55 protein-coding genes (2 of these 55 running past the window's edge) are annotated in these 57091 nt (G+C 61.1%); 33 read left to right on the forward strand and 22 right to left on the reverse strand.

Annotated elements, in window-relative coordinates:
* The 4 genes from H7H48_RS01120 to H7H48_RS01135 form a co-directional block, all read right to left on the reverse strand.
* Window positions 1-568: the start of a sigma-54 dependent transcriptional regulator gene (locus H7H48_RS01120; RefSeq protein WP_229446994.1), read on the reverse strand. The gene continues 833 nt to the left of window position 1, outside the view; only the first 568 of its 1401 coding nucleotides appear in the window; its start codon is at window positions 566-568; its stop codon lies off the left edge, out of view.
* An 85-nt stretch (window positions 569-653) separates the two neighbouring features.
* Window positions 654-1736, reverse strand: a complete 1083-nt coding sequence (locus H7H48_RS01125; RefSeq protein WP_229446995.1) for an ABC transporter substrate-binding protein — start codon at window positions 1734-1736, stop codon at window positions 654-656.
* A complete protein-coding gene (locus H7H48_RS01130; protein WP_229446996.1) occupies window positions 1733-3142 on the reverse strand; it encodes a sensor histidine kinase in 1410 nt (469 codons plus the stop codon). The genes H7H48_RS01125 and H7H48_RS01130 overlap by 4 nt, the downstream gene beginning before the upstream one ends.
* Entirely contained in the window at window positions 3142-3819 is a 678-nt protein-coding gene (locus H7H48_RS01135; protein WP_229446997.1) for a response regulator transcription factor, read from the reverse strand. The genes H7H48_RS01130 and H7H48_RS01135 overlap by 1 nt, the downstream gene beginning before the upstream one ends.
* Before the next feature lie 168 nt (window positions 3820-3987).
* Between H7H48_RS01135 and H7H48_RS01140 the strand changes: the two genes are divergently transcribed.
* The 3 genes from H7H48_RS01140 to H7H48_RS01150 all read left to right on the forward strand — a co-directional run bounded on the left by H7H48_RS01140 (window position 3988) and on the right by H7H48_RS01150 (window position 7028).
* The gene (locus H7H48_RS01140; RefSeq protein WP_229446998.1) at window positions 3988-4962 is read left to right on the forward strand and encodes a tripartite tricarboxylate transporter substrate binding protein; all 975 of its coding nucleotides are present in this window, start codon (window positions 3988-3990) and stop codon (window positions 4960-4962) included.
* An 83-nt stretch (window positions 4963-5045) separates the two neighbouring features.
* Window positions 5046-5477 (forward strand): tripartite tricarboxylate transporter TctB family protein, encoded by a 432-nt coding sequence (locus H7H48_RS01145; protein ID WP_229446999.1) that lies wholly within the window; start codon window positions 5046-5048, stop codon window positions 5475-5477.
* Window positions 5478-5492: 15 nt separating this feature from the next.
* Window positions 5493-7028, forward strand: coding sequence for a tripartite tricarboxylate transporter permease (locus H7H48_RS01150; RefSeq protein WP_229447000.1), 1536 nt, complete (start codon window positions 5493-5495; stop codon window positions 7026-7028).
* Between the two features lie 13 nt (window positions 7029-7041).
* Here H7H48_RS01150 and H7H48_RS01155 read toward each other — a convergent pair whose 3' ends face one another.
* Genes H7H48_RS01155 through H7H48_RS01165 form a run of 3 tightly spaced genes read right to left on the reverse strand, consistent with a single transcriptional unit; the run spans window position 7042 to window position 11499 of the window.
* Window positions 7042-7929 carry a DMT family transporter gene (locus H7H48_RS01155; protein ID WP_229447001.1) on the reverse strand — a complete coding sequence of 296 codons (888 nt, stop codon included), beginning with the start codon at window positions 7927-7929 and terminating at the stop codon, window positions 7042-7044.
* The gene (locus tag H7H48_RS01160; protein ID WP_229447002.1) at window positions 7926-10280 is read right to left on the reverse strand and encodes a PIG-L family deacetylase; all 2355 of its coding nucleotides are present in this window, start codon (window positions 10278-10280) and stop codon (window positions 7926-7928) included. Before H7H48_RS01160 ends, H7H48_RS01155 begins: the two co-directional genes overlap by 4 nt.
* Before the next feature lie 19 nt (window positions 10281-10299).
* A complete protein-coding gene (locus tag H7H48_RS01165; protein WP_229447003.1) occupies window positions 10300-11499 on the reverse strand; it encodes an ROK family transcriptional regulator in 1200 nt (399 codons plus the stop codon).
* Window positions 11500-11647: 148 nt separating this feature from the next.
* Between H7H48_RS01165 and H7H48_RS01170 the strand changes: the two genes are divergently transcribed.
* From H7H48_RS01170 to H7H48_RS01195, 6 genes are all read left to right on the forward strand, one after another.
* The gene (locus H7H48_RS01170) at window positions 11648-12913 is read left to right on the forward strand and encodes an extracellular solute-binding protein (protein WP_229447004.1); all 1266 of its coding nucleotides are present in this window, start codon (window positions 11648-11650) and stop codon (window positions 12911-12913) included.
* A 54-nt stretch (window positions 12914-12967) separates the two neighbouring features.
* The gene (locus H7H48_RS01175; RefSeq protein ID WP_090326116.1) at window positions 12968-13861 is read left to right on the forward strand and encodes a carbohydrate ABC transporter permease; all 894 of its coding nucleotides are present in this window, start codon (window positions 12968-12970) and stop codon (window positions 13859-13861) included.
* A gap of 79 nt (window positions 13862-13940) precedes the next feature.
* Window positions 13941-14744, forward strand: a complete 804-nt coding sequence (locus tag H7H48_RS01180; protein WP_246637979.1) for a carbohydrate ABC transporter permease — start codon at window positions 13941-13943, stop codon at window positions 14742-14744.
* 7 nt (window positions 14745-14751) lie between these two features.
* On the forward strand, window positions 14752-16239 hold the full coding sequence (gene argH, locus H7H48_RS01185; RefSeq protein ID WP_229447005.1) for an argininosuccinate lyase: 1488 nt from the start codon (window positions 14752-14754) through the stop codon (window positions 16237-16239).
* 4 nt (window positions 16240-16243) lie between these two features.
* Complete coding sequence (locus H7H48_RS01190; RefSeq protein ID WP_229447006.1) at window positions 16244-17302, forward strand: ABC transporter ATP-binding protein; 1059 nt, start codon at window positions 16244-16246, stop codon at window positions 17300-17302.
* The gene (locus tag H7H48_RS01195) at window positions 17299-18198 is read left to right on the forward strand and encodes a carbohydrate kinase family protein (protein WP_229447007.1); all 900 of its coding nucleotides are present in this window, start codon (window positions 17299-17301) and stop codon (window positions 18196-18198) included. Before H7H48_RS01190 ends, H7H48_RS01195 begins: the two co-directional genes overlap by 4 nt.
* Here the strand turns inward: H7H48_RS01195 and H7H48_RS01200 are convergent.
* From H7H48_RS01200 to doeA, 3 genes are read right to left on the reverse strand one after another with little or no spacing between them, the layout of a single operon-like run.
* On the reverse strand, window positions 18195-18887 hold the full coding sequence (locus H7H48_RS01200) for a GntR family transcriptional regulator (RefSeq protein ID WP_229447008.1): 693 nt from the start codon (window positions 18885-18887) through the stop codon (window positions 18195-18197). The genes H7H48_RS01195 and H7H48_RS01200 overlap by 4 nt on opposite strands.
* 19 nt (window positions 18888-18906) lie before the next feature.
* Window positions 18907-20070, reverse strand: a complete 1164-nt coding sequence (gene argE / locus H7H48_RS01205; protein ID WP_229447009.1) for an acetylornithine deacetylase — start codon at window positions 20068-20070, stop codon at window positions 18907-18909.
* 3 nt (window positions 20071-20073) lie between these two features.
* Window positions 20074-21258, reverse strand: a complete 1185-nt coding sequence (gene doeA, locus H7H48_RS01210) for an ectoine hydrolase DoeA (protein ID WP_229447010.1) — start codon at window positions 21256-21258, stop codon at window positions 20074-20076.
* A gap of 223 nt (window positions 21259-21481) precedes the next feature.
* Between doeA and eutB the strand changes: the two genes are divergently transcribed.
* The 7 genes from eutB (at window position 21482) to maiA (ending at window position 28717) form a co-directional block, all read left to right on the forward strand.
* Window positions 21482-22504, forward strand: a complete 1023-nt coding sequence (gene eutB / locus H7H48_RS01215) for a hydroxyectoine utilization dehydratase EutB (protein WP_229447011.1) — start codon at window positions 21482-21484, stop codon at window positions 22502-22504.
* Window positions 22494-23486, forward strand: a complete 993-nt coding sequence (locus tag H7H48_RS01220) for a cyclodeaminase (protein ID WP_229447012.1) — start codon at window positions 22494-22496, stop codon at window positions 23484-23486. Before eutB ends, H7H48_RS01220 begins: the two co-directional genes overlap by 11 nt.
* 2 nt (window positions 23487-23488) lie before the next feature.
* A complete protein-coding gene (locus H7H48_RS01225; RefSeq protein ID WP_229447013.1) occupies window positions 23489-23989 on the forward strand; it encodes an Lrp/AsnC family transcriptional regulator in 501 nt (166 codons plus the stop codon).
* Between the two features lie 127 nt (window positions 23990-24116).
* Window positions 24117-25601 (forward strand): NAD-dependent succinate-semialdehyde dehydrogenase, encoded by a 1485-nt coding sequence (locus H7H48_RS01230; protein ID WP_229447014.1) that lies wholly within the window; start codon window positions 24117-24119, stop codon window positions 25599-25601.
* Window positions 25602-25648: 47 nt separating this feature from the next.
* Window positions 25649-27022 carry an aspartate aminotransferase family protein gene (locus H7H48_RS01235; protein WP_229448051.1) on the forward strand — a complete coding sequence of 458 codons (1374 nt, stop codon included), beginning with the start codon at window positions 25649-25651 and terminating at the stop codon, window positions 27020-27022.
* Window positions 27023-27369: 347 nt separating this feature from the next.
* Window positions 27370-28065, forward strand: a complete 696-nt coding sequence (locus tag H7H48_RS01240; RefSeq protein WP_229447015.1) for a fumarylacetoacetate hydrolase family protein — start codon at window positions 27370-27372, stop codon at window positions 28063-28065.
* Window position 28066: 1 nt separating this feature from the next.
* Entirely contained in the window at window positions 28067-28717 is a 651-nt protein-coding gene (gene maiA / locus H7H48_RS01245) for a maleylacetoacetate isomerase (RefSeq protein ID WP_229447016.1), read from the forward strand.
* A 19-nt stretch (window positions 28718-28736) separates the two neighbouring features.
* Here maiA and H7H48_RS01250 read toward each other — a convergent pair whose 3' ends face one another.
* On the reverse strand, window positions 28737-29201 hold the full coding sequence (locus H7H48_RS01250) for a MaoC family dehydratase (RefSeq protein WP_229447017.1): 465 nt from the start codon (window positions 29199-29201) through the stop codon (window positions 28737-28739).
* A gap of 273 nt (window positions 29202-29474) precedes the next feature.
* Between H7H48_RS01250 and rirA the strand changes: the two genes are divergently transcribed.
* Complete coding sequence (gene rirA / locus H7H48_RS01255) at window positions 29475-29936, forward strand: iron-responsive transcriptional regulator RirA (RefSeq protein ID WP_229447018.1); 462 nt, start codon at window positions 29475-29477, stop codon at window positions 29934-29936.
* 37 nt (window positions 29937-29973) lie between these two features.
* Here rirA and H7H48_RS01260 read toward each other — a convergent pair whose 3' ends face one another.
* From H7H48_RS01260 to hemP, 5 genes are all read right to left on the reverse strand, one after another.
* Window positions 29974-30786: a heme ABC transporter ATP-binding protein gene (locus tag H7H48_RS01260; protein WP_229447019.1), complete on the reverse strand. Its 813-nt coding sequence runs from the start codon at window positions 30784-30786 to the stop codon at window positions 29974-29976.
* Complete coding sequence (locus H7H48_RS01265) at window positions 30786-31886, reverse strand: iron ABC transporter permease (RefSeq protein WP_229447020.1); 1101 nt, start codon at window positions 31884-31886, stop codon at window positions 30786-30788. The genes H7H48_RS01260 and H7H48_RS01265 overlap by 1 nt, the downstream gene beginning before the upstream one ends.
* Window position 31887: 1 nt before the next feature.
* Complete coding sequence (locus H7H48_RS01270) at window positions 31888-32805, reverse strand: hemin ABC transporter substrate-binding protein (RefSeq protein ID WP_229447021.1); 918 nt, start codon at window positions 32803-32805, stop codon at window positions 31888-31890.
* Between the two features lie 106 nt (window positions 32806-32911).
* Window positions 32912-33970, reverse strand: coding sequence for a hemin-degrading factor (locus tag H7H48_RS01275; RefSeq protein ID WP_229447022.1), 1059 nt, complete (start codon window positions 33968-33970; stop codon window positions 32912-32914).
* A gap of 9 nt (window positions 33971-33979) precedes the next feature.
* Complete coding sequence (gene hemP, locus H7H48_RS01280) at window positions 33980-34180, reverse strand: hemin uptake protein HemP (protein ID WP_007006809.1); 201 nt, start codon at window positions 34178-34180, stop codon at window positions 33980-33982.
* A 210-nt stretch (window positions 34181-34390) separates the two neighbouring features.
* On the opposite strand from hemP, the gene H7H48_RS01285 reads away from it, so the two are divergent.
* The 6 genes from H7H48_RS01285 to H7H48_RS01310 are packed head-to-tail and all read left to right on the forward strand — an operon-like array spanning window position 34391 to window position 39358.
* Window positions 34391-36457: a TonB-dependent receptor domain-containing protein gene (locus tag H7H48_RS01285; RefSeq protein ID WP_229447023.1), complete on the forward strand. Its 2067-nt coding sequence runs from the start codon at window positions 34391-34393 to the stop codon at window positions 36455-36457.
* 1 nt (window position 36458) lies between these two features.
* A complete protein-coding gene (locus tag H7H48_RS01290; RefSeq protein ID WP_229447024.1) occupies window positions 36459-36920 on the forward strand; it encodes a hypothetical protein in 462 nt (153 codons plus the stop codon).
* A 33-nt stretch (window positions 36921-36953) separates the two neighbouring features.
* Window positions 36954-37661: a MotA/TolQ/ExbB proton channel family protein gene (locus tag H7H48_RS01295; protein ID WP_229447025.1), complete on the forward strand. Its 708-nt coding sequence runs from the start codon at window positions 36954-36956 to the stop codon at window positions 37659-37661.
* Window positions 37651-38040, forward strand: a complete 390-nt coding sequence (locus H7H48_RS01300) for a biopolymer transporter ExbD (RefSeq protein ID WP_229447026.1) — start codon at window positions 37651-37653, stop codon at window positions 38038-38040. Before H7H48_RS01295 ends, H7H48_RS01300 begins: the two co-directional genes overlap by 11 nt.
* 5 nt (window positions 38041-38045) lie before the next feature.
* Window positions 38046-38456 carry a biopolymer transporter ExbD gene (locus H7H48_RS01305; protein WP_229447027.1) on the forward strand — a complete coding sequence of 137 codons (411 nt, stop codon included), beginning with the start codon at window positions 38046-38048 and terminating at the stop codon, window positions 38454-38456.
* Window positions 38453-39358 carry an energy transducer TonB gene (locus tag H7H48_RS01310; RefSeq protein ID WP_229447028.1) on the forward strand — a complete coding sequence of 302 codons (906 nt, stop codon included), beginning with the start codon at window positions 38453-38455 and terminating at the stop codon, window positions 39356-39358. The genes H7H48_RS01305 and H7H48_RS01310 overlap by 4 nt, the downstream gene beginning before the upstream one ends.
* 47 nt (window positions 39359-39405) lie before the next feature.
* Here H7H48_RS01310 and putA read toward each other — a convergent pair whose 3' ends face one another.
* Window positions 39406-43020, reverse strand: a complete 3615-nt coding sequence (gene putA / locus H7H48_RS01315; protein WP_229448053.1) for a bifunctional proline dehydrogenase/L-glutamate gamma-semialdehyde dehydrogenase PutA — start codon at window positions 43018-43020, stop codon at window positions 39406-39408.
* Between the two features lie 159 nt (window positions 43021-43179).
* Here putA and H7H48_RS01320 point away from each other — a divergent pair, with 159 nt between their 5' ends.
* On the forward strand, window positions 43180-43632 hold the full coding sequence (locus H7H48_RS01320) for an Lrp/AsnC family transcriptional regulator (protein WP_223020527.1): 453 nt from the start codon (window positions 43180-43182) through the stop codon (window positions 43630-43632).
* Here the strand turns inward: H7H48_RS01320 and H7H48_RS01325 are convergent.
* From H7H48_RS01325 to H7H48_RS01340, 4 genes are all read right to left on the reverse strand, one after another.
* On the reverse strand, window positions 43619-44845 hold the full coding sequence (locus H7H48_RS01325; protein ID WP_229447029.1) for a cytochrome-c peroxidase: 1227 nt from the start codon (window positions 44843-44845) through the stop codon (window positions 43619-43621). The genes H7H48_RS01320 and H7H48_RS01325 overlap by 14 nt on opposite strands.
* Before the next feature lies 1 nt (window position 44846).
* On the reverse strand, window positions 44847-45302 hold the full coding sequence (locus tag H7H48_RS01330) for a FixH family protein (RefSeq protein WP_229447030.1): 456 nt from the start codon (window positions 45300-45302) through the stop codon (window positions 44847-44849).
* 156 nt (window positions 45303-45458) lie between these two features.
* Window positions 45459-46916, reverse strand: coding sequence for an NAD-dependent succinate-semialdehyde dehydrogenase (locus H7H48_RS01335; protein WP_229447031.1), 1458 nt, complete (start codon window positions 46914-46916; stop codon window positions 45459-45461).
* A 70-nt stretch (window positions 46917-46986) separates the two neighbouring features.
* On the reverse strand, window positions 46987-47928 hold the full coding sequence (locus H7H48_RS01340) for an AEC family transporter (RefSeq protein ID WP_229447032.1): 942 nt from the start codon (window positions 47926-47928) through the stop codon (window positions 46987-46989).
* 147 nt (window positions 47929-48075) lie between these two features.
* Between H7H48_RS01340 and H7H48_RS01345 the strand changes: the two genes are divergently transcribed.
* From H7H48_RS01345 to H7H48_RS01370, 6 genes are all read left to right on the forward strand, one after another.
* Window positions 48076-48627, forward strand: coding sequence for a histidine phosphatase family protein (locus H7H48_RS01345; RefSeq protein WP_229447033.1), 552 nt, complete (start codon window positions 48076-48078; stop codon window positions 48625-48627).
* A 107-nt stretch (window positions 48628-48734) separates the two neighbouring features.
* Entirely contained in the window at window positions 48735-49013 is a 279-nt protein-coding gene (locus tag H7H48_RS01350; RefSeq protein ID WP_007009717.1) for an acyl carrier protein, read from the forward strand.
* Between the two features lie 34 nt (window positions 49014-49047).
* Window positions 49048-50235, forward strand: coding sequence for a beta-ketoacyl-ACP synthase (locus H7H48_RS01355; RefSeq protein ID WP_229447034.1), 1188 nt, complete (start codon window positions 49048-49050; stop codon window positions 50233-50235).
* Between the two features lie 85 nt (window positions 50236-50320).
* Window positions 50321-51541 carry a beta-ketoacyl-ACP synthase gene (locus H7H48_RS01360; RefSeq protein ID WP_229448054.1) on the forward strand — a complete coding sequence of 407 codons (1221 nt, stop codon included), beginning with the start codon at window positions 50321-50323 and terminating at the stop codon, window positions 51539-51541.
* A gap of 39 nt (window positions 51542-51580) precedes the next feature.
* A complete protein-coding gene (locus H7H48_RS01365; protein WP_229447035.1) occupies window positions 51581-52609 on the forward strand; it encodes a zinc-binding dehydrogenase in 1029 nt (342 codons plus the stop codon).
* Between the two features lie 9 nt (window positions 52610-52618).
* A complete protein-coding gene (locus tag H7H48_RS01370; RefSeq protein WP_229447036.1) occupies window positions 52619-53539 on the forward strand; it encodes a lipid A biosynthesis lauroyl acyltransferase in 921 nt (306 codons plus the stop codon).
* Window positions 53540-53552: 13 nt separating this feature from the next.
* Here H7H48_RS01370 and H7H48_RS01375 read toward each other — a convergent pair whose 3' ends face one another.
* Window positions 53553-53984, reverse strand: a complete 432-nt coding sequence (locus tag H7H48_RS01375; RefSeq protein ID WP_229447037.1) for a L,D-transpeptidase — start codon at window positions 53982-53984, stop codon at window positions 53553-53555.
* A 188-nt stretch (window positions 53985-54172) separates the two neighbouring features.
* On the opposite strand from H7H48_RS01375, the gene H7H48_RS01380 reads away from it, so the two are divergent.
* The 3 genes from H7H48_RS01380 to H7H48_RS01390 all read left to right on the forward strand — a co-directional run.
* A complete protein-coding gene (locus H7H48_RS01380; protein WP_229447038.1) occupies window positions 54173-55456 on the forward strand; it encodes an acetylornithine deacetylase/succinyl-diaminopimelate desuccinylase family protein in 1284 nt (427 codons plus the stop codon).
* Window positions 55457-55538: 82 nt separating this feature from the next.
* Window positions 55539-57020, forward strand: a complete 1482-nt coding sequence (locus H7H48_RS01385) for an ABC transporter substrate-binding protein (RefSeq protein ID WP_229447039.1) — start codon at window positions 55539-55541, stop codon at window positions 57018-57020.
* Between the two features lie 46 nt (window positions 57021-57066).
* Window positions 57067-57091, forward strand: partial view of an ABC transporter permease gene (locus H7H48_RS01390; RefSeq protein ID WP_229447040.1) — the beginning only. 923 nt of this gene lie beyond the right edge of the window; 25 of the gene's 948 nt are visible here — the first part of the coding sequence; its start codon is at window positions 57067-57069; the stop codon falls past the right edge of the window.

The following is a 57091-nucleotide window of genomic DNA, read 5'->3' on the forward strand; positions in this document are numbered from 1 at the left end:
GCGGCGCAACGCGCGCAATCGTGTCGCGCACATCGCTGATGGCTCTTGAGCCACCGATCAGCTTGTCGCGCAGCAGAACGTGGTCGGAGGTCGATTTCAGCTCATAGCGCAGCACATAGTTTTCGCGCTGGAGCCGCATCTGGTCGAGGCAGCGCGCCACCGCGTTCAAAAGCTGGTTGGAGCGGAAGGGCTTCAGGATGAAATCCACCGCACCGGCACGCAGTGCCTGTATGGCGGTCTCCAGATCCGCATAGGCCGTCATCAGAATGGCGTTGGAGAAAAAGCCGATGGCGCGCTGCTCTGCGAGCCAATCCACGCCATTCTTGCCCGGCATGATGTTGTCGAGGATCACCACGTCATAATGGTTCGCATCGAGCTTGCGCGATGCCTCTTCGGTGTCAGCGGCCTCGTCAAGCCGCATGCAGCGTGGGCCAAGCGTGCGTGAAAGAAAATTTCTCATGCCCGGCTCATCGTCGATGACGAGGATGGAGGCCTGCGCCAGCCATGGGCCGAATTCCGGATCCGCCGCCATGTTGCGCGGTGCTCTTGCCGCCTGTCCGCTCGCCATATCCTGCCTGTCCCCCTCCCCAAATCCCCTCGAATGTGAGCTGCATGATTAGCCAAGCTTTCGTGGAAATCAAACAGAGGTTGCCTTACTCCGGGCCAGCCGCCTGAAAGGATTTGCGCCACTGGTCCAGAAACGCCTTGCGCTTGGCCTGGTCGAGCCCCACCAACAGAGCCGGCGAAAGCGCGATGGGCCTGAAAGCCGCCTCTTCCGCCGATGGGCCGGCGCCTGTGTCGAGGCTGTTGAGCATTTCCGGACCGTTGAGCGATGAGAGGAGACGCGAAGGCCCCGACAGAAGGCGCTGCCCGGTATCTGTCAGCGCGAGCGCGATCAGCGCATTGGCGGCGCGCTTGTTGCGGGCGTGGCGCGAAACGAGGGCTGCGCGCGACAATGCCAACGTGTAATCGGAGGGAAAGATGATGCCGATGCGCGGGTCCTCCTCCTGCCGTGCAAGCGCATAGGATCCCAGAACATTGTACCCAAGCACGAGCCTGCCGGTGCGCACACCATCGATCACGTCTGAACTGCAGCAAAAGAGTTGCGCGCGGTTCTGACCGAGGCTCTCCAGCAGCCGCCCCCATGTGGAGGCCTGCGAGGCGTCCTCGAATGCGAAGATATAACCGACACCGGAACTCTCAATGTCATAGGTGCCGATGCGGCCGCGAAAACGCTCGGTCTGGCGCAGGAGATCGACCAGTTCGAAGCGGTTGCGCGGAACTTCATCCTGCCCCAGACCTTCCCGGTCATAGACGATGACGGCCGGCTCGTAGGTCAGGCCAACGAGTTCATTGCGCCACGAAGCCCAATCCGGCAGATCGGGCGGCAGGCTGAAGCGGAACGGCTCCGAGCATCCGTCATTGACAAGCCGCACCTGTTCGGGAATGGCCGACGAAATGACGGTGTCAGCGAAAAACTCTCCCTTTTCACAGGCATCGGCGACGGCGGCGTAAAGATCCAGACTGGTCATTTGCCGATAGATGACCGCGGTGGAAGGGTTGGCGCGCTGGAACTCGTGAATCAGCGGTTCTATGAAAACAAGATCGGTGACGCTCCCGATGACAAGCGTCTCGATTTCCTCGCCGGGCGCATCGAAACGCGTGTCTTCCGCCCTGACCGATAGCGGCACAATCCATGCTGCCAATAGACACAGCCCGAGTATCAGGTGTCTCATGATGCTTTCGTTCCTTCCCGGGCGAGCGGCAGGTCAAGGCTGATCGTGAAGCCTCGCGCCTGGCGATCCAGCCTGATGCGGCCATGGTGAAATTCGGCAACCTCCCGCACGATGGCGAGCCCCAATCCGGCGCTTTCGGGCTTGTTGGGATTGATTGCAAAGCGATGGCCGATTTCGGTGCTATCGCTGACGGGCAGGCCCTCGCCCTGATCGGTGACGGCAATGGATGCCTGGTTCTCGTTCACAGAAACCGTGAGATCAATGGGTGGCTTTCCATGCGCCTGCGCATTGTTCAACAGGTTCTTGACTGCTTCACGCAAGCTGAATGCGTCACCACGAACCATGACGGGCTCTTCAGGGAGATCGAGCCTGATGCGCAATTTGCGCCCGCCTGCCAGTTGAACGAAATCGCGCTCAGCGCCAACGGCGATACGGCGCAGGTCCAGCGGCTCAAGCGGGGCAGTATCGGCGCGATGCGTCACGAGCGCGTGGCTCAGAAGCTGGTCCGTAAGACGGTTCAGGCCGATCGCGCGGCTGCGGATGCGGCGGTGCAGGGCCTTCAGTCGTTGCGGATCATCCTCATCCAGCGCGAGTTCGCTATGCGCTCTCAACGCGGTAATGGACGTTCGTATCTGGTGAGCGGAGTCTGCAACGTAGTCCTGCATCGCACGCACACGGCGGTCGAGCCTGCCCATAAACCGGTTGATCGCGGCCACGAGCGCAGAAACCTCGTCGGGTGCGTGCATGGAAAAGGGCGAGAGGTCGAGCGGATCACGCTCGAGGATCGCTGTTTGAATACGCTCGAGCGGGCGCATGGCATAGCGCATTGCAAGCAGCGCCAGGATCAGGATCGCCAGCCCCGCACCGGCGATGACGGCGACGGCCTGTGTGACCATGCTGCGCGCCAGTTGCTCGCGGCTGCCTGTCGTGTGCGCCACAATGATATGGATGTCGCCGCTCACCGCCCTTTCAGCCAGTCGGCGCAGCATGACGAGCGCGCGCACCCGCTCACCCCCAAACTGAGTTTCGTATGCATAGCCTCCTTCCGGGATAGTGGCAGCTTCGGGCGAAGGGAAATCCTCGTAGCCGGTGAGTGTGGTGCCATCAGGCTGCGTCACGCGGTAGAATACGCGCTCATCCTTGGCGAGCGAGAGGAGTTCGAAAGCAGACACGGGTATGTCGACGCGCACCTCGCCTTCGACAACGAAAATGCGCTCAGCAATCTGCAGGGCGGCTCCCTGCAGGAGCCGGTCAAATGCCTCATTGGCTGCCTGCCGGCCATAGCCGTAGGCCGCCCAGATCGTGGCCGCTACCGCCAGTGTCAGCACCAGCGTGAGCGAGATCGTCAAACGATAGACGATTGAAAGGGTGCGGCCGGGCAAGGCCTGACGTACAGGGAGCCCCATCACGTCCCCGGTTCCATCGAAACCGCTTGATAGCCAAGGCCGCGTAGTGTCCGGATCTCAAGGCCGGAGCCCTCGATCTTTCGCCTGAGGCGTCCGACATAGAGTTCCACCGCGTTCGGGTTGCGTTCCTCGTCGTGGCCGAACAGCCGTGTCAGAAGATCCTCCTTTTCGAGCACCCGGTCGCGATTCGTCAGAAAGATTTCCAGGAGGGTCTGCTCGCGCCGCGTCAGTTCGCATGGTTCCCCGTCGATCAAAACCCGCCGGGCAGCCATATCAAAGGTCAGCTTACCGACCGACAATGTGCGGTCGGCATCACCGCTGCGCCGACGGACAATCGCACGAATGCGCGCTTCCAGTTCGCCCAGATCGAAAGGCTTGATCATATAGTCATCGGCGCCCAGATCGAGCGCATCGATCTTGTCGTTCACAGCCAGCCGTGCTGTCAAAACCAGCACCGGCACGCGGTTTCCGGCTGCACGAAGTTTCTTCAAGAACGCAATGCCCGACCCGTCCGGCAAGTTGATATCCAAAACGATCAGATCGTGCTGCGCCATGCCCACAAAGTGCTCGGCATCCTCCAGCGTTTCGGCGCGGTCGCTCACATGGCCGGCCTTTTCCAGCCGCCTTTCAATGGCTTCCGCGACGTCGCGCGTATCTTCAACGATCAGGAAATGCATTTTTTCCGGACAATGACAGCTTGTTGACAGGCTCACCCTATAGGCTCTCTTTCGTCATGAGAACAATCTCCTGACAAACCGTTCCGTCCACTGGGAGGTCGGCGGTATCGAAAAGATCGAGACAGGTTGCGCCCTTTTGTGGCGGAATCGCTCAGGAGGAGAAAATCTATGAAAAAGCTGCTCGGCCTTGCGGCCGTCTTCACGCTCGCATCCAGCCTGTCGGCCTTTGCGTTTGAGCCCAACAACACCGAATGCATTGCGCCTGCCAATCCCGGCGGCGGTTGGGATTTCACCTGCCGCCAGGTGGGCAAGACCTTGCAGGATCTCGACCTCGTGCCCGGCACGATGCAGGTGTCCAACATCGCCGGCGGCGGCGGCGGCGTTGCCTTTGCGGAAGTGGTCGGCAAACGCAATTCCGAAAACAACCTGATCGTGGCAGCCTCTTCGGCGACCGCGACACGCCTTGCGCAGGGCGCGTTTCCGGGCAACACCATGGATCAGGTGCGCTGGATCGGCTCGGTTGGCGCCGATTACGGAGTGATCGCGGTCGCCAAGGATTCGCCGATCAACACGCTTCCCGAGCTCATGGAGAAAATCAAGGCAGACCCCTCATCTGTGTCGGTTGCCGGCGGTTCGGCTGTGGGTGGCTGGGATCATCTCAAGGTGCTCATCGCTGCATCCAAGGCTGGTGTCGAGGATGTCCGCCAGGTGAAATACGTTGCATTTGATGGCGGCGGCGAGGCGGTTACCCAGCTTCTGGCCGGTTCCGTGCAGGCCTTTACCGGTGACGCATCGGAAGCCAAGGGATTTGTCGATTCCGGCGACATCAAGGTCATTGCGGTCCTTGCACCGGAGCGCCTTGAAGGCGATTTCTCGTCCTTCCCCACGGCAAAGGAACAGGGCATCGACGTGATCGGCGCCAACTGGCGCGGCTTTTATGCGCCTGGCGACATGTCCGATGAAGCTTATGCCTATTGGGTCGATGCCGTCAGCAAGGTCTATTCGTCCGACGAGTGGAAAGAGATCATGGCTCAGAACGGCCTTGCCCCGCTTGATCTTCAGGGCGACGAATTCCAGGCCTTCGTGAAGGAATCCATCGATTCCATCACCGATCTGTCGAAGCAGATCGGTATCGTGAAGTAACCATCCGAAAACACGCTCGGGCCTGCCGGGAGCATCCCGCAGGCCCGAATTGTATCGAGAACAATCAGGGGAGCGTGTCCGTCATGAGCGACCGCATCTTCGGGGTCTTCGGCTTTCTTCTCGCTGTCTTCTATATCTGGCAGGCAACGCAGATCGAGCTGAGCTTCATTTCCGATCCGTTCGGACCCAAAGCCTTTCCATTCATGATCGGCACCGTACTGGCGATCTCCAGCGCGATCATAGTGCTCAAGCCGGACACCGAACCCGAATGGCCCACCTTCGCGCGCCTTTTCGAGATCGGCATGGCAACTGCCGTGATGATCGCCTATGCGCTTTTTCTCAAGGATTACGGCTTTGTCGCCTGCACCGCGGTTGCGGCGAGCTACCTCTCCTGGCGGCTGGGTTCCAACCCGGTTTCGGCCATCATCGCCGGTGTGCTCATCGCCGTCGGCATCTATGTCATTTTCCATCTTGTCCTGGGGCTGTCGCTGGCACGCGGCCCCTGGGGCTTCTGAGGCGGGAGGCCCAAAATGGACACACTGGCATCACTCGCAGACGGGTTTGCCGTCGCGCTGACCTGGCAAAACCTCATGCTGGCGCTGATCGGCTGCTTTCTCGGCACCATCATCGGCGCCCTGCCGGGTCTTGGTCCTTCAAACGGCGTTGCGATCCTCATACCGCTCGCCTTCACGCTCGGCCTGCCGGCCACACCGGCGCTCATCCTTCTCACCAGCGTCTATTACGGCGCCATGTATGGCGGGCGCATCTCGTCAATCCTGCTCAACATTCCAGGCGACGAACCAGCGCTGATGACAACGCTCGACGGGCACCCGATGGCCAAGGCAGGCAAGGCTGGCGAGGCGCTCGCCATTTCCGGTCTCGCCTCCTTCATCGGTGCCTTCTTCGCCACATGGGGGCTGGTCTTCCTGGCACCGCAGCTCGTCAAGGTCGCGCTCCTGTTCGGCCCGGCGGAATATTTCGCGCTCTTCGTTCTCGCTTTCGCCACGCTTGGCGGCATCGCCAGCCGCAACCAGGCCAAGGCCGCGCTCGCAGCGGTCATCGGTCTCGGCATCGCCACCATCGGCGTCGATGGCCAGACGGGCGTCCCGCGTTTCTCCTTTGGTGAAGTGCACCTATACGACGGGATCGACTTCCTTGTCGCCATTGTCGGCCTGTTCGCGCTCTCGGAAGTCTTCATCTTTCTGGAGCATCGTGCCGGCAGCGGCGCGGACGACAAGGCGGTAAAAGTGGGCCGCATCGTGCCGCCGTGGAAGATGGTGCGTGAAACACTGCCTGCAATGGGCCGGTCGACAATCTTCGGCTTCATCGCCGGTGTCCTGCCGGGGGCAGGCGCCTCGCTCGGCTCCTTCATTTCCTACACATTCGAAAAGCGCATCTCCGACCGCAAGGGAACGTTCGGAAAGGGCGATCCGCGTGGTGTGGCAGCACCGGAGGCCGGCAACAATTCGGCCGCCGGCGGCGCGCTCGTGCCCATGCTCGCACTCGGCGTCCCCGGTTCCGGCACGACGGCCGTGCTGCTTGCCATGCTGCTTGCGCTCAACATCACGCCCGGCCCCCTGCTCTTCCAGCAGAACCCGGATGTGGTCTGGGGTCTGATTGCGGCCCTCTTTATCGGCAACATCATGCTTCTGGCCATGAACCTGCCGCTGGTCTCACTCTTCGTGCGGGTTCTTCTGATCCCGACACGCTATCTGATGCCCGCCGTGGCGATGATTTCCTTCGTCGGCATCTACGGCATTTCCGGGTCCACCTTCGATCTGGTGGTGATGGTCATCTTCGGCGTGATGGGCTGGGTCCTGCGCAAGCTCGACGTGCCGTTGGTGCCGATCATTCTCGGCGTCTTGCTTGGCGATCAGATGGAGAAGAACCTGCGCCGCGCCATGACCATTCATGACGGCGACTGGACGATGCTGTTCAACTCATGGCTGGCCATCGGCCTTTGGGCCTTTGCCATTGTCGGCTTTGTCCTGCCGCTGATCGTGGGGCGCTATTTCCGCCCGAAGATCGCAGACGAGGCCATCGCCGAAGGTTCCGACCCAGACTGAGCTGAATCGCCTTTCAGCTTCCCGAGGCGGCGTGGCTCCTGAGCCGCGCCGTTCTCAATGTGAGAAACCCTGTTGCAAGCACAATGATCAACGCACCGATCACCGTGTTGAGACTGGGGATTTCGCCAAAGAAGACATAGCCGACAAGCCCGGACAGAATGAGGCTCGAATAGCCGAGTGGCCCCAAAAACCCGGCATCGCCCAGCCAGTGGGCGCGCAGAAAGCAGAATTGCGCGGCCTGCGAAAACACGCCCACCGCCAAAAGAAACGGCCAATGCCCTGCCGCAACCGGCTGCCAGCCAGAGAGCGCCGGCCAGGCGGTGATGAGCGCCAGCCCACCCGTATAAAACAGCATCATGACGACCGGCGGCGTGCCCTTGAGCTGCCGTGTGACGATGATGGCCCCCGTCCCCGCCAAAACGGCAGCAAGCGCCGCCAGAAGCGCCGGCGTCCACGGCACGTTGCCCGGACTTGCGGCGATGAAAGCCCCCACGAGCCCCAGTCCCGCCGCCAGCCAGCGCGAGCCTGAAACCGCTTCGCGCAGGATCAGGGCCGAGAGCGCCACCAGCACCACGGGCCGCGTGAAATTCATGGTCATGTAGAGCGCCAGCGGCAGATGCGCGACGGCATAGAAACCACCGGTGAGCGCCACAGCCGACAGGAAAACCCGAAAGAGATGCAATGACACGCGGTCGATCGACCACAGAACATGCCGCTGACGCGCGAGCCATGGAAAAATCAGGCAGAACCCGACCAGCGCGCGCAGAAAGACGAGCTGCCACGGCGGATAGCCCGCGCCCAGCGCCTTGACAATGGATATGGCCCAGATGTTGAGGCCCATATCCGCCAGAAGCCAGGCGCCGGCGCGCAGATTGTCCTTTGCCGTAGCGCCTGCGCTCACGGCCTTGCCACGAGGTTCGCCATCAGGCGGAACGCGCCGGGCACCAGCTTCTCCATTTGGTGGTGCAGGATAAGCGCCACATGCGTGTGCCGTCCCTTGCCGATGCGAGCCGAAAGGAGCGCGCCCTCATGGGCCGCCTCATCGGGATCGGCCATGGAGAGAAGCGGCTCATAGGCCTCATCCCAGCTCTTGGCAAAATAAAGCCCGCGCTCCTTGTGCCAGCCCTTCCAGTCCTCATCCGTGATGCGGTTTGGCGTGTTGAGCAACGGATGGCCGGGCAGGAGATGCGATACCTCAGCATTCTCGTCCGTCACCCGCCAGCGCAGCGACGGTTTGCCGATTTCCAGCCGGCGCGGCGGCACGCTTTCCGGATCCCAGTCGTCCCACGGGCGGTGATAAAGCGTGACGAGATTGCCGCCATTCTCCACCCAGCGATGAACCAGAGGCATGGCATTTTTGAGCGCCGCTCGCGCGCGCATGGCAAAAATGCCCACCACCAATGTGTCCATGTCTTTCAGGCCGTCTTCCGTGAGCTCGCCGTCCCCCAGTTCGATTACATCGAGTCCGAGAGCCCTTAGCCAGTGTCCCACCCGGTCGTTGCCGCCACCGACATAGCCGATCCGCACATTTGGCAGCGCCACATCCAGAACCCGCACCGACAATTGTGCAGGAAATACCCGCGCGCGTTCACCGGTATGTGCATAGGCAATCCGCTTGACGGTTTCAGCAGGTGCCCCGTCAATCTTTAGGGAAAGATCATAAAGGCCGGCCGCAACATCCCGCGGCGCCTCCACAAGGAAACCGCCGGTGGCGGGTGTCGCGCTCCAGCCGGGCGGCAAATCCAGCCCCCCTTTTCCCGACTGAGGAAAAAGCTCGGAAACGCGCAGATCGATCTGGCGCATTTTCGAGGCGGCATTGATCAAAGCACGGTCGGGAGAAAGTGTTGCCGACCGTGCAGGAAGCACGACCGGTGCCCGCTCCAGCGGCAAAAGTGTTTCAGAAGAAACGCCATCGACGGTCACACCGACACGAATGGCCGGCAGGCGTCCCACACCGGGTCGATATGTGGCCGGATAGCAATCCGTGCCTTCGGCATCCACCGGCACCTGCACAAGGCCATCTGCAAAGCGCCAGCCCTTCGGCAGAACCGGCGCCACCTCCGCAACGGGACCGGAGCTTTCAATCGCCAGCGCGACACTGTCGCCCGGACGCAGAACATCGCGTTCAAGCCGGGCGCGCACCTCCACACCAGTGGCAATCCGCATGATGTGAGACAGCTGCACTTCCTTTGCCGCGAGGCGGTGCTGCACCTCTTCACGTGCCTTGTCGGGGCAGGCATCGCGGGCAGCACGCACCGCCTTGAGGGCCAAGGCCGCCTGACGCGCCACCTCTTCCATATCCGGAAATGCCTCGAATGCTGCATCACAGGCCGAGTGCGCCGCTTGAAGATCATCGGCAATTTCAGGCGCACCGGCAAAGGAAGCCAGATCAGCCAGCGTTGCAGGCAGCCCGTCCGTGATCTGCTTGTCCGGCCCGTCCACCTCGGACCGCACCAGATGCAGTGGCCAGTCGCGCTCCTTACCATTCGGCACCCAGCGCCCCATCCCCTGCGTCAGATGGAAAGCGCGCGACTGTTCACCGATCTGCGCCCAGCTCCAGCCCGTTACCGGGTCTTGTCCGGTGCCCCTGACTGTCAGCGTGGCGCTGGGCGGCGGCAGGTCGTCATCGTAATTGTCTCCCGCTCCTGACCATGCGGGAAGGTAGAGCTTCTTCACCTGCCACACCGGCAGATCCACGCCCGGAAATGCCGGATCGGCGGCCGCGCTCATCACGTCATGGGCAAGCTCAGTCATCGCCCGGTGATGCCCGTGCTGCCCAGGAACATCCAGGAATGTGGGGCAGATGATATCGGGTCGCTCCGTGCGGATGATCTCGACAAAGCGTTTGAGCGTGCGCTCACGACCCCATTTTTCAAGTGTCTCGGTGCCGCGTTTTGAAAAGCCGAAATCGAAGATCGTGTCGTCGGGCGTTTCCGATAGCCAATAGAGATTGAGGTTCAGCACTTCGGCGGCGCGCTCCATTTCCGCCGTGCGCACCACGCCCAGATCATGTGTCACCTCGGAGCCGATGGCGTTCTGTCCGCCCTCGCCGCGATTGGCGCAGGCAAAGGAGATCGCAATGCCGTCGCGCAGGGCCAGAGCCGCCAGCATTTCCGACGTCTCGTCATCGGGATGCGCGCCCGTGTTCATGAAGGAGACGCAGGATTTCAGCGGCGCGAGCGCCTGCCAGAGCCTGACGATGCGCGGATTGCGCACCTGCGCGGCGATGCGCTCCTGATCGGAAACGGGCATTTGTGAACCTCCCAGAGAATCAAGTTTTTGCGGCAATGCGCGGTGTGATGGTGTCGTGAATGACGAGTGCTGCCCCGCCGAGAGCGGCGGTGAGGCGCCCGCAGGCACCGCGCTGAACGCGCGGCGTGCTCCGTCCGGCCCGCGCAGCAACGGAGCCGCCGGGAAGATCGAGCGTGGCAATGAGGTGATCGAGAACGGCATCCGGCATGGCACCGCCAAGAATGACGGTTTCGGGATCGAAGAGGTTTTCGATCAGGCCAACGGCCTGCGAGAGCGGACCTGAAGCCTCTTCGATCCACTCCATCAAATGCGCGTTGCCCGCTTTGTAGAGGTTTTCGATGTCGGAAGCGCTGCCGATTTCGATGCCCGCACCCGCGAGCTTGCTGCGCGCAGCAATGCGGCTTGCATAGGTTTCGAGGCAGCCATGGTTCCCGCAGGCACAAAGCCGCCCGCCGGGCCGGACAATGACATGGCCGATTTCACCCGCATTGCCGAAGGCGCCACGCTGGACCTCGCCCTCGGCGACCACGCCCAGCCCCAGCCCGGCTCCGAAATAGAGAAAGCAGAAGGTGCGAAGCCCCGTTGCGACGCCGCGCACGCGCTCGGCCACGGCAGCAGCCGTCGCGTCGTTTTCAACGACCACGGGCATATCGAGCGCTTCCTCGAACACGGCAACGGGATCGCTTTCCTCCCAGCCATGAAGCGCCGATTGACCCGCGCCTGAAATTCCAACCTTGCCGAAGGGACCAGGCATCACGACGCCGGCCCCAAGAATCCTCTGGGCCTTGCCACAACGCCCCTCAAGCGCGCTGGCACGAATGCGCCGGGCCACCGAAACGACTGTGGACGGTGCATTGTCCGACAATGCCTCGCGGGTGGTGAACAGCGTCTCGCCTTCGAGGTTCACCAGTGCGCCAAACATCGCGTCGGGCCTGACCTCGATGCCGAGCGCCACCGCGCCGTCCGCATTGAGCCGGTATTTCAGAACCGGCAACCCCCGCCCCTCCGACTGCCGCCCGGCTTCGATCAGAAGCCTGTCTTCCTCCAGTTCGGCAATGATGTTGCTCACGGCCTGTGTCGACAGGCCCGATATGCGCGCAATCTCCGCACGCCCGATCGGTTGCCGCTCACGCACGTGGCCCAACACCACCTGACGGTTGTGAAGCCGGGTGCGTTCAGCGTTCGATCCGACAATGCGCCGTGGATTGTTGATCTTCATATGGGCTTATTAATTCAACTAACTTGAATGTTCAACTTGATTGAGTTAATCGTCGGTGGATGGACATGCCGCCTCGTTGAGACGGGTGATCAGAGGGTGACAGGCTGGCTGGCTACATTCCGGGCAGCAATCAAAGGGAGCAAGCAGAATGAAACGCAACAGACTACGCACTTTCATGCTGGGTGCCGCCACGGCAGCCATGACCATGGCGGCTGGCACGGGTGGCGCATCAGCGGTCGAGATCGAGTACTGGCAGTATTTCTTCGAAGCGCGCGTCGATGCGATGGACAAGCTGATCGAGAATTTCGAGGCAGCCAATCCCGACATCACCGTCAAGATGACGCATTTCCCCTATGACAGCTACCGCACCAAGGTGGCGGCTGCCATTCCCGCCGGTCAGGGCCCGGATGTCGTCCAGCTCTTCTATGGCTGGCTCAATGACTATGTGGAAGCCGAGCTCATCCAGCCGCTGCCAGCCGATACATTCCCGCCGGAAAAGATCGAGGAAGAGTTTTTCCCCATGGTGAAAGCCATGCGGATGGGCGACAGCTACTGGGCCCTGCCCACAGCAGTGCGCTCGCTGGCGCTGTTCTACAATGAGCGCATGTTCGAAGAAGCCGGCATCGAGAACCCGCCCGCCAATCTCGACGAGCTTGTCGAAACCGCCAAGAAACTCACCAAGAAGGATGGTGCCGGCAATCTCACCGCCGTCGGTCTGACCACCGGCATGACCGCGCAAGATCACCACTGGATCCGCGAAGTGCTGATCCGCCAGTTCGGCGGCGAGCCCTATCTGGATGACTACAAGACGGTCAACTACAACAATGAGGCCGGGCTGAAAGCCTTTGGTTTCTATAATGATTTGCAGGCCAAGCATGGCGTGACCAAAGCTGCCTTCATGGATGAGCCGCAGGCCGCCTTCAAGGCCGGTCGCGCCGGCATGCACATTGACGGCTCCTTCCGCATCGGCGCACTTGAAAGCGTGCGCGGCCTCAAATGGGGCGTGGCCGAGCTTCCAGCCGGTCCTGACGGCACCAAATCGAACTATTCCTCCTACTGGGTGAACGCGATCACCTCCAAGGCGGAAGGCGAGAAATTCGACGCTGCCGTCAAGTTCATGGAGTATCTCACCTCCGACGAGGCCATGCAGATCTGGCTTGAGACCGTTGGCGAACTGCCAGCCAAACCGTCTGCCGCCATGACCGACGAGAACGTCAATCATCCGGTCTACGGCCCCTTCATCAAGGGCCTGGAATACGCAAAGACCACCGTTTTTGCCAATGAGAGCGCCCAGCGTCAGGCCATGGTGGACATGATGCAGCGCATCGAGCTGCAGGGCCAGGCGCTTGAAGAGAGCGTCGCACAGGCCGCCGAGGAAGAGCAGAAAATCCTCGACGAATACTACAAGAAATAAGGCCTTTCGGGCGTCCGGTCCGCCGGACGCCCATCGAAATTTCGGGACGGGGCCATGCGCTTTTACAACAATCTCACCATCTCGCAGAAGCAGATCGTCTGGGCCTGGATTTTCCTTGCCCTGCCGGTTCTCTTCTACGTCGTCATCCGGTTTTATCCGACAGCCAATGCCTTCGTTCTGTCCTTTCAGGAATGGAACCTGCTCGGCGATCGGAAATATGTGGGCCTTGAAAACTACGCCAAGCTGTTCAGCGACCCGGTCTTCTGGAAAGTGTTCAAGAACACTTTCATGTATCTGATCCTGGGCACGCCGGTCAGCCTCGTCCTGTCCTTCATCATCGCCTATCACCTCGACAAGGTGCGCTTCATGCACGGCACCATCCGTGCACTCTATTTCCTGCCCTTCATGACAAGCGCGGTGGCCATGGCCTGGGTCTGGCGCTGGTTCTACCAGCCGGTCCCCATCGGCGTGTTCAACAATTTTCTGGCGAGTTTCGGCATCAGCCAGATCGAGTTTCTAAGCTCGACAACCAATGCCCTGCCCTCGGTTCTGGCCTGCGCCGTCTGGGCCGGTCTCGGCTTTCAGGTCATCATCTTCATGGCCGGACTGCGCGCCATTCCGCAAAGCTATTACGAGGCCGCGCGCATCGATGGCGTCTCCACATGGACCGTTCTCACCGAGATCACCATCCCGCTTCTGAAGCCGACAATCGTGTTTCTCGTGGTCTTTTCCTCGATCGGTTTCCTACGGATCTTCGATCAGGTGTTCAACATGACCACCAACAATCCGGGCGGTCCGCTGAACTCCACCAAGCCGCTGGTGCTTTTGATCTACGACACCGCCTTCAACGGCTTCAACATGGGCTATGCGGCAGCGCAGACCGTCGTGCTCTTCACCATTCTGCTGGTCGTCAGCCTGATCCAGCTTCGACTTTTGAAGGATAGCTGACATGGCCAGTCAGGACATCGCCGTAAAGCCTTCCACCGACGCGCTTTTCTCCGGTTCCTCGCGCAATTCCAGGCGCAATATGGGCCAGTTCATTCGCTGGGCGCTCCTGTTCGGTGGCGGCATTCTCATGATCATGCCCATCGTGTTCATGGTTTCCACCTCGCTGAAATTTCCCTTCGAGGTCTACAATCTGAACCTGATCCCCGAAGAACCGACGATCGAGAACTACACCTATGTGCTCGAAGACGGACGCTTCTACCGCTGGTTCGTCAACTCGCTGGTGATCTCCATTATCACCACCGCATCCGCCGTCTTCTTCGACGCGCTGGTGGGCTATGCGCTGTGTAAGTTCAAGTTTCCCGGCCGCTATCTGGTCTTCATCGCCATTCTCTCCACCCTCATGATCCCGACCGAGATGCTGGTCATCCCGTGGTATCTCATGAGCAAGAGCTTTGGCTGGCTCGACACCTATTGGGGCATCATGTTCCCGGGGGTCATGACCGCCTTCGGCACCTTCCTCATGAAGCAGTTTTTCGAGACCGTTCCCGACGATTTCCTGGAAGCTGCGCGCATCGACGGGCTGAACGAATTCCAGATCTGGTGGCAGGTGGCCATGCCGCTCGTGCGCCCGGCGCTCGCCGCCCTCGCGATCTTCGTCTTCCTCGGCAACTGGACCGCTTTCATCTGGCCGTTGATCGTCACCAACTCGGTGGAGATGTACACGCTGCCCGTCGGGCTTTCGAGCTTCGGCGACGAGGTGGACGTGGCCTGGGAACTGATCATGACGGGTGCCGCCATCTCCACGCTGCCGACGCTGGTCGTCTTCCTCATCTTCCAGCGCTTCATCATTCGCGGCGTTGTCATGGCCGGCCTCAAGGGATAAGCGCACGATGAGCCTCAACGAAAAATTCCCCCATCCCGTCTACAAGGACACGGTTCTGGCACCGCTCTTTGAAGGCGTGAAGGCCAACTATGTCGGCGCGTTCCGCGCCATCAACCGGGCGCATCTGGTGATGCTCACCGAAACGGGCATCCTGACGCGGGATGATGCCACCCGCATCGCCGCAGCCCTTGTCGACATTGACGAGACGGTCGATGTCGACGCCCTCACCTATACCGGCGAGGTGGAAGACTATTTCTTCCTCGTCGAGGCCGAGCTCAAAAAGCGGCTTGGACCGGATCTCGCCGGCATGCTGCACACGGCCCGCTCGCGCAATGACATGGACCACACGGTCTTCAAGCTCACATTGAAAGCCCATGCCGACACGCTGATCGAAAAGGCGCAGGCCCTCGCCTCCGCCCTGATCGCCAAGGCCGAGGCCGAGCGCGACACGCTGATCGTTGCCTACACGCACGGCCAGCCGGCCCAGCCCTCGACCTTCGGCCACTACCTGTCGGCCGCCGTCGAGGTGCTTCTGCGCGACATCGAGCGCCTTCAGGCGGCCCGCGCCAATATCGACCATTGCCCGATGGGCGCTGCCGCCATCACCACCAGCGGCTTCCCCATCGACCGCGCCCGCATGGCCGATCTGCTGGGCTTTTCCGAGCCGCTGCGCAATTCCTATGGCTGTATTGCATCCGTTGACTATGTGACCGGCCTCTACAGCGCGATGAAGCTCACCTTCCTGCATCTCGGGCGCCTGATCCAGGACATGCAGTTCTGGTCGGCCTTCGAGGTGGGACAGCTTCATGTGCCCGGCAGCCTCGTGCAGATTTCGTCCATCATGCCGCAGAAGCGCAATCCGGTGCCCATCGAGCATCTGCGCCATCTCGCCTCCATGACCTGCGGGCGCGCGGATGCGGTCGTCAACACGATGCACAACACGCCCTTCACCGACATGAATGACAGCGAGGGCGAGGTTCAGGTGGCCGGCTATGCGGCTTTCCAGAGCGGCGCGCGTGTGCTCGACCTTCTGGCAGCCCTGATCAGCGCCGTTTCCATCGACGGCGAGCGCGTGGCCAGAAACATCGACGCCGCCTGCATCACCGTGACGGAACTCGCCGATACGCTGGTGCGCCGCGAAAACCTGTCCTTCCGGCAGGCGCATGAGATCGCCGCCGCCACGGCCCGCGCCGTCATCGCCGCCGGCAAACCGCTCGGCGAAGGGTTCGAAGCCTTCTCCAAGGCTTTCAGGGAACTGACCAGGCGCGACAGCACGCTCGACCCCGCAGCCTACGGCGAGGCCGTCAGCGCGCGCCATTTCGTAGCGGTGCGCGAGCGTTTCGGCGGTCCGGGACCCGGAGCCATGAACGAGGCGATTGAAACCTATCGCGCCACCCTCACCCGCCTTTCAGAACAACAGGCAGCGGACCTTGCCCGCGCCGAAAAAGCCGGAGCCGCGCTCGATGCCGCCTTCGGCGCTCTCTTGCAGGAGTAGACCCTTGGCCACCTTGTCCCTTCGCAATCTCGTCAAATCCTACGGCAAGGTCGAGGTGCTTCACGGCATCAATCTCGACGTGGCCGATGGTGAATTCGTCGTCTTCGTCGGCCCATCGGGTTGCGGCAAGTCCACCACTCTGCGCATGATTGCCGGTCTTGAGGAGATCAGCGGCGGCGAAATCCACATCGGCGAGCGCCTCGTCAACAATCTGGAGCCCAAGGAGCGCGACATCGCCATGGTGTTCCAGAACTACGCCATCTATCCGCATATGTCGGTGCGCAAGAATATCGGCTTCGGCCTGCGCACGTCCAAGCTCTCGAAAGAGGCGAAGGACAAGCGCATCGACGAGGTGGCCGCCATTCTCGGCATGACCGACCTTCTGGAGCGCCGCCCCAACCAGTTGTCCGGCGGGCAGCGCCAGCGCGTCGCCATCGGCCGTGCCATGGTGCGCGATCCCGCCGTCTTTCTGTTCGACGAGCCGCTCTCCAATCTCGATGCCCAACTGCGCACTCAGATGCGGCTTGAAATCAAGAAGCTGCACCAACGTGTTGGAAACACAATCATTTTTGTCACGCACGACCAGGTGGAAGCCATGACCATGGCCGACCGGATCGTGATCATGAAGGATGGCTATATCCAGCAGGTCGGCACGCCGCTTGAGGTTTATCACAAGCCGGCAAACACCTTCGTCGCCCAGTTCATCGGGGCACCATCCATGAACATGCTGCCGGGCAAATGGGTCGGAAAAGGCGTAAAGCTCGGGGACGGGCTCGGCATCGATCTGCCCGAACGCAACGCGTCGGAAGGGGCCGACGTGATCCTTGGCATCCGGCCAGACGATCTCGTTGTCACCGGCGGCAACGGGCTTTTCTCCGGCACCGTCAACATCGTCGAGCCGCTCGGTGCCGACACGCTGGTCTATGTCGGTGTCAATGGTCATGAGGTGATCGCAAAGGCATCGGGCCGCAAACCGCCGAAAGCCGGCGACACGGTCAAACTCACGGCGAAGGCCGGCGAAATGCATTTGTTTGACGCCAAATCCGGGGAGGCGCTGCCGTGACGCAAGCCAACCGGTCGGGCCGCGTCCTGAGCGTGGGACGGCTTTATTGCGATCTGATTTTTACCGATCTGCCGAAAATGCCAACGTTAGGTGAAGAAGTTTTTGCCGGCGGCCTGTCCATCAAGCCGGGCGGTGGCGCGTTCATCACCGCGGCCTATGTGGCCGCCCTCGGGCGTCCGGTCTCATTGGCTTCCGCACTCCCTTCGGGGCCGTTCGCCTCAGCACTGATGAAAGAGCTTGAGGCAAGCGGTGTCGATCTTTCGGCCTCGCAGCCCATGCCCGACACGCTCGATCCGCAGATCACCGTGGCCATGACATCGGGCACCGAACGCGCGTTCCTCACGCGCCGCGCCGGTCCCGCCGTGCCGGAAACATTTACGCAAGCCATTGCCAGCGGTGACTTCGCCCATCTCCATATCGGCGAGCTCGCTACTCTGGTCGAAGCGCCCTTCCTCATCGAACAGGCGCGCGGTGCAGGGCTTTCCATCTCGCTCGACTGTTCATGGGACGATGCGGTTCTGGCGCGCGATGATCTTGCCGCGCTGATCGGAGCCGTGGACATATTCCTGCCGAATGAAACCGAAGCGCAGCGGCTTGCCATTTCCCCGGGAAAGAAACCGCCCGCACCGCTTACAATCGTCAAGCGCGGGCCGGAAGGGTCCATCGCGATCAGCGCCGAAACCACCGTCTCGATGCCGACGCAGCCCGTCAATGTAATCGATTCCACGGGCGCCGGAGACGCGTTCAATGCCGGTTTCATCGATGCGTGGCTTTCCGGAAAACCGGTTGAACAATGCCTTGCAGCCGGCAATCGCTGCGGGGCCGAAGCCGTCATGCGGGTTGGCGGCGCAACCGACCTGCCCGATCTGAGCGCACTGGTAAAGGCGGCCTCCTAGAAAGAGGCTGCCTCCACCTCTTCGCCTGCCCTTTTCTTCAGGCGAGCGAAACTCATGGCCACATGGGCACGGCGGATCTGCCCGACGCTCTCCAGCGCCCCGCAGGCAACGGCTGCGGCAATGTCGGAGACTTCGCGCAGGAAAAAGCCGATCTCGCTTGCGAGCGTTTCTTCCGTGCCGTCCTCGCCGGCCGCACGTTTCAGCCAGATCCTCGTCGTCTGATAATAGAGCCGCTCGGAAAACTCCTGCAGCGGCTCGTTTTCTGTCAGCGTCATCAGGAGATGAAAAAAATCCATATTGAGCTGCGCGAAGGCGCGCTGGCTGGGCGTTCCGACCAGTTCCTCGCAGCGCGACTTCATCGTCGCGAAGGCGCGTTTGGCGTCTTCATCAGGGGGCACTGGCGAAAGCTTGCCGATCAGCTCGGAAAGCTCCACCCGCAGGCGATAGACCTGTTCAAGCGAGGCGATGTCGATATCGGTGACCATGGTTCCCACGCCATGGACAGAGCGCAGATAGCCCTCATCCTCGAGCCGCGCCAGAACCCGGCGGATCGGCGTTCGGCTGGTGTCGAATTCCTCGGCGAGATCCTCTTCGCGAAGCCGCATGCCCGGCGGATAGTCGAGCAGGCATATGCGCTCACGCAAAAGCGTGTAGATCCGCTCGAACCGCGCGCGCGCCTCGCCTGTCATCGCTCTGGCTCCATCGCCGTCAGCTCACCTTCCTGCCAAGCCGTTCAAGCATGCCAAGGCATTGATCGAGCTGTTCAAGCGAGACGAATTCATCCGCCTTGTGGGCCTGCTCGATGGAGCCCGGCCCGCAGATCACGGAGGAAATTCCGGCTTTCTGGAAGAGCCCCGCCTCCGTGCCGAACGCCACCACTTCTGCCTCGGTGAGGCCGGTAAGCTCCGAAACGATCTGGCGCGCTTCCGATTCGGTTACCGGCTCCAGCCCGTCCACCTCGCCGATAACATGGGTGACGATGTCAGCGCCCTCAAAAACCGCCTTCATGGCTGGCTTCAGCTCGGATTCGACAAACGCGCGGATGCGGTCTTTCACAAAATCCGCATCCTCATTGCGCACGGGGCGCATCTCCCATTCCACGGAGCAGTGGTCGGCAATCACGTTGCGCGCCGCACCGCCAGAGATCGTGCCCACCTGAAGCGTCGTCCAGGGCGGGTCGAAGCGGTTGCCCTTGGGCGCGCGCGTCTTCAGCTCCTCGGCCAGCGCCATGAGCCGCGAAATATAGCGCACCGCATATTCAACCGCATTGACGCCGCGTTCAGGAGAAGAGGCATGGCCGGCAAGCCCGCGAAACTCGGTCGTGTATTCGAAACAGCCCTTGTGGCCTTCGATGATGCGCATCATGGTCGGCTCACCGATGATGGCGACGGAGGGCCGCACTTCGGCTCGCTCCAGCTCTTCCACCAGCGCGCGCGCGCCAAAACACCCCACCTCCTCGTCATAGGTGAAGGCGAAATGCAGTGGCCGTTTCAGGTCCAGCTCGGCAAAGTGCGGCGCCATGGCGAGCGTGCAGGCGATGAACCCCTTCATGTCGCAGGTGCCACGCCCATAAAGCCTGCCATCCGCCTCACGCATGGAAAAGGGATCGCTCGTCCACTCCTGCCCCTCCACCGGCACCACGTCGGAATGGCCCGAAAGCACGATGCCGCCATCCCCTTCGGGCCCCAGCGTGGCGAACAGGTTGGCCTTGTGCCCGCTCTCGTCCAGCGTCATTGAAAGCCTTGCTCCGAGCGCGCTCAAAAGCTCGCTGGCATAGGCGATCATTTCCAGATTGCTGTCCGCCGAAATGGTGGGAAACCCCACCAGATCGGACAGGATGCGCGTCGTGTTTTCCAGCGTTTCGGATCGCATGGATCAGTTCTTCACGATCAGTTCGCGCGGGCGGCGACAGAGCGCCTCGGCCGGCCCGTCTTCGGTGATCAGGATGCTTTCGGTGATTTCCAGCCCCCAGTCGGCCATCCACAGGCCCGGCATGAAATGGAAGGTCATGCCCGCTTCCAGAATCGTTTCATCCTCACGGCGCAGCGAGATTGTGCGCTCGCCCCAGTCTGGCGGATAGGAAATGCCGATCGGATAACCGCAGCGCCCGTCCCGCGTGATGCCGGCCCGCTCCAGCGCGCCATAGAGCGCATCGGCGATCTGGCCTGCGCGGTTGCCCGGCCGCGCGATCTCAAGCCCGGCCTCGATGCCTTCCACCAGCGCTTTTTCCGCATCCAGCATGTGCTGCGGCGGCGTGCCGAGAAACACGGTGCGGCAGAGCGGCGCGTGGTAGCGGCGATAGCAGCCGGCGATCTCGAAGAAGGTCGCATGCCCCTGCTCGAAGCGCCGCCCGTCCCAGGTCAGATGCGGTGCGGCGGCATCGGAGCCCGTCGGCAGTAGCGGCACGATGGCCGGATATTCGCCCCAGTCATCATCCACCCCACGGATAGCGTCGGCATAGATTTCCGCCACCAGATCGTTCTTCTTCAGGCCCGGCTCGATGCGCTCGACAATGCCGTCGATCATCTTTTCGGAGATCCGTGCTGCCCGGCGCATGAAGACGATTTCCTCGTCGGATTTCACCGCCCGCTGCCAGTTCACCAGCGCCGTCGCATCCACAAAGGTGGCGTTCGGCAGTTCTTCCTTCAGGACAAGATAGGCCTTGGCGGAGAAATAGTAGTTTTCCAGCTCCACGCCGATCCGCTTGTTGCCAAAGCCATGCGCGCGCAGAATCTCGGCCAGATGCTGCATCGGATGCAGCGTGTTGGCCTGCACATAGTGGTCGGGATAGCGCAGCACCCGGTCGTCATCCATATAGACGGTGCGCACGGCGCCGTTCCCGTCCATCGACCGGCCCCACCAGAGCGGGTCGGCATCCTTGAAGACGATCACGCCCTGATGGACATAGAACGACCATCCGTCATAGCCGGTCAGCCAGGCCATGTTGGAAGGGTCCTCCACGAACAGAACGTCGATACCCTTCGCCTCCATGGCGTTGCGGGTCTTTTCGAGGCGAGCGGCATATTCCTGCGCGCTGAAGGGCATTTCGGTTGCTGGCATGGTTCCTCCAAAAAGCGAAAGACCGGACGCTTGTGCACCCGGCGAAACCGTACACCGGAAAGGCAATTCGCAACCTTGTGTACAACTATTCCATGATCACATTTTCGAACCGGTGAATCGCAGGAAAACGACATCGAATGTCGCTAGTCCTATTCCGGAGCCAACGATGTTGTGTACAAATCAGCACCATCACGCTGCCTCGCAGACAATCCGGGAGATTCTCATGAGCCACAGGGCTACGCTTGCGCTGGCAGACATTCTGGCTGCGCGTCGCCGCATTGCCGGTATTGCGACACTCGATACCCCTCTCCCGCCGTCGCCCTTTCTCAGCCGTCTCGCGGGAGATGACTTCCTCCTCAAGCTCGAGATTGGACAGGCAAGCGGCGCCTTCAAGCTGCGCGGTGCCGCCAACGCGGTGCTCACCCTGCCGGATGACGCCACCGGCGTCACCTGCTGCTCCACCGGCAATCATGGCCGCGCGGTCGCCTATGCAGCGCGTGCGCGTGGCCTGCGCGCCGTCATCTGCATGTCGAAGCTCGTACCGGAGGCAAAGATTGCGGGCATCAGGGCGCTTGGTGCCGAAGCCCGCATCATCGGTGCAAGCCAGGATGAAGCGCAGGTCGAAAGCCGCCGCCTCGCCGATGAAGAGGGTTTTTGCGAAATCTCGCCCTTCGACGATCTGGCCGTCATCGCCGGTCAGGGCACGATCGGGCTTGAGCTTCTGGAGCAGCGCCCGGATCTTCAAACCGTGCTCATACCGCTGTCGGGCGGCGGGCTCGCCGGCGGCATCGCGTTCGCGCTGAGGACGATCAAACCCTCCATCCGTGTCATCGGCATCACCATGGAGCGGGGTGCGGCCATGCACGCCTCGCTTGCCGCCGGCGAACCGGTCGCCGTCACCGAAGTGGCCAGCCTTGCCGATTCGCTCGGCGGCGGGATCGGGCTTGAAAACCGCCATTCCTTCGAACTGTGCCGCAAACACCTCGATGATGTCGTGCTCGTCACCGAGGAAGAAATCTATCGCGCCATGCAGGCGCATTATTTCGAAGACCGGCTGGTGTGCGAAGGGGCGAGTGCCGTCGGTGCCGCCGCCCTCATGGCCGGCAAGATCTCCGGAAGAATCGGCCCCACCGCCACGCTCATCACCGGACGCAATGTCGATATGCAGATCTTCACCGACATCATCTGTGGCCGCGATGTCGCGCTCGGCGACACGATCATCAAGGGAGCGCCCCATGCCGCATGACATTCTCGTCCTGACCGAAGCCGATCTGCGCAAAGCCATCCGCCTCGACCTTGAAGCCATCGACGTGGTGGAAGAAGCCTTCCGCGCGCTCGCCTCGGGCTCTGTCATCATGCCCCCCATTCTCTCCATGGACATTCCGCAGGTTCATGGCGAGGTCGACGTGAAGACGGCCTATATTCCGGGCTTCGAAGGCTTCGCCATCAAGGTGAGCCCCGGCTTCTTCGACAATCCGAAGATCGGCCTGCCGAGCCTCAATGGCCTGATGATCCTGTTTTCCGCAAAAACCGGCCTCGTGGAGGCGCTTTTGCTCGACAACGGATTTCTCACCGATGTGCGCACGGCTGCCGCCGGCGCGGTTGCCGCCCGCCACCTGGCTCCATCCGAAATCGAGACCGCCGGCGTCATGGGAACCGGCGTCCAGGCCCGCCTGCAAATGATCGCCGCGCATCAGGTGCGCCCCTTCTCCCGCCTTCTCGTCTGGGGGCGCGACGCGGATAAGGCGGAAGCCTGCGCCGCCGATCTGGCCGAAACCCTCGGCATCGACGCAAAAGCCGAGACGGACCTGGCCCGCCTCGTCGCTCAAAGCCAGCTTGTCGTCACCACCACGCCGGCCCGGGAACCTGTTCTCAAGGCCGACTGGCTGCATCCCGGCCTCCACATCACCGCCATGGGCTCCGATCAGGAAGGCAAGAACGAGATCGAGCTGACAGCCCTTTCCCGCGCCGATCTCTATGTCGCCGACCGGGTGAGCCAGTGCGAAAAACTCGGTGAACTGGCGGCCGCCATCCGCGCCGGCGTGTGGAATGGCAACACGCCACCCGAACTCGGCGACATCGTTTCCGGCGCCAGGACCGGCCGCACCGGCGACGACCAGATCACCATATGCGATCTCACCGGAACGGGCGCGCAAGACACGGCCATCGCCACCTTTGCGCGCGCACGGGCCTTGACAGCGGGGGCCGGGACGACGATCCAGAGCTGACCATGCTCAAGCTCGACGATCGCGATCTCAAGATTCTCGGTATTCTTCAAAGGGAAGGCCGCATCTCCAAGGCGGCGCTGGCCGAGCGCGTGAACCTCACGCCCGCCCCCTGCTGGGAGCGGCTGAAACGCCTTGAAAAGGCGGGCATCATCACTGGCTACCGTGCAGAAGTGGCGCTTGCGAAGCTCGCTCCGCACATCGCCGTTTTCATGGCCGCCGAACTTGCCGGCCACCGCGCGGAAGACTTCCAGCGATTCGAACGAAGCGTGCAGAACATCGATGAAATCACCGGCTGCTGGGCTGTTGGCGGCGGGTTCGACTACATTTTGCAGATCATCGCCCGCGACATCGACGCTTATCAGCGTCTGGTCGACCGGCTTCTGGAGATGAATGTCGGTCTGGCGCGCTATTTCACCTACATCGTCACCAAGCCGGTGAAGCAGCCGGGTGCGTTCCCGCTCGGCGTTCTGGTGAACACCGACGAGACGGCGCAGAAGGAATAGCGGGCGCGGGCCGCGAAGTTCAGAAGAAACTTTGGCGCGCCCTGCCAGGATCGTCAGAAAATTTGGCGACCCGAACGGCATAATCCCAGTCAATCCAAACACTGGAAATCCGCTTGGGAGAAAGCCGATGTCCGCATTTGCCGCCCTTCAGAAAACCGCCCTGTCCGACCTTGCAGATCCGCGTCTTTTCCGCGAATACGCCTATGCGAACGGACACTGGATCGCCGCCCCCGGCGACCCGGTCGTGGATGTCTTCAACCCGGCCGATGGCGCACGGCTGGGCTGCGTTCCCGCTCTCACCGCCGAGCAGGTCGATGAGACCATCGAAGCAGCTCACGCGGCATTTCCCGCCTGGGCGGCCCTCCTGCCGCAGGAGCGCGCGCAGATCCTGATGCGCTGGTACGATTTGATCGTCGCCGCCAAGGAGGACCTCGCCCATCTCATGGTTCTGGAACAGGGCAAGCCGCTCTCCGAAGCACACGGTGAAATCGACTACGCCGCCTCCTTCGTCTCCTTCTACGCCGAAGAGGCCAAACGCGTTTCGGTCGAAAGCGTCGCCTCGCATCTGCCGGATGCCGACATGCAGGTTTCGCGTGAGCCGGTGGGTGTCGCGGCCCTCGTCACACCGTGGAATTTCCCCTCCGCAATGCTCACCCGCAAGGCGGCAGCGGCCCTTGCTGCCGGTTGCACCGTGGTCGCACACCCGTCATCCGAGACGCCCTTCTCCGCACTCGCCCTTGCAGAACTCGCCGAGCGCGCCGGCGTGCCGGCAGGCGTCTTCAACGTGCTCACCGGCAAGGCAGCCGAAGTGGTCGGCGCGATGACGACCTCAACCCGTGTGCGCGCCCTTTCCTTCACCGGCTCCACCGAGATCGGCCGCCTGCTCTACGCGCAGTCCGCGCCGACCGTGAAGCGTCTCATCATGGAGCTTGGCGGCCATGCGCCCTTCATCGCCTTTGCCGATTGCGACCTCGACCACGCGGTCGAGAGCGCCATTTCGGCCAAGTTCGCCACCTCCGGTCAAGACTGCCTTGCCGCCAACCGCTTCTATATCGAGCGCTCCATCTATGACGCCTTCGTCGCAGCTTTTGCCCGCAAGGTCGAGGAACTGACGGTCGGGAACGGCCTCACCGATCCCGATATCGGCCCGCTCATCCATGAGCGCGCGGTCGCCAAGCAGACCGAGCAGGTTGAAGATGCGCTCGCAAAAGGCGCGCGTCTGGTAACGGGCGGAAGCGTGTCGCGGCACGGCCCCACCTTCTTCGAGCCCACGGTTCTGGCCGACGTGCCCGAGACCGCGCTCATTTTCCGCGAAGAGACGTTCGGCCCGATTGCCGCCTTCACCCCCTTCGATGACGAAGCGGACGTGCTGGCGAAGGCAAACGACACCGAAACCGGCCTTGCGGCCTATCTGCACACGCAGGATCCCGGCCGCATCGCCCGCCTTTCGCGCGGTCTCGAGTTCGGCATGGTCGCGGTCAACCGCACCAAGATCACCGGCGCGCCCATCCCCTTTGGCGGGGTCAAGCAGGCCGGCCTCGAGCGCGAGGGCTCCCGCCACGGGCTGGAAGCCTTCACCAACATCAAATATGTCTGCCGCGACATCGGTTGAGCGGCGCTGAAAGACACACAATTCAAGACGAACAGGAGAGCGACATGCTGTTGAAGAACGACCAACTCGACCAGTGGGACCGCGAGGCCTTTTTCCATCCCTCGACCCATCTGGCCCAGCATGCGCGCGGCGAAAGCCCAAACCGCATCGTGACCGGTGGCAACGGCGTCTATATCGAGGACCGCGACGGCAACAAGCTGCTCGACGCCTTTGCCGGCCTCTATTGCGTCAATGTCGGCTATGGCCGCACCGAAATTGCAGACGCCATCGCCGAGCAGGCAAAGGAACTTGCCTATTACCACGCCTATGTGGGCCACGGCACGGAAGCCTCCATCAAGCTTGCCAAGATGATCGTCGACCGTGCGCCGGAGACCATGTCCAAGGTCTATTTCGGCCTCGGCGGCTCCGATGCCAACGAAACCAACGTCAAGCTGATCTGGTACTACAACAACATTCTCGGCCGTCCCGAAAAGAAGAAGATCATCTCGCGCTGGCGCGGCTATCACGGCTCCGGCCTGATGACCGGCTCGCTGACCGGCCTTGAGCTCTTCCACAAAAAATTCGACCTGCCGCTTGCCCAGGTGGTCCACACCGAAGCGCCCTATTACTACCGCCGCCCGGACCTTTCCATGAGCGAGGAGCAGTTCACCGCCCATTGCGTTGCCGAGCTTGAAGCGCTGATCGAGCGCGAGGGCGCGGACACCATCGCCGCCTTCATCGGCGAGCCCGTGCTCGGCACGGGCGGCATCGTGCCGCCGCCGGCCGGATACTGGGCCGCGATCCAGAAAGTGCTGCGCAAGCACGACATCCTGCTCGTCGCTGACGAGGTGGTGACCGGCTTTGGACGCCTCGGCTCCATGTTCGGCTCCATCCATTACGACATGGAACCCGACCTCATCACCATCGCCAAGGGCCTCACCTCCGCCTATGCGCCGCTTTCCGGCTCCATCGTCGGCAAGAAGATGTGGGAAGTGCTCGAGCGCGGCACGGACGAAAACGGCCCGATCGGCCATGGCTGGACCTATTCGGCCCACCCGATTGGTGCTGCCGCAGGCATCGCCAATCTCGAACTGGTCGACAAGCTCGGCCTCGTCAAGAATGCCGGCGAGACGGGCGCTTACTTCGTCAACGCCATGCGTGACGCAATCGGCGACCACGTCCATGTCGGCGAAGTGCGCGGCGAAGGCATGCTCTGCGCCGTCGAATTCGTGAAGGAGCGCGAGAACCGCCAGTTCTTCGACGCTTCCGAGAAGATCGGCCCGCAGATGGCCGCAGCCCTTCTCGAACAGGGCGTCATCGGCCGCGCCATGCCGCAGGGCGACATTCTGGGCTTTGCGCCCCCGCTCTGCCTGACGCGCGAAGAAGCAGACACGATTGTCGATGCGACCGCCAAGGCCGTGAAGAGCGTCTTCAAGGGCTGATCTCGAGGGTCAGGACCTACTAATATGGCCGCAATGGTCGGCCTGATCTGTGCGGATACGCGAAGCAAGGCCGCAGGAAGACTTCATGTCTTTCAAGGCCTTGTGACAAAGTAGCCCGTGCTGATCAGGCCGATCCGAAGGACGCTCGATAGACCGCCAACCTGCCGCGTCAAACCCCTTGACCGGGGAAAGGCCCCGCTCTGCGGGCTTTTCCTTGCATCTCTTGGTCTATCGAACGCCATTGTGGCCGTATTAATAGGTCCTGACCCTAGACTCCGACGCTTCGGGGCCTTGCCCCCGAGCGTCAATTCGGCCATCTCTTCTCCCCAATGTTCTGGGAGAATTTCATGTCCGATTTCGTTTTTCCGCCCGCCCCGCAACCGTCCGTCGCCGTAGCCGGCGAAGAAGCGCGCTTTCCCGTGCGGCGCATCTTCTGCGTCGGGCGCAACTATGCCGCCCACGCGCGCGAAATGGGCCATGATTCGGACCGCGAGCCGCCATTCTTCTTCACCAAACCGGCTGACGCCGTGGTCGATACCGACACGGTGATCCCCTATCCCAGCCTGACCAAAGATCTTCACCACGAAATCGAGATGGTCGTCGCCATCGGCAAGGGCGGCAGCAACATCGACCCGGCCCATGCGCTCGACCACGTCTATGGTTATGCGGTCGGGCTCGACCTCACGCGGCGCGATCTTCAGGGAGAAGCGAAGAAGAAGGGCCGCCCTTGGGACTGGGGCAAGGCGTTCGACCGCTCGTCGCCCTGCGGCCCTATCGTGCGTGTTGCCGAGACCGGTCACCCGTCTGAGGGCCGCGTCTGGCTCGCCGTCAATGGCGAAATCCGCCAGGAAGGCGATCTGGACGAGCTGATCTGGCCGGTTGCTGACGTGATCGCCCTGTGCAGCCAGGCCATGGAGCTGAAGGCCGGCGATCTGATCTACTCCGGAACGCCTGCCGGCGTCGGCGCGCTCCAACCGGGCGATCATGTGGAAGGCGGCGTCGACGGCATCGGCGAGATCGCCATTACCATTGGCGAGGCGTGAGATGAGCGAGATCGTCCTGCACAGCTATTTTCGCTCCTCCACCTCCTACCGGGTGCGCATCGCGCTTGCCATGAAGGGGATCGACTATCGCTATGCCGCGCACCATCTTCGCCATGGTGAACATCGCGGTGAGGCCTATCTCTCGGTCAACCCGCAGGGTCTCGTACCGGCTCTGGTGTGGAGCGACGGCACAATGATCGCGCAGTCCATGGCGATCATGGAATTTCTCGACGAGATGGTGCCGGAGCCTCCGCTCCTGCCATCCGATCCGCACGGCCGCGCACGGGTTCGCATGCTCTCACAGATGATCGCCTGCGATATCCATCCGGTGAACAATCTGCGCATTTTGAACACGCTGAAAGAACGTTATGGTGCCGGCGATGCGGAAATCGGCTCCTGGTTCCGCCACTGGGTGAACGCCACATTCGAGCCGCTGGAGAAGATGCTGGCCGAAAGCGCTGAGACAGGTACGTTCTGCCACGGTGACACCCCCGGCTTGGCAGACATCTGCCTTGTGGGTCAGGTTACCAACAACAAACGTTTCGACGTCGACATGACGCCCTACCCCACCATCCAGCGCATCAACGACGCCTGCATGGCGCTGAAGCCCTTCCAGCAGGCCGCTCCCATGAATCAGCCCGACGCCGAATAGGCTTCAGAAAATGTGCCGCTCAGGCGGCCTTTTCTTCCAGAATAAGCATGATGATGGTCTCGGCGACCAAGGCAGGCGTTTCCTCGCCCTCGATCTCCACCTCGCCATGATGGCGTATGAGAAGGCGGCCTGCCGCCTTTTCCTCGACATTCTTCAGGGTCGTGCGCAGCCGAACGCGACTGCCTGCCCTTACCGGCGCCAGAAAACGAAGCTTGTCCAAACCGTAATTGATAATGGTGCCCAGATGCACGGGCCAGGCGCCACAATCATAAGACAGGCTCGATAAGAGCGACAGCGTGAGGAAGCCATGCGCCACCGGCTTGCCAAACGGGCTTTCGCGCTCCGTGCGCTCGCGATCCACATGGATCCACTGGTGGTCATTGGTGCAGTCGGCGAAACGGTCGATCATTGACTGATCCACGACCACCCAGTCGGAAACGGTGGGCCCTCCTCCGATCTCCGCTTCCAACACATGCGCGTTCATGGGCGCCGCCTTTCTGAAATCATTGGTTCACCAGTGCCGACGGTCGCTGGAAAGAACTCCTACTCTGGCTTCACTGTCGACCGCTTCCAGCGATTGCTCCAAATATTGTGCATTGCAATACGGATGACAAGTCAGCCGCTCGCACACCTGATGTCGCGGTTTGAGCCGCGATCACTATAAAGTTGATTAATTTGATCAGATTTCACCAGACTCACTCTGGAATTATTCTAAACAATAAGCCATATTGCGGGAACGATATGTGAAAGGACTGTTATGCGCCTAACGCGACAAACCAATTATGCGATCCGGATTTTGATGTATTGCGCCGCCAATGAAGGCCGGCTTAGCCGCATCTCCGACATCGCGGAAGCATACTCCCTCTCCGACCTTTTCCTGTTCAAGATCCTGCAGCCGCTCGTTGAACATGGTTTCGTCGAAACCGTTCGCGGGCGCCATGGCGGTGTTCGTCTGGCAAAACCCGCCGAGGAAATAACACTGTTCGATGTTGTGCGCGTCACCGAGGACAATTTCGCCATGGCGGAATGCTTTGAGAATGACGACGCAGAGTGCCCGCTGGTCGAAAGCTGCGGCCTAAATGAAGCGCTGCGCAAGGCGTTGAACGCCTTCTTCGAAGTGCTGGCCGGCTACACGATCAGCGATCTCGCAGTGGCCAGACCGGATATGCGATTACGTCTTGGCCTCGATGATTTACCCGAGCGCGCTGCCGCACGCTGATTCCGCAAAGGCTCTCTTCGACAGCGTCGATTCTTCCTCAAAATGAGGATTTGACTGAAATTTGGGCGGATTGCGGCAGCACATAGGGACGATTCTCGGCAGGCGGAACACCCACCTGAATTCGACACTCAAACACATCGGATACAAGCTCGTCGTTGAACACCTCATTCGGCGTACCGGAAGCGACAAGCCTTCCACGGTGCATCATAGCCACCTGATCGGCAAAGCGCGCAGTGAGATTGAGATCGTGCAGAACCGCAAGCACACCACCACCAGAAGCCGCGAATGTCTGGGCGATGTTCATGATGATGAGTTGATGTTTGATGTCGAGACTTGAAACCGGCTCATCGAGCAAAAGATAACGCGGTCGGCCGTCGAGCACCGGCAGCCACACCTGGCAGAGGACACGCGCGAGCTGAACACGCTGCTGTTCACCGCCAGAAAGCTCCTGATAAAACCGGCCGGCAAACCCTGAAAGATCCACACGTTCGAGCGCCTTTTCCGGCAGTCGCTTCTCTTCCGCCGGGGTTGCCCCGGAACGGCCGCCCAGAAGGCCGAGTTTGACCACCTCCCGCACCGTATAGGGAAAGGAGAGCGAACTTGCCTGAGGCAGCACGGCCCGATGCGCGGCAGCCTGCCATGGCGGCATATACCGCAAGGTCTCGCCGTTGACCTTCACGTCACCTTCAAACGGCAGATCCCCGGAAACCGCTTTCAGGAAAGTGGTCTTGCCCGAGCCATTCGGGCCAACAATGGCCGTAACGGTTCCCGGTTTAACCGACAAGCAAACTTTATGTAGAACCTGATTGCGGCCGAGCCGGACTGAAAGATTATCGATATCGATCGCCATCACAGATCCAGAAGCCCCCTCTGGCGCAGCAAAATCCATAGAAAGAATGGCGCACCGAGCGTTGCGGTGACAATCCCGATTGGCAGTTCGGCAGGAGCTACAACCATGCGGCTTGTGGCGTCGGAAACGAGAAGAAGGCAGGCTCCCAGAAGCGCTGAGGCCGGCAACAGGTAGCGGTGTTCAGGTCCAATGGTCAGGCGCAGGAGATGCGGCACGACAATCCCGACAAACCCGATCCCGCCGGCCACTGCGACGGATGCACCTGTGGCCGCCGCCACTGTCAGAATGGCGCAATTCTTCACCCGCTGGACGCGTATGCCAAGATGGTTAGCGCTCGCCTCACCCAACACCATGGCGTCAAGTCCGCGCGCCAGGAAGGGCGCTGCAGCTAGGGCTGCAAGAATGATCGGACCAGCCGCCCAGATTTTAGCCCAGCTTGCACCTGCCAACGAGCCAAGCCCCCAGAATGTCAGGTCCCGCAATTCCTGATCGTCAGCGGCATAGACGAGAATGCCCGACAAGGCGCCAGCCAAAGCGCCAAGCGCGATACCCGCCAAAAGCATTGTGGCAATCGAGGTCTGACCACGCCGCGTTGCTACCCGGTAAAGAAGCAGCGTGGATACAATCCCGCCGAAGAAGGCGGCCAGCGGCAGCGCATATATGCCAAATATGCCAATCACCGGTTCCAGCACCGTGTTGCCAAGAACGATAACGGTTATTGCGCCGAGCCCTGCGCCAGGGCCCACACCGACAATGCCCGGGTCGGCCAACGGGTTACGAAACAGCCCCTGCATGACAGCGCCGGACACGGCCAGCGACGCGCCGATGAGACTTCCCAGAACGACACGCGGCAGACGGATATCCCATATCACCACGCGGTCGCGTAGCGGGAGGCTATCCGTCCCGCCACCAAGCCATCCAGAAAACACGCTCCAGAACGATGTATCGGACGCGCCCGAACCAAGGCTTGTGAGAAACAGGAGCAGATAAAGCAGGACAAGCCCCAGTATGATCGCGCGTGCACGGGCCGAGCGGTCCCCATCAGCCTCGGCCCGCCACCGCCAGCCGGACACGGATGCGACATTGTCACGTAAGGCCATTTCAGTCGGTTACCGTTTCCGTTTCCTGCAAGGCGTGAGCAAGGTCTCGCACCGCTTGTGCTGTGCGCGGACCAAAACCCAGCAGGTAGGACCCGTCCATTCGAATGAGTGCCCCACCCTCGCCGGCCGGCGTGCTGGCAATGGCCGGGTGAGAAAGAACATCCTCAGACGTAAGATGATCCGCACCGCCTCGAGCCATCATCAGGACCGCATCGGGTGCAGCCGAAATCACCGCTTCGGCTGAAACCTGGCGATAGCCGGAGAACCCATCCATGGCGTTTTCGGCTCCGGCCATGTTTATGATCCCGTCAGCAGCGGTGTTCTTGCCAGCAACCATGACCCGGCCACCCTGCATGCTAAGGACGAAAAGCACACGCTTTCCATCGGTTTGCTTGCGCGCTTCCTTTTGGGCGGCATCGAGATCCGCCTCCACCTGAAGAGCGAGCTTTTCTGCCTTCGCTTCCGCGTTTAATGCGGCTCCAACCACGCGGATCTTGCGAAGGACCGCCTCACGATCATAGCCCTCCGGCACCGTAACTACCGGGATACGCGATGCCTTGAGCGTATCCATCGTCTCGATGGGACCGCTTCCTTCCATCGCCAGAATTGCGCTTGGCCCGACAGAGAGCACCCCCTCGGGCGACAGTGCGCGCATATAACCAATGTCAGGCAATTGTTCCGCCTGTGGCGGATATGTGCTCGTTGTATCACGAGCAACAAGCCTGTCTCCTTCGCCAAGACCGTAGATGATCTCGGTGATGGCTCCACCGATCGACACCAGTCTGGAGGCGTCGGGGAACGGTTGAATGGCCTCCTGCGCAGCGACGGAGCCACACCCGACCCCCACGGAGGCAACCAACCCCATAAACAATCGCGCCATCCCTCTGCGCGTCATCGATCCGAACGCTTCGCGCGTCATCCGACAATCTCCCTCAATCCTTGGACATCGCCCGGCGCGCGGACGATCCAGAGATCTGTTTTCTTTGAACTGGAGCGCCGATCAGCGCTTCCTTCCGATGAGATCGTCAGGCCACCTGGCGGCTTTCCAGCCTCGGCAAGCCCTCGACCATGGAACGCCAGTCAGCACGTTCTGCATGCCCCTCCAGTCGCTCTCCGAAGAACTGGGCGATCAACTGACCTCCGGCACCATAAGCCTCCATGGACGTGACGTGGCCATCCTTGGTTGGCTTGCGCACAGCCCACAATTCCTTCACGTGGTCAGTTCGCAGATGGAGATTGAAGCCCGGATCGAGAATGTTGATCCACGGCCCCATCGGCTTCACCGTCTCGATGGCGCCGGTGTGGATCTGGATGCATCCGCTACTGCCGACGAAGCACATGATCGGCACCGTCTCGCGGACCGCCTGGTGCAACATCTGTGTCAGTGCATCCTCCTGCAATCGCCAGGCGTAGTCCTCACCGATCAGGTGGACGGCCTGATGGCGCGTCAGCTTCAGCTTGCGCAAAATATTGAAGAGCTGATGCACGTCCGTCATCGCACTCCAGCGCTCGCGTAGGACATTCGCCGCCGGCAGTTCGTCGGTGGCGATTTCCTCGTCGGCCTTCTCGCTCTGGAGATCGAGCGGAGCCTGCTGGTCGGGATGAAGGAGATCCTCGACGAGCTTCTGATATGCATAAAGATTCGATTTTGGCCTCAAATGCACCTTGTGCACGGCATCACCGGCCTCGTCGAAAAACTGCAGGCTGCGCCGGACATCATCGCCATCGCGCTTTTCCACCGCAAAGCCAAATGACCAGCGAGAGGGAAAGATTCGCAAATCGATATCGCGCCCCAGCACAAGCGCGTGCTGCGCAGCCACCGTAATTTTTTCGTAGACCCCGACCTTTTCATGGACGGCGCTTTCATTACGGGTCAGGGCCATGACCTCACCCACGGCCTCAAGCGCCGGAAGAAGATCAGCGACGCGCGGCTCGATGCGGGTCACGCCATGCCCCACAAATGCGGCGAGCAATTCTGCTTCCGAAATGCCAAGCATTGCCGCCAGGTCGCGCTCGCGCATTTTTGGGTTTTCATCACGGGCGCGCCTGATGGCTTCAGGCGCGCGTGCTGTCTGAACATTCATTCCACAAACCTATTTGTTGAGAATCAGCTTTCCCTGACGGGTGATCTTCAGGCGATAATAGGCGCCATGATGCTCAATCCCGATTTCGCGACGCCCTCCGAAGAGATCCGTGCTTGAAATCGTTCGATCAGGCGTAACGCCACCTTGCCTGACAGCCAGATGCTGTATGTCTGCCTGTCCGCGCGGGTCGATCGACAAATAGGTCTTCATTGGAAAGAACCTCCATTTTCAGGTCACTGGCTTGGGCTCACATCGACAGCATGTTTTCTGTCATTCGCTTTCTTGACTTTTATTATCATATTTTATAGCCACCGCAATACCGGAGTGAAATTATCAAGATAAATTTCCTAGCCGGATAATCGTCGGCAAGCCAGCGCCAGCCGGCCAATAGCTGTGTTTGATTGCTGGAGAATTTGGGGTATGCGGAACTACACGCGACACACGACCTTTGGTTTGCTGTGCGGAACCTCGATGGCGACATTGGCGCTATCGATGACCGCGATGGCGCAGGAAGCGCCAATCGTAATGTCGGAGCCTTCAGGCGACGTCACACTTCTCGACCGTATCACGGTGGTGAGTCGGACCGGCGAGAGCGCGCTCGAAACAATGGCCTCGGTAAGCCAGATCAGCGGCGAGGAACTGGAGCGCCGCATGGCGACGAATGCCAATGACATCTTTTTCGGCGTCCCGGGGATCAAGGTCTACTCGGATGGTCGCCCGGCGGTCAGCAACATCAACATTCGTGGGCTTCAGGATGCCGGCCGCGTCTCCGTGATCATCGACGGCGCACGTCAGAATTTCCATAAGGCGGGGCATGACGTGTCGCGCATGTTCTGGCTCGATCCGCTGCTCGTAGAACAGGTGGATGTCATTCGTGGCCCCAGTGCCAACACGTTCGGATCGGGCGCAATTGGCGGCGTCGTGTATTTTGAAACCAAGAAGCCCGATGATTTCCTGCGGGATGACGAGAATTACGCCCTGTCGCTGACGGGCCGCTATGAATCGAACGGCTCGGGCTGGACCACCAGCGCGATCGGCGCCTATCGCTTCAACGACGCGGCCTCCATTCTCGGTAATATCGTCTGGCGCGACTATGGCGACTACAAGGATGGCGATGGCACGCGCGTCGACAATTCAAGCTTTGATGTGCTGAGTGGTCACCTGAAGGGTACCGTCAGACCGACCGAGAATAGCGAGCTGACCCTGGGCTGGACCGGATCTCGCGATGAATGGTCTTCGACCGAAACACGTGACTACCAACTCGACAGCGACACATTCACAGGAGAATTCAAGATCTCCGACGCCGAAGAAAAGTGGTTGAACCTCAACGTCAAGGCCGCTGTAAACAATATAGATCTGACCCAGACGGATACGGGTTCGCGCCCCGGCACCTCCGGCTACGACCTGGGAACCACCAGTTTCGACATCTGGAACACGTCCCGGTTCGACACGGGAATGATTGCCCATGAACTGACCGTCGGTGGCGATTGGGTCTATGACGATTTTGCCTCCAGCGCAGCTTCCGGGGGATCGGACAGTTACAACCCCACCGGCACTCGACGCGTATGGGGCGCCTACGTCCAGGACAAGCTTTCCTATGATTGGTTGGAGGTTGTCGCTGGTGTGCGATACGATTCCTACGAGCTCGAAGCTTCGGAAAAGAGTTCAGGTGATCGTTTCTCACCTCGGCTCAGCGTGGGCGTTTCTCCCTTCAACGAAGGGCTCCTGTCCGGCCTTCAGATTTATGGTTCCTACTCGGAAGGTTATCGGGCGCCCAACACGTCGGAAGCCTATATCACCGGTGGGCATTCGTTCCCCGGTTTCAGCTTCGCGTTTCTGCCAAATCCCGATCTGAGACCCGAAACCGGCAAGACCTGGGAAGCTGGACTGAACTATAAGGCAGACGGCCTCTTCAATGCCGAGGACACGCTGCGAATCAAGGCAGCGTATTTCCACAATGATATCGACGACTACATCACAATTCCCACCTTTCCAGCGATTCCGGGCAGTGAATGCGCCAGTCTCGGGCACACGATGTGCGCGCAGTATCAAAACGTCTATGCTGCCGAGATTCAGGGGTTTGAGCTGGAAAGCCGCTACGACGCAGGACGCTACTTTGCAGGCCTTGGGATTTCCATCATTGACGGACACCAGACAGACCGGGACGGCATCAGCTCGGACCTTACGACCATACCCTCGGCCAGCGTGACACTTGATGGCGGGATGCGTTTCCTCGAACGTCGACTGACACTCGGTGGCGAAGTCGAGTTCAACAAGGCACCCAGCGGATCGACCTTCGCGGAGGATTACACCCTGGTGAATCTCTACGCCAACTATCAGCCCAACGAAAACCTCCGGTTTGATTTCCGCGTCGACAACCTTTTCGATAAGCGGTACGTGCTGCCGATCGCTGATATCTCCGATGGGATGCATGCACAGCCTGGCCTGACCGTAAAGCTCGGTGCAACCGTGCGTTTTGGAGGATAAGATGCCGTCTCGATTATCGCTTCTGATCTCTGTGCCCATCGTCGCCCGTGTTCTGGCGACGATGGCTGGCACCCTGCTATTGACCTTGCCAGGTGCAGCGCAGGAAACGGCCACCCGTTCGATCAAGCTCGAGCTTAATGCTCTTCAGAAAAGCGACAAGGGCTGCCGCATCGCATTCGTGGTCGAGAATGCGATGGGCAAGGATATTGCCAAGGCAGCCTATGAGATTGCCCTTTTCACCAAGGAAGGGCTCGTTGACCGGCTTCTGGTCCTCGATTTTCAGGACCTGCCCAATGAGAAAACCAAGGTGCGCCGTTTCGATCTCGCTGAAGCCGATTGCGATGAGATCGGTCGCGTTCTCATCAATGATGCCTCGGCCTGCGAGGGCGATGGAATCGAGCCTGGAGACTGTATCGGGCGGCTGGAAGCCACCAGCCGCGGCTCAGTCACTTTCGGCAAGTAAACTCCAGAAATCAAACCCGACAGGAATGCCACAATGTTCGACGGCGTCATTTCTTCCATAGGTTCCTTTCTTCAGCTCGGGGGCCCGGTCGTTGCAATCCTGCTTGTGCTGTCGGTCTTCGCCGTGGCTCTGATCCTTCTGAAATTCATGCAGTTTCAACGCGAACGGGTCGGACGGCACGGGCGTTCCAATCGCGCGCTCCATGCCTGGTTTCATCATAATCAGGCGGACGCGCGTGCCATGCTTGCCAATGCCCGCTCACCGCTTGAGGAAACCCTTGCGACCACCATGCGGCTTGCTGCTGCGAAGGCTGACAAGGGCGCGATCGAAGACGAAATCAGCCGTCTGGCGCTTGGTCGTCTGCATGATCTGCAACGGGGGTTTCGCGCGCTGGACGCCATTGCCCAGGTCGCACCGCTTCTGGGTCTGTTCGGCACCGTTCTGGGTATGATCGAAGCCTTTCAGAAACTTCAGGAGGCTGGGAACTCGGTGGATCCGTCGCTGCTGGCGGGAGGCATCTGGGTGGCACTCTTGACCACGGCCTGCGGCTTGGCCGTCGCCATGCCCGTTTCGCTTCTTCTTACCTGGTTCGAGACCCGCATCGAGAACGAGCGTGTTGCCATAGAAACCATGACGGCAACCGTTCTGTCCCACGCCTCAATCGAGAAAGCGGAAGAACAGGCAATGTCGTCGGAGTCCGGCGCGCCACGGCTTGTGACAGGTGAGAGCTATGCGCATTGACGCGGCTGCAGTCAGAAGGAGGAAGCCCCTGTCGCTCACATCGCTGATCGATGTGATTTTCCTCCTGCTGCTCTTCTTCATGCTGACCTCGACCTTCACCCGCTTCGCCAGGGTCGAGATTTCCGGTGGACCGGCTTCCACCTCCGCCGGCGGCAAGCCGCCGGACGTACTGATCCGCATTGATGATCCGGCTGGTTGGCGCATCAACGGTCAGGCTCTGACCGAAGAAGCGGCAATCGCCGAGCTCGCGCGCCTGAAGGACGCCGGCGCAGAGACCGCCGTTCTCCTGGTGCGCGGCGAGCTTACATCCCAACAGCTCGTTGAGGCGGTGGAGGCCATTCGCCGAAACACCGAACTCAACCTTTCCGTCGCGAGGTAATTCCCATGCTCCGCCTTGCCCGTCCCACGCAGCCCCGCCAAAGGGAAAGCACCATCGCCCTGATCAACATCGTCTTCCTGATGCTGATCTTCTTCCTCGTTGCCGGCACGCTGACCCCGCCACTCGACAATGATGTCAGTCTGATCTCCACCATCGAGGCCAATCCGTCGGAACCGCCGAATGCGCTGTTCGTCACCGAAGAGGGCGAGATGCGCCTGCGCGGGTCGGCAACAGATGCGCAGGGCTTCATGCTCGCGCGTGCAGAGACCCTTGGTGAAGACGCTGCAAAGCAGCTCGAAATCAAGGTTGCAGCCGACCGTGACCTGCCGGCCGCCAAACTCGTTGATATCGTCGGTGCCCTCAAAGCCGCCGGTGCAAGCAAGATCAGCATCATCACGGAACGTGCGGCAGAATGACCAGACGGGCGTTGAAATGGGCTGCGGCACTGGCCGTCTCGTTAAGCCTGCATGCTGGGGCTGCCGCCTATGTGATGCAGCGATCGACGCATGTGGAAATCGCCGGCGGCGGCACCACGGAGATTGCGATTGCTGGCAATGCCTTCGCCGACATGGCCGCCGCCGGTGAGACCACCGAGGAAGTCCTGCCGGAAACGCACCCGGAGACAGAGCCGGTTCAGCCCGAAAAGGCAAGCGAGGTGGTTCCGGATGCGACGGTCGAAACCGTCGTCGACCAGGCATCACCCGAGGTCGTTGAAGCCGAGCAACCCGTTGTTGAAGCAACAGAGGTCGATGCGGCGGAAACTGTTGAACCGGTTGAGAACGCGCAGGTCGTTGCAGCTTTGTCGGAAGCACCGATCCCCACGCCACGCCCTGCCTACACACCGCCTCCGAAACCAAAGGTCGAGAGGAAGCAGGCACCCAAAGCCAAAACGGCACCGCCCAAAAAGCGTAGCGCCGGCTCGAAGGGGCGCGACACTCAGGATGCGCGCCGCGGAACAGCGTCGGGAAAGCAGAACACTGGTAAGGCTTCCAAGGGACGACAGGTAGCGCGAGCTTCGCAGAGCGGCAATGCGCGTGTCTCCAACTATCCTGGAAAGGTGGTCTCGAAGCTGCGCCGTTCCCTGCGCTATCCCAGCGAGGCAAAACGCCAGCGACTGAAGGGTGAGGTGCGTGTGCGCTTCACCGTGGCGCAGAATGGCTCGGTGAGCGGCATTCGCATTGTCCGCAGTTCCGGCTCGAGCATCCTTGATCAGGCCGCCCTCGACACGGTGCGCCGCGCAGCTCCCTTCCCCCGGATACCGAATGAAGCGGGCCGCTCAAGCTGGGGCTTCACTGTGCCATTGGCGTTTCGCCGTTGATCCCACAGGGGCCGCGCAGCCGCCGGGCTGCGCGGTGAGTTTTCAGCCTATACCGAAGCCAAAAGGCTCGCATTGCCACCGGCTGCCGTCGTGTCGACACAGATTGCGCGTTCGTGTGCATAGGCTGCCGGGTAGATCGGTTCCACGATCAACGGGACAATCGCCCCTTCCCGCGCGGCGAGCGCCCGGCGCAGGGTCTTGAGCCATTCAGCGTCGCCATTGGCAGCCACCACACCGACGGAAAGAACCGTCAGGTCTTCGGGAGAAATCGTGCCGTCAGCGGCCTCCAGCGGAAGCCCCTGCCCCAGCAGCGGCTTGAGAATGCGTCTTGCTTCCGGGTGCACAGCAAGCACTGTGTTTCCGGTCGACAGTGCCTGCACGACCTGCGCCAGCAGAACCTCTTCGTCTGCACCGAGACAGAGCGCGCGCCCTCGTGGCGTCAGCATCAGCGTGTTGGCCTCGCCGGTCGGCCCCGGCAGATCAAGCGGCCCCTGATCCAGTGCCGCAGCGGCCGCCATTGCCACCTGTGCCTTGCCGCGCAGCAACTTGCGCAGGACCGGCAACCTGTCCGCTCGTGCTGTCCATTTTCTGTCTATCGCCGGGAAGAGACGGTTCACAGTATCGGTGTCCAGCGTGGCCCCTGAGGGCTTTGCCTGTGCAATCTCCGCGCCGCGCCGGAAGCGACGCAGATAGTGCGGGCCACCGGCCTTGGGACCCGTTCCCGAAAGCCCCTCGCCGCCAAAGGGCTGCGAACCAACGACGGCGCCGATCTGATTTCGGTTCACATAGATATTTCCAGCATGCACACGGTCGATCACATGCTGGGCGCGTGCGTCAATGCGCGTGTGAAGCCCAAATGTCAGGCCATACCCCTTTGCGTTGACATCAGAAATAACCCTGTCGATGTCATCCGCTTCGAAGGTCGCCACATGCAGGATCGGCCCGAAGACTTCACGCTCCAGTTCCTGGATGCCCGACACTTTGAAGGCACAAGGAGCGACGAAGCGCCCGCCGGCCGGCACATCGAGCGCTGCAATGAGACGCCCCTTGTCTGACATCAGTTGTGCATAAGAGTCGATCGTCTCGCAGGCTTCATCATCGATTACCGGGCCGACATCGGTCGAAACCTCCCACGGATCGCCGATGCTGAGCGCCTGCATGGCGCCCTTCAGCATCTCGAGGACCCTTTGTTCCACGTCCTTCTGGACATAAAGCATGCGCAGGGCCGAGCAGCGCTGACCGGCACTCTGGAAGGCGGAGGCGACTATGTCGCGCACTGCCTGCTCGGGCAGCGCGGTGGAATCGACGATCATCGCGTTAAGCCCGCCGGTCTCCGCGATCAGCATGGCCTCAGGACCAGCATTGTCAGCAAGCTGCCGCTCGATCAGCCGCGCAACCTCCGTCGAACCGGTGAAACATACGCCGGCAATGCGCGGATCTGCGGTCAGGGGGCCACCCACCGTCGGACCATCGCCGATGAGAAGTTGCAGCACCTCGGCCGGCACGCCCGCCTCATGCATCATTGCAACGGCGCGGGCCGCGATCAGTGATGTCTGTTCGGCCGGCTTGGCAATGACCGAATTGCCCGTCACGAGCGCCGCCGCGATCTGGCCGGTGAAGATGGCGAGCGGGAAATTCCACGGCGAAATGCAGACGATAACACCACGAGCCTGCGTGTCTTTCTCCACCTGTGCCGCCTCGCGGGCGTAATAGCGCAGAAAATCCACCGCCTCCCGCACCTCCGCGATGCCGTCGGCAAGCGACTTCCCGGCCTCGCGCGTGGCGAGCGCAAAGAATTCCGCCGCATGCTTTTCGTACAAATCGGCCACATCACGCAAAATTCTACCGCGTTCAGAGACCGGCGTTTGTGCCCAGCCGGCCTGCGCCCGCAGTGCAACGGTCACCGCCTCGGTTGCCTGTTCCTGCGAGGCATCGCGCACCTTGCCCACAGTCTCGGAAAGCCGCGCCGGATTCGCCACTTTACGCGTTTTTCCCTCTCCCTTGGCAGGGGTGATGGAGCGCGCTTCCCATTGATGCGGGGCCGCAAACGGCGCCCGAGCAGCATCAAGCTCGCGCATGGTCAAGGGGTCCGTGATATCCCAGCCTCTGGCGTTTTTTCTTGTCGGCCCGAAAATTTCCGACGGGCGCTCGATGGCCGGATTGGCTGCACTTGCCGCCTCTTCCACGGAAGCAAACGGATCGGCGGCAATTTCTTCCGCGCTCACATCCTCATCCACGATCTGGTGCACGAAAGAAGAATTCGCGCCGTTCTCCAGAAGCCGCCGCACCAGATAGGCAAGCAGATCCTGATGCGCGCCCACCGGCGCATAGATGCGGCAGCGCGTTCCTTCCCGTTTGCGCACGGTCTCGTGCAGCGCTTCGCCCATGCCGTGCAGGCGCTGAAATTCAAAAAGCGACTTGTCGGGCGCCATGGCCAGAATGGCTGCCGCCGTATGGGCGTTGTGCGTTGCAAATTGCGGGTAGATGCGATCCGTCATCCCAAGCAGTTTGCGTGCGCAGGCAATGTAGCTCACATCCGTGTTGACCTTGCGGGTGAAGACGGGGAAACCCTCGAGCCCCATCACCTGGGCGCGCTTGATTTCCGTATCCCAGTAAGCACCCTTCACAAGGCGCACCATGATGCGCCGGTCAAGTCGCTCTGCAAGCTCGTAGAGCCAATCGAGCACGAATGGCGCTCGGGGACCATATGCCTGCACCACCACACCGAACCCGTCCCAGCCAGCAAGCTCTTCATCCGCCAGAACCGCTTCGATCACGTCGAGCGAAAGGTCGAGGCGGTCCGCCTCCTCTGCGTCGATATTGAGGCCCATGCGCGCTTCGCGGGCTGCCAAAGCGAGGCTCTTCAGGCGCTCGATCATCACCGGGAGCATCTGCGCCTTCTGCGTTGCTTCATAGCGGGGATGAAGAGCGGAAAGCTTGACAGAAATGCCCGGATTCTCGCGAATGTCTTCCCGGTTTGAGTGGCGCTTCAGCGCCGCGATGGCATCCGAATAGGCCTTGTGGTAGCGCAGCGCGTCCGCTTCGGTGCGGGCTGCCTCGCCCAGCATGTCATAGGAATAGGTGTATCCCTTTTCCACCATGGAGCGGCCGCGTTTCATCGCTTCCTCGATGGTGCGGCCAAGCACGAACTGCTCGCCCATCTCACGCATGGCGCGCGATACGGCGGTGCGGATCACGGGTTCGCCCATGCGGCGCACCAGCCCGCGCAGGATCGCTTCCACACCATCGCCCTCGTCGTCCAGAACACGCCCCGTGAGCATCAGCGCCCAGGTGGATGCGTTGACGAAGATCGAAGCGGATTCGCCCGAATGTGCGGACCAGTCATGCGGCGCAATCTTGTCGCGGATCAAATCGTCCATCGTCTCTGCGTCCGGTACGCGCAGCAGCGCCTCGGCGAGGCACATCAGCGCCACGCCTTCCTGCGTCGAGAGACCGTATTCGGAGAGAAAGGCCTCCATCATGTGCATGTCGCTCGAGGCGCGCACCGCCCGCACCAATTCGGCTGCGTTGGCAGATATCCGGCCTCTGTCTTCCCAAGTCAGATCTGCCAAAGCGACCAGCCGCTGCAGCGCCTCCGCTTCATCGACCAGGTAGTGAGCCCTGATTTCTTCCCGAAGGTTATGCGGCGCATTCTTCTGCATGATGTCCTCGATAGTGGATTGGTGCTCCCGGCGCTCCTGCCGCCGCAGCGAAGCCATCATAACATAGGGAATCTGGCCGCTCGACCTAATGTCTTGCTCATTTCAGATCAATTGGACTATCTTTTTGCAAATTTTGATGTCCAGAGAGCCACATTCTATATGACAACAGAACGCGTTGACCGCATCGATCGAAACATTCTCGATGCCCTGACCAAGGACGGCCGGCTCTCGATCTCCGAGCTCGCGCGCCGGGTGGGGCTCTCCAAAACACCGGTTCAGGCGCGGCTGCGCCGTCTGGAAAAGGAGGGCTATATTCGTGGGTACTCGGCGATTATCGATCGCGCGCGCATCGGCGAAGGCCATATTGCCTTTGTCCAGGTGGAGTTGGAGGACACCCGTTCATCAGCACTCGCTGCCTTCAACAAGGCGGTTCTTGCCGTACCTGAGATCGAGCAGTGTCATATGACGGCGGCCGGCTTCGACTATCTGCTCAAGGTGCGGACGCGCGATATTTCGAGCTATCGCAAGGTGCTGGGCGAGCGCATCTCCGCCCTGCCCCACGTCGCCCGCACCTCGACCTTCGTGACCATGGAAACGGTCAAGGATCGCTAGCGGGCGTCGCGTCCAGTGTATTGAGGAAGGCAATCAGCGCCTGCCGCCCGCGGTCCGTGAACACCACGCCGCGAATTTCGCTCTGCCCCGAGGCCGCGGCGGGTGCGCTGCTGTAGTGGTCGATCACCGCCTCGAGCGTAGCGATCTGCCCGGCATGCATATAGGGCGGTCGGCCTGCCACACCACGCAGCGAGGGTGTCTTGTACGCGCGCTCCATCGCGGCCGCGTCGCGTTTCATGAAACGCAGAGCATCGCACGCATCCGGCCCCGCGTCGCTGTAGCGCCCCAGACAGTTGAACGGGTCGGCTTGCACTGCGGCGATGCCCACCGCCCGACCCAGATCCTCCGGCAACCCTGCGACAGGCGGGACACCCGTATTGTGAAAGTGGTCGTCCGTGAAACGCGGGCCGTTGTGGCATTCAAGACAATTTGCCTTGCCGATGAAGAGCCGCAGCCCCTCAAGCTCCAGATCGCTGAAGGCTGCGTCCCCTGTCGGCTCCTTCCCCGCCGCAATGGCCCTCGCAAAACGGTCAAAGCGGGTTTCGGTGGGTATCAGTGTGCGTTCGAAGGCCTCAATCGCCTTGCCGATATTGGCAAACACCCGGTTGACCGGTTCCTGTTCCTCCAGCTCCATTGCAGACCACTGCGCGCGCTCGGTCTCCGAACCAAACGGGCTGGCGTTTTCCGGAATTTCAGAGATATCGGGAAGCGCCCCGAATATTTCCGAATACGTATCCGCATAGGTTTCCGCCACATAACGGGCATAGGCGGCGCGGTTGCCAGCGTGTTCGCGCTGGTCCTCCAGGGGGGTGAGCGCCTGCGCCCAGAGGCTGTCGCGCCTGCCGTCCCAGAATTGCCAGATATTCCACGCAGCCCCCGCCAGAGGCATGGTGCGCCGGTCGGTTTCATCCGCTCCCAAACCACGCGGACGGGCATCCTGAAACTGCTGATCGGGAACATGACATGTGGCACACGAGATGTTTCCAGTCCCGCTGAGCCCTTCATCGAAAAAGAGCAGTCGGCCGAAGTCTGCAGCCTGCGGGTCGTCCGCATACCGATTTCCTGGTGAAGGCGGAAGAGGCCCCAGCGCATCGATGGAAAGAGACGCGATCTTTGCCCTCTCGTCCTCGCTCAGTGCACCGGAATCACAGGCGGACAACGCAAGAAAACCGCACAGCGCGCCGATTGCAGCATGGCCGCGCGCCGTCCTCATATCACAGATCCAGATTGAAGACCGCCTCATCGAGCCCCGGATCGGCCGAGATCCCGATGCGGATTTCCCAGTGCCCGCCCATGTTGAAGCGTAGTCCTTCCACCCGGTACTGCCCATCTCCCAGATTTTCCGCCATCTGCGGTTCGGTCGGCAGGCCGTGGCCATGGGCCGGCATACCGCCGTCGATGGACAGGGAGGCGTCGGTGACCGGCGTGCCGTCAGGCGTGGTGATCGTCACCACCCAATCATGGGTTTCATTGAGGGGGATGGGCTGTGCTTCCGTCTCGAACATGACCTGATAAATGCCATCCCTGCTCACTGTGTTATAGGCCACATCGATTTCGGGGGCAGGAGGTGTGAAGAGTCTGTAAGCCGCATAAATCGCGACAACCGCCATTAAAAGCCCGGCACTCGCAAGCACGAAGCGCCTCGATCCGGTTTTATGTTGAAGCGGCATCTGGTCCCTCCGACTCGTCAAGTGCACTACTTAACCCGCAGCCACCTACCCGTGCCATAGGGACTCTGTCGCACTCCGAAAAAGCCAAGAAAAAACCGGCACGTCCATGCCGGTTTTTCATTTCGGACTTCGTAAAGGACTATAGGTCCAAAAAGGTTATAAACCCAATCCGCCGATGCAGACATATTTTGTATCGAGATAATCTTCGATGCCCTGGTGTCCGCCTTCCTTGCCGAGGCCCGATTCCTTGAGACCACCAAACGGCGCTTCGACCGTGGTGATAATGCCCTCGTTTACCCCGACCAAGCCGTATTTCAACCCTTCCATAACGCGGAAGGCCCGTCCCAGATCGCCGGTGTAGAAATAACAGGCAAGGCCGAACACGGTGTCATTGGCGAGTTTGACGGCCTCTTCTTCCGTCTCAAACCGGAACACCGGCGCCACGGGGCCGAAAATCTCCTCCTTCATGAAGCGCATGTCCGGCGTGGCATTGGAGATGACAGTCGGCTGAAAGAAAGTACCTCCCAGCGCATGGCGCGACCCGCCGGCAGCCAGCTTGCCACCCTTGCTCGTGGCGTCGGCGATCAGCTCTTCAACCTTCTCGACCGCCTTCTCATCGATCAACGGGCCCTGCTGGGTTCCTTCCTCGAGGCCGGGCCCCACTTTGAGCCTCTCGGCGGCGGCCGAAAGTTTTTCGACAAACGCCTCATAGACACCCGCCTGCACGAAGAACCGGTTTGTGCAGACGCAGGTCTGGCCGGAATTGCGGTACTTAGCTGCAATCGCCCCTTCGACAGCGCGGTCGATATCCGCGTCGTCGAAAACGAGGAAAGGTGCGTTTCCGCCCAGTTCCATGGACACTTTCTTCACCGTGCCCGCAGTCTTTTCGATCAGCGTCTTTCCCACCTCGGTGGAGCCGGTAAACGTGATCTTGCGTACAAGCGGGTTCTGGCAAAGTTCATCGCCGATTTCGGATGCCGCGCCGGTGACGATGTTCACCACACCTTTTGGAAACCCCACCTCTTCGCACAACACACCCCAGGCGAGCCCGGAATACGGGGTCTGCGAAGCCGGTTTGGCCACTGCAGTGCAGCCGGAGGCAAGCGCCGGGCCGAGTTTGCGCGCCAGCATGGAGGAGGGAAAGTTCCACGGTGTGATCGCACCGATGACGCCGACCGGTTCCTTGGTCACCAGGATGCGCCGGTCGGCCCAGGGCGAAGGCACCACGTCGCCATAGACCCGGCGTCCTTCTTCAGCATACCAGAGGATATAGGCAGCCGACATCCCGACCTCGCCCTTCGCCTCGGCAAACGACTTGCCCTGCTCCATGACCAGAAGTTCGGCGAGTGCGTCCTGATTGTCCATGATCGCGTCATGCAGCTTGCGCAGAAGCTTGGCACGATGGTCGGCGGAAGTCTTTTTCCACGAATGAAAAGCGGCTTCGGCGGCCTCGATGGCGCGGCGGGTTTCGGCCGTGCCTGCCTTTGGCACAGTGCCGATCGTCTGGCCGCTGGCCGGATTGACCACATCGATGGTTTGCCCTGAATCCGCGTTGACCCAGGCTCCATCTATGAAATTCGCCTGGCGCATGAAATGGCTGGTCTTCTGAAGCATCTGCGTCTTCTCCTGTATGTTCGCGGCACCGTAGCGCCCGCCGGATCTCGTCGCTAAGGGCTACCCGGCCTCATTGATAGATCCAGTGAAGCACCGATAGCCAGAACGCGGTCGAGAGCACCGCCAAGGCTGTGGCGATGGTCATCGCGTTGGAAGCCAGCGCCTGTCCCGTGCCGAAGCGTGATGCAATCAGATAAGGATTGACCCCGGAAGGCAGACCGGCCGCGACGATCGCGATCTGTGCGCTGAACACCGGCAGACCGATCACCAGCGCCACCCCAAGGGCAACGGCAGGCATCAGGAAAAGTTTCAACGCTGCGATCACGATTGCCGGGCGCACATCGCCCGAAATGCCAAAGCGGCGCAATCCGAGCCCCATGGCGAAAAGCGCGACAGGTCCGGCGACATTGGCAAGGGCGTCGACAAACCGGCCGCCCAGAGCCGGCATCTCGAGCCCCGAGTAACGCCAGAGCAGGCCCGCAATGATACCGATGATCAGCGGGCTGGAGAAAAGCCGCGTGAGAAACTCGCGGATGATTGAAAGCGCACTGCCGCCCTTACGTCCGACCAGAGCAAACAAGAGAATCGACATTCCCATCATGATCGGCAGATGGATCGACACGATCAGCGACAGGATCTCGAACCCCTCCTGTCCAAACACGCCGAGCATGAAGGGGATGCCGAGCAGGACAAGGTTCGAAAAACTCGTGGACAGGCCCGCCACCACGCCGGCACGCGCATCGCGGCCGAACAGGTGAACAATCGTAAAATGCCCCACCACCCAGGCAACAGCGACAGCGGTAAAATAGGTGATCCACAGGGCCCATGGCAGGCTGCCGCCGAACACGGCCCCCGCCATGGTGCGGAAAAGCAGAAGCGGCACGGCGATGGTCACGGCGAATTCGCTCAGGGCATCGCCTGTCTGCGGCTTCAGCAGCCCGGTCCAACCGGCCACATAGCCGAATGCAACAAGTCCAAAAACGAAGGAAACGGTTTCAACGAGCGGAGACATGCAGAGTGTTTAGCCGCAATGGTTGCCAAGGGAAACCATCCGTCAGACAAATCCACTCAGCGGATGAGGCGGCTTTGGGGCGAGAGGCGGGTTTCAACTCCGGTCCCGGTGCCTATATGCTAGGAGCATTGATTTGAGGATTGCCCTATGCTTCGCTTGGTTGTTGCCGTCATTTTTCTATTCGCCACCTTTCCGGCGCAGGCAACAGAGGCCGGCTGGGCGTTGTTGCGCAATGGTGGGCAGGTTGTTGTGATGCGGCACGCCATTGCACCCGGTAGCGGCGATCCGGCCAATTTCGACCTCGAGAAATGCGGCACCCAACGCAACCTTTCCGAGCGTGGCCGCCTGCAGGCGCGACGCATTGGCGCTTTGGTCGAGGCGCGCGCTGCGCCGGTGGAAAAGGTTCTTGCCAGCCGCTACTGCCGCACCCGCGATACCGCGACCCAGGCGTTCGGCTCGCAACTGGTGGAGGTCTTCCCCGCGCTCGATCTGCCCGTAGACGACAGCGAAATGGAACAGAAGAAGGCGGAAATACTGGATCGAATCAACAGCTATACTGGCTCGGGAAACCTGTTTCTAATCACCCACCTCGAAGTCATCGAAGCCTTGATCGGTGCATCGGCGCGGGAAGGCGAAGCCATTATTTTGTCACGCGGAGGCGACAATCTTTCGGTGGCCGCACGCATCAAATTCAACTGATCGTGGCATCAGCGGTACCTATAGCCCCTTTTCCTGCCGGCAAAAACCGATTAGAGACCCCACGATCATCCTATTGTAAGAGAATCTCCCCAGACTGAGGGCCGCACGTGACGACATTCGACAAGGTTGCCGACATCATCGCTGAAACCAGCGAGATCGATCGCGAGAAAATCACCCCCGAAAGCCACACCATTGACGATCTGGGCATCGACAGCCTCGACTTCCTCGACATCGTCTTTGCCATCGACAAGGAATTCGGCATCAAGGTTCCGCTGGAAAAGTGGACCCAGGAGGTCAATGACGGCAAGGTTTCGACGGAAGAGTATTTCGTCATGAAAAACCTCTGCGCCAAGATCGACGATCTGGTGGCTGCAAAAGCCGGCTGAGTTTTCCTGACAGTTGAGCGTTGAAGGGAGCGGCATGAGCCCGCGCGACGTAGTTATCACCGGCATGGGTATCGTTTCCTCGCTTGGAGAGGGAGCTGATGCCCACTGGCAGGCGCTGACGGCAAAGGCGCCCTCTCCCGTGCTCGATCGGGAACGGTTTGCACCTTACAGCATCCATCCGCTGCCCGAGATCGACTGGGGCCAGCAGATCCCGCGACGCGGCGATCAGCGGCAGATGGAAACCTGGCAACGCCTTGGCACCTATGCAGCCGGCCTCGCGCTCGACGATGCGGGCATGAAGGACGATGAAGCGCTTTGCGCGACGATGGACATGGTGGTGGCCGCCGGTGGCGGTGAGCGTGACGAGACGGTGGACGAGGCCATTCTCGCCGCATCGCTCGAGCGTGACGACCATGACATCCTGCTCAACGAGAAGCTCACGACAGAGCTGCGCCCGACCCTGTTCCTGGCACAGCTCTCGAACCTTCTGGCCGGCAACATCTCCATCGTTCACAAGGTGACGGGTTCGTCGCGCACCTTCATGGGCGAGGAAGGCGCCGGGGTCTCCGCCATCGAGACCGCCGCCGCGCGCATTCGCTCCGGTCAGTCCTCGCATGTCCTGGTCGGCGCGTCGTTCCAGACCGAACATTCCGACATGCTGCTTGCCTATGAACTTGCCGGTTTCCTGCATCGTGAAGACTGGAAGCCGGTATGGCAGCGCAGCGAGGCAGAGGGGGGTGGTGTGGTCACCGGCTCCGGCGCGGCGTTCCTGATCCTGGAATCGCGCGAGCATGCGGAAAAGCGTGGACGCAAGGCCTATGCATCCATCGGCCCGGTCGTTTCCCGCCGCACCCGCCGCAAGAGCGAACCCTTGGGAGACGGTATCGCAGAAATGCTCGATCACCTCTCCCTTCCCAAGACGCCTGTTCTTGCTCTTTCAGGCGCATCCGGTGCCCATGCGGCTACGGCAGCCGAACGCGAAGCGCTTGCCCGTCACGACAACATCGCGCTGCGCGGGTTCTCTTCGCTTACTGGCCATATGAAGGAAGCACAGTTTCCCTTCGCGGTAGCCCTGGCCGCGCTTGCCGTGCACCATGGCAGCCCCTACCCGGCTTTCGACAGCGCAAGCGAAGCCGCTTTCGACGCAAGCCCAGACGCAGTTCTGGCGACTGCCATAGGCTATCACTGCTATGAAGGCATGGGCCTTGTAAAAAGGGCCTGATCCTTCCGGCCCGGAGGATTTTAGAGAAAGCGATCCCGTGAAAACGACCGACAGCTTTGGAAGACCCGTAATCGCCGTCACCGGAATGGGCGTCGTCACCTCTCTCGGCCAGGGCCGACAGGAAAACTGGGACGCGCTGATCAGCGGGCGGTCCGGCATCCACCCCATCACGCGCTTTCCCACCGATCATCTGGCCACAACCATTTCCGGCATGGTCGACTTCCTGCCGTCAAGCACCAGGGGCGCAAGCGTCCACACCCACCACCTGGCCGACCTCGTGGCGGCGGAAGCCATCGAACAGTCCGGTCTGCCCGCCTCCGATTTCGGCGGACCGCTCTTTCTTGCCGCTCCCCCCGTCGAGCTCGACTGGCATCATCGCCTTGCGCTTTATGCCAAGGCCCGAAGCCACAATGGCAATCCCTCGCTCATCGAAGCGGCAAGGGAAGCCCGCGCCATGGAGCTTTTCGAGGAAAGCCAGTTCGGCACCATTGCCGATCGCCTCGCCGAGCGCTACGGAACGCGCGGCCTGCCGATCACCATGTCGACGGCCTGCGCGTCGGGCGCAACCGCCATCCAGCTCGGCACCGAAGCAATCCGCCGTGGCGAATGCGACCGGGCGCTTGCCATAGGCGCGGATGGTTCGGCGACCGCCGAAGCGCTGATCCGTTTCTCGCTTCTTTCTGCGTTGACCACCCAGAACGATGCGCCGGAAAAGGCCTCGCGCCCCTTTTCAAAGGACCGCAGCGGCTTTGTCCTTGCCGAAGGAGCCGGTGCACTCGTCCTGGAATCGCTCGAAAGCGCGCTTGCCCGCGGTGCCGAAATTCTCGGCATCATGCGCGGCTGCGGCGAAAAGGCCGATGATTTCCACCGCACCCGTTCCAAGCCCGACGGCTCGCCCGCCATCGGCGCGGTCCGCGCGGCCCTCGCGGATGCCGGCATGGCCGAAGACGAGATCGAATATGTCAACGCGCACGGCACCTCGACGCCCGAAAACGACAAGATGGAGCATCTATCGCTCTCGACCGTTTTCGGCGAGCGCATGAAGACAACGCCCATCTCCTCCAACAAGTCGATGATCGGACACACGCTTTCGGCAGCCGGTGCCATCGAGGCCGTTTTCTCGCTGATGACCATGCGCGAAGGCATCATTCCGCCCACCATCAATTACGACACGCCAGACCCGGCAATCGAGCTCGACGTGGTGCCGAATGTGAAGCGCGAGGCGCAGGTTTCGACGGTATTGTCCAACTCCTTCGGCTTCGGCGGACAGAACACCTGCCTTGTCATGGCCCGCGAACCGGTCTAATCGACCGGTTCAGATTGCCCAAAACCATCGGAATTCATTATGCGCGCACTTCAACTCGTCGCCGACCGCAAGCTTGAAACCGTCGATCTTGCGCCGCCGCCCCCTCCCGGACAGGGCGAGGTGACGTTGAAGATCCGCGCCGTCGCCCTCAACCACATCGATGTCTGGGGCTGGCGCGGCATGGCCTTTGCCAAGCGCAAGATGCCGCTTGTCGTCGGCGCCGAAGCCTCCGGCGTGGTCGAGACCGTGGGCCCCGGCGTCAGCAATCTGCTTCCGGGCCAGCTCGTTTCCATCTATGGCGCCCGCACTTGCGGCCTGTGCCGCCCCTGTCGCGAAGGCCGTGACAATCTGTGCGAACACGTCTCCGGCGTGCACGGTTTCCACCTCGACGGTTTCGCACAGGAAATGATCAATCTGCCGGCTCGCCTCCTCGTCCCCGCACCGCCCGGTGTGGACGAAATCGGTGCTGCCGTTGCGCCCGTCACCTTCGGCACCGTCGAGCACATGCTGTTCGACAACGCGAAGCTCGAGCCGGGCGAAACCATTCTCGTTCAGGCCGGCGGCTCCGGCATTGGCACCGCCGCCATCCAGCTTGCCAAGAGCATGGGCTGCACCGTCATCACCACGGTGGGCTCAGAAGACAAGATGGAGAAGGCAAAGGCGCTCGGCGCGGATCATGTCATCAACTACCGTGAAGACCGTTTCGAGGGCGTCGTGCGCAAGATCACGAAGAAGCGCGGCGTCGATGTGGTGTTCGAGCATGTGGGTGCCGACACATGGGCAGGCTCGCTCCTTTCCATGAAGCGCGGCGGGCGGCTTGTCACCTGCGGCTCCACCTCCGGTGTCTCGACCAACATGAACCTGATGCAGCTCTTCCAGCAGCAGCTCAAGATTTTCGGATCTTTCGGCTGCCGCATGGAAAACATGGCAGATGCCATGCAGAAAATGGCGCGCGGGCTTTGCTCCCCGGTGATCGACACCGAGGTCGGTTTTGCCGAGATCGACAAGGCGCTTTCTCGCATGGAAGGCCGCGACGTTTTCGGCAAGATCATCCTGCGCGTGGACTGACCCGCGCCCATGAAGCGCTTTCTCTACACAGCCGGCAAACGCCTGAAGACTTTGGAATACTGGCTCACCGCGCGCCTGGTGATCGGCACGTTGGCGCTTCTGCGCATGCTGCCGCCGGAAAAGGCGCTCGACCTCGCGGAGAAGGTGGCGCGCAAGCTGGGGCCCAAAGTGGGGCGACACAGGCTCGCTGTCGACAATCTGCGACAGGCCTATCCCGAAAAAAGCGAAGCTGAGATCGAGACCATAGCTCTCGACATGTGGGGCAACATGGCCCGACTTGCCGCTGAATATGTCTTTCTCGACAAGCTGTTCGATTTCGATCCCGACGCAGAGACACCCGGTCGCGTCGAGGTGGAGGGTGTGGAAATCTTCAAGCGCCTGCGCGATGAAAAGGGCGTCCCGCATATCTTCTTCACCGGGCATCTCGGCAATTTCGAGTTTCTGCCCATCGCGGCCGCCCGCTTCGAGCTTGCCACCACTTCCCTCTTCCGTCCGCCCAACAATCCCTATGTGGCCGACTACATCCTCAAAACCCGCAGCAGCGCCATGGGTGGGCTTGTGCCGTCACAGGCGGGTGCTGCCCTCCAGCTTGCCCGTGTTCTCGACGATGGCGGTAATATTGGGGTTCTGGTTGATCAGAAATTCCGCAAGGGCGTGAAGACCCGGTTCTTTGGCCGCGAATGCAAAACCAATCCGCTGCTTCCCAAGCTGGCGCGGCAATATGGCTGTGATGTCTACCCCGCCCGCTGCAAGCGCCTGCCTGGCGGGCGCTACCGCCTCATCGTGGAGGACAAGATCGCCCTGCCCCGGCAGGCGGATGGCATGATCGACATCGACGCCAGCGCTCAACTTCTCAACGATGTTGTCGAGCGCTGGGTGCGCGAGGATCCCGGCCAGTGGATGTGGTTCCACAAGCGTTGGGAAATGTAGTCGTCGGGGAATATCAATCCGTGACGACAATCCGCGTGTTGCGCGGCCCGACCTTCCGCACCAGGGAGTAAAGCCGTTTCGCGTTGGCCGTGTGCAGGCGCACACATCCATGTGAGGCAGGCCGCCCGAGCTTCGACACCGCATTGGTGCCATGGATCGCGTAGCCACCGTAGTAGAAAATCGAATAGGGCATGGGCGACATGTCGTATTTGCGCGAGTGCCACATCTTGTGCATTCGGGTGGGGCGCCACTGCCCTCGCGGTGTCACATAGCCGCGACGCGCGGTCGAAACCCGCCAGCGATGCAACACGCGCCCGCCATGCATCACCGTCATGGTTTGCTTGGACAAGCTCACCTTGGCAACAAGGCGTGCGGCGACACCCTGCGTCACGCCACCCGAAAGAATCAGGCCCGCCAAGGCCAGTGCAAAGAAAATCCGTTTCATGAGCGCCCCCCGCTACATGTGTTAAGTTTCTACCCGTTGTCTTGACGTTTCTAACGTCAATTGATGACAAAACCCCAAATGTCCTTGGTAAATAGAACTATACAGCTAATGGTTGGACAAGTTCTGCCTCTTCACAATTGCGTGCGCGCGATCTTGCCAATCGGGTTTTAGATCGCTCTATTGCCCTCATGAACGAACAGCTTGCCTTGGCGGTGCGGCGCCGGACGGACGACCTCGTCGCACTCACTTCCGATCTGATCCGATTTCCCACGGTGAACCCGCCGGGCGACGCCTATACGCCCTGCTGCGAATACATTGCGCGCCGACTGAAGGCGAAAGGGTTTGCAACCCAATTCGTCCGCGGGACGGGCGCACCGGGCGATTCTGACCGTTACCCCCGCACCAATGTCATCGCGCGGCGCGAAGGCCGCAGCCCCGGCGCCACCGTGCATTTCAACTCCCATATCGACGTGGTGGAAGCGGGCGAAGGCTGGACGGTCGATCCCTATGCCGCCGTCGTCAAGGACGGCAAAGTTTTCGGGCGCGGAGCCTGCGACATGAAGGGCGGGCTTGCCGCCTCCATCATCGCCGCCGAAGCGTTTCTCGAAATCTATCCGGACTTTCCCGGTGCCATAGAGATTTCCGGGACGGCCGACGAGGAATCGGGCGGTTATGGCGGCGTCGCCTATCTGGCCGGCAAAGGCTTCTTCTCAAAGCCCCGCGTCGACCACGTCATCATTCCCGAACCGCTGAACAAGGACCGCATCTGCCTCGGCCATCGCGGTGTGTGGTGGGCGGAGATCGAAACGCGGGGCGCCATCGCCCATGGTGCGATGCCCTTCCTCGGCGATTCGGCCATCCGCCACATGGGTGCTTTGCTCCATGCCTTCGAAGAGGAGCTTTTTCCCGCCCTCGACGCCAAGGAAACGCGCATGCCGGTCGTGCCCGAAGGCGCGCGCCGCTCCACCATGAACATCAACTCGGTCCACGGCGGCCAGACGGAGGATTTCTTCCCCGGACTGCCCTCGCCCAATGTGGCCGATTCCTGCCGCATGGTGATCGACCGCCGGTTTCTGATCGAGGAAGACATTGCGCAGGTGAAGGGCGAAGTGGTTTCCATCCTCGAACGCCTGAAGCGCGAGCGTCCGAAATTCGACTATTCCATGCGCGACCTGATGGAAGTGCTGCCGCTGATGACCGAGGAGGACGCGCCCGTGCCGAGCGCCATCGCCGCCGGCATCCGCGAGGTATTCGGCAAGGAGCCGGAGTATGTCATTTCGCCCGGAACCTATGACCAGAAGCATATTTCGCGCATCGGGCACCTGCACGACTGTGTCGCCTACGGCCCCGGCATTCTCGACCTCGCCCACCAGCCCGATGAATGGGTCGGGATCGAGGATATGGTGCAGTCGGCCACCGTCATGGCCATGAGCCTCGACGTTCTGTTGCGCGGCGTCGCTCCGCCACGTTAAACCTCGTTCCAATGCGTGATTTACAGCCGCGCTGAATCACGCTTCAATCCTGAAAAATCACACGGCCCTGCGGGAGAGAGACATGAAGACGATCAAGTCCGTTATCGGCGGCGCAACCCTGTTATTGATGGCAGGCTCCGCCGCGCTCGCTGCGCGCACCGATCTCGTCGTCGGCGTTGTTCTGGAGCCGCCACATCTCGATCCAACCGCCAGCGCTGCCGCGGCGATAGACGAGATCCTCTACGCCAATCTCTTTCAGGGCCTGACCCGCATCGGCCGAAATGGCGAGGTGCTGCCCTCCCTTGCTGAAAGCTGGGAAGTCTCCGACGACGGCAAGATCTACACGTTCAAGCTGCGCTCCGGCGTTACCTTCCACGACGGCACCACATTTGATGCCGAGGACGTCAAGTTCACACTGGATCGGGCTCGCGCCGAAGATTCGACCAATGCGCAGAAGCAGCTTTTCGCGGCCATAGATACGGTCGAGGTGATCGATCCCGAAACGGTCAAGATTATGCTGTCTTCCCCGCAAGGCGCCTTTCTCTACAATCTTGGCTGGGGCGATGCGGTCATCGTTGCGCCGGAATCGGCTGAGACCAACAAGGAAAAACCCATCGGCACTGGCCCCTTCAAGTTCGAGAAATGGGCAAAGGGGTCTTCCATCTCACTGGTGAAAAACGCCGATTACTGGGGCGAGCCCGTTGCGCTTGAGAAGGCCGAGTTCCGTGTGGTGCCCGATGCGGCAGCCGCAATTCCAGCCCTCTTATCGGGCGATGTGCAGGCCTTCCCGCAGATGCCCGTAGGCGACGCGCTCAGCCAGATCGAGAGCGATCCGCGCTTCGTGGTCGCCATCGGTGCTACGGAGGGCGAAACGATCCTCTCCACCAACAATGGCAAGGAACCGTTCAATAACATCAAGGTGCGTCAGGCCATTGCCCATGCGCTGAACCGCGAGGAAATCATCGCCGGCAACGGTACCGCTTATGGTACGCCCATCGGCTCTCACTTCTCGCCCGCCAACGAGGCCTATGTGGATCTGACGGGGACCTATCCCTACGATCCCGCAAAAGCGAAGGCGCTGCTCGCCGAAGCCGGTTACCCGGATGGTTTCAAGGCCACGCTCAAGCTCCCGCCCCCGGCCTACGCGCGCGATGGCGGGCAGGTCGTTGCCTCGCAGCTGCGCCAGGTCGGCATTGAACTCGAGATCATCCCCGTCGAATGGGCCCAGTGGCTGGAGCAGGTCTTCAAGAACAAGGATTACGACCTCACCATCGTCTCCCACACGGAGCCGAACGATATCAACATCTACGCGCGCGACGATTATTACTTCAACTACAAGAATCCCGCCTTCAAGGAAGTCATGAATGCGCTTGAGGCGACCGCCGACCCGAAAAAGCGCATCGAGCTCTATCAGACAGCCCAGAAGATCATCGCCGAGGATGCGGTCAACGGTTTCATGTTCCAGCTTCCCAAGATCGGCGTATGGGATGCGAAGCTGGAAGGCATGTGGGAAAACTCACCCATTCAGGCCAATGACCTGACAGAGGTGAAATGGTCTGATTAATGGCTGAACGGACCTCTCACCCGAAAGGAGAGGTCCGGATCTGAGCATGCTCGCCTATCTTGCAAAACGCA

The sequence above is a fragment of the Nitratireductor sp. B36 genome (assembly GCF_020833685.1).
Taxonomy (GTDB): domain Bacteria; phylum Pseudomonadota; class Alphaproteobacteria; order Rhizobiales; family Rhizobiaceae; genus Nitratireductor.

Coding starts and splice junctions, on each gene's coding strand:
- H7H48_RS01125 (WP_229446995.1), bottom strand. CDS start 1,736: ATGAGACACCTGATACTCGGGCTGTGTCTATTGGCAGCATGGATTGTG.
- H7H48_RS01130 (WP_229446996.1), bottom strand. CDS start 3,142: ATGGGGCTCCCTGTACGTCAGGCCTTGCCCGGCCGCACCCTTTCAATC.
- H7H48_RS01135 (WP_229446997.1), bottom strand. CDS start 3,819: ATGCATTTCCTGATCGTTGAAGATACGCGCGACGTCGCGGAAGCCATT.
- H7H48_RS01140 (WP_229446998.1), top strand. CDS start 3,988: ATGAAAAAGCTGCTCGGCCTTGCGGCCGTCTTCACGCTCGCATCCAGC.
- H7H48_RS01145 (WP_229446999.1), top strand. CDS start 5,046: ATGAGCGACCGCATCTTCGGGGTCTTCGGCTTTCTTCTCGCTGTCTTC.
- H7H48_RS01150 (WP_229447000.1), top strand. CDS start 5,493: ATGGACACACTGGCATCACTCGCAGACGGGTTTGCCGTCGCGCTGACC.
- H7H48_RS01160 (WP_229447002.1), bottom strand. CDS start 10,280: ATGCCCGTTTCCGATCAGGAGCGCATCGCCGCGCAGGTGCGCAATCCG.
- H7H48_RS01165 (WP_229447003.1), bottom strand. CDS start 11,499: ATGAAGATCAACAATCCACGGCGCATTGTCGGATCGAACGCTGAACGC.
- H7H48_RS01170 (WP_229447004.1), top strand. CDS start 11,648: ATGAAACGCAACAGACTACGCACTTTCATGCTGGGTGCCGCCACGGCA.
- H7H48_RS01175 (WP_090326116.1), top strand. CDS start 12,968: ATGCGCTTTTACAACAATCTCACCATCTCGCAGAAGCAGATCGTCTGG.
- H7H48_RS01180 (WP_246637979.1), top strand. CDS start 13,941: ATGGGCCAGTTCATTCGCTGGGCGCTCCTGTTCGGTGGCGGCATTCTC.
- argH (WP_229447005.1), top strand. CDS start 14,752: ATGAGCCTCAACGAAAAATTCCCCCATCCCGTCTACAAGGACACGGTT.
- H7H48_RS01200 (WP_229447008.1), bottom strand. CDS start 18,887: ATGACAGGCGAGGCGCGCGCGCGGTTCGAGCGGATCTACACGCTTTTG.
- argE (WP_229447009.1), bottom strand. CDS start 20,070: ATGCGATCCGAAACGCTGGAAAACACGACGCGCATCCTGTCCGATCTG.
- doeA (WP_229447010.1), bottom strand. CDS start 21,258: ATGCCAGCAACCGAAATGCCCTTCAGCGCGCAGGAATATGCCGCTCGC.
- eutB (WP_229447011.1), top strand. CDS start 21,482: ATGAGCCACAGGGCTACGCTTGCGCTGGCAGACATTCTGGCTGCGCGT.
- H7H48_RS01220 (WP_229447012.1), top strand. CDS start 22,494: ATGCCGCATGACATTCTCGTCCTGACCGAAGCCGATCTGCGCAAAGCC.
- H7H48_RS01225 (WP_229447013.1), top strand. CDS start 23,489: ATGCTCAAGCTCGACGATCGCGATCTCAAGATTCTCGGTATTCTTCAA.
- H7H48_RS01230 (WP_229447014.1), top strand. CDS start 24,117: ATGTCCGCATTTGCCGCCCTTCAGAAAACCGCCCTGTCCGACCTTGCA.
- H7H48_RS01240 (WP_229447015.1), top strand. CDS start 27,370: ATGTCCGATTTCGTTTTTCCGCCCGCCCCGCAACCGTCCGTCGCCGTA.
- maiA (WP_229447016.1), top strand. CDS start 28,067: ATGAGCGAGATCGTCCTGCACAGCTATTTTCGCTCCTCCACCTCCTAC.
- H7H48_RS01250 (WP_229447017.1), bottom strand. CDS start 29,201: ATGAACGCGCATGTGTTGGAAGCGGAGATCGGAGGAGGGCCCACCGTT.
- rirA (WP_229447018.1), top strand. CDS start 29,475: ATGCGCCTAACGCGACAAACCAATTATGCGATCCGGATTTTGATGTAT.
- H7H48_RS01260 (WP_229447019.1), bottom strand. CDS start 30,786: ATGGCGATCGATATCGATAATCTTTCAGTCCGGCTCGGCCGCAATCAG.
- H7H48_RS01265 (WP_229447020.1), bottom strand. CDS start 31,886: ATGGCCTTACGTGACAATGTCGCATCCGTGTCCGGCTGGCGGTGGCGG.
- H7H48_RS01270 (WP_229447021.1), bottom strand. CDS start 32,805: ATGACGCGCGAAGCGTTCGGATCGATGACGCGCAGAGGGATGGCGCGA.
- H7H48_RS01275 (WP_229447022.1), bottom strand. CDS start 33,970: ATGAATGTTCAGACAGCACGCGCGCCTGAAGCCATCAGGCGCGCCCGT.
- hemP (WP_007006809.1), bottom strand. CDS start 34,180: ATGAAGACCTATTTGTCGATCGACCCGCGCGGACAGGCAGACATACAG.
- H7H48_RS01285 (WP_229447023.1), top strand. CDS start 34,391: ATGCGGAACTACACGCGACACACGACCTTTGGTTTGCTGTGCGGAACC.
- H7H48_RS01290 (WP_229447024.1), top strand. CDS start 36,459: ATGCCGTCTCGATTATCGCTTCTGATCTCTGTGCCCATCGTCGCCCGT.
- H7H48_RS01295 (WP_229447025.1), top strand. CDS start 36,954: ATGTTCGACGGCGTCATTTCTTCCATAGGTTCCTTTCTTCAGCTCGGG.
- H7H48_RS01300 (WP_229447026.1), top strand. CDS start 37,651: ATGCGCATTGACGCGGCTGCAGTCAGAAGGAGGAAGCCCCTGTCGCTC.
- H7H48_RS01305 (WP_229447027.1), top strand. CDS start 38,046: ATGCTCCGCCTTGCCCGTCCCACGCAGCCCCGCCAAAGGGAAAGCACC.
- H7H48_RS01310 (WP_229447028.1), top strand. CDS start 38,453: ATGACCAGACGGGCGTTGAAATGGGCTGCGGCACTGGCCGTCTCGTTA.
- putA (WP_229448053.1), bottom strand. CDS start 43,020: ATGCAGAAGAATGCGCCGCATAACCTTCGGGAAGAAATCAGGGCTCAC.
- H7H48_RS01320 (WP_223020527.1), top strand. CDS start 43,180: ATGACAACAGAACGCGTTGACCGCATCGATCGAAACATTCTCGATGCC.
- H7H48_RS01325 (WP_229447029.1), bottom strand. CDS start 44,845: ATGAGGACGGCGCGCGGCCATGCTGCAATCGGCGCGCTGTGCGGTTTT.
- H7H48_RS01330 (WP_229447030.1), bottom strand. CDS start 45,302: ATGCCGCTTCAACATAAAACCGGATCGAGGCGCTTCGTGCTTGCGAGT.
- H7H48_RS01335 (WP_229447031.1), bottom strand. CDS start 46,916: ATGCTTCAGAAGACCAGCCATTTCATGCGCCAGGCGAATTTCATAGAT.
- H7H48_RS01340 (WP_229447032.1), bottom strand. CDS start 47,928: ATGTCTCCGCTCGTTGAAACCGTTTCCTTCGTTTTTGGACTTGTTGCA.
- H7H48_RS01345 (WP_229447033.1), top strand. CDS start 48,076: ATGCTTCGCTTGGTTGTTGCCGTCATTTTTCTATTCGCCACCTTTCCG.
- H7H48_RS01355 (WP_229447034.1), top strand. CDS start 49,048: ATGAGCCCGCGCGACGTAGTTATCACCGGCATGGGTATCGTTTCCTCG.
- H7H48_RS01360 (WP_229448054.1), top strand. CDS start 50,321: ATGGGCGTCGTCACCTCTCTCGGCCAGGGCCGACAGGAAAACTGGGAC.
- H7H48_RS01365 (WP_229447035.1), top strand. CDS start 51,581: ATGCGCGCACTTCAACTCGTCGCCGACCGCAAGCTTGAAACCGTCGAT.
- H7H48_RS01370 (WP_229447036.1), top strand. CDS start 52,619: ATGAAGCGCTTTCTCTACACAGCCGGCAAACGCCTGAAGACTTTGGAA.
- H7H48_RS01375 (WP_229447037.1), bottom strand. CDS start 53,984: ATGAAACGGATTTTCTTTGCACTGGCCTTGGCGGGCCTGATTCTTTCG.
- H7H48_RS01380 (WP_229447038.1), top strand. CDS start 54,173: ATGAACGAACAGCTTGCCTTGGCGGTGCGGCGCCGGACGGACGACCTC.
- H7H48_RS01385 (WP_229447039.1), top strand. CDS start 55,539: ATGAAGACGATCAAGTCCGTTATCGGCGGCGCAACCCTGTTATTGATG.